This is a genomic window from Pseudomonas sp. C9-3, assembly GCF_032392015.1.
GTDB classification, from domain to species: domain Bacteria; phylum Pseudomonadota; class Gammaproteobacteria; order Pseudomonadales; family Pseudomonadaceae; genus Pseudomonas; species Pseudomonas nitroreducens.
This window is the reverse complement of record NZ_CP135919.1, coordinates 57,672-114,282: the sequence shown is the minus strand read 5'-3', so window position 1 is coordinate 114,282 and position 56,611 is coordinate 57,672. Positions and strand designations below refer to the sequence as shown.

56 protein-coding genes (1 of these 56 running past the window's edge) are annotated in these 56,611 nt (G+C 66.5%); 43 read left to right on the top strand and 13 right to left on the bottom strand.

Translation table 11 applies throughout. From position 1 onward, the window contains the following. Positions 1-68: 68 nt before the first annotated feature. Together RS899_RS00550 and RS899_RS00545 are read left to right on the top strand one after the other, a co-directional pair. Complete coding sequence (locus tag RS899_RS00550) at positions 69-311, top strand: hypothetical protein (RefSeq protein ID WP_169941994.1); 243 nt, start codon at positions 69-71, stop codon at positions 309-311. A gap of 110 nt (positions 312-421) precedes the next feature. Beyond that, positions 422-679, top strand: a complete 258-nt coding sequence (locus RS899_RS00545) for a hypothetical protein (protein ID WP_315808828.1) — start codon at positions 422-424, stop codon at positions 677-679. Here RS899_RS00545 and RS899_RS00540 read toward each other — a convergent pair. Both RS899_RS00540 and RS899_RS00535 read right to left on the bottom strand, forming a co-directional pair. After that, a complete protein-coding gene (locus RS899_RS00540; protein WP_315808827.1) occupies positions 658-1,275 on the bottom strand; it encodes a class I SAM-dependent methyltransferase in 618 nt (205 codons plus the stop codon). The two genes, RS899_RS00545 and RS899_RS00540, sit on opposite strands and share 22 nt — an antisense overlap. Then, positions 1,256-1,696, bottom strand: a complete 441-nt coding sequence (locus tag RS899_RS00535; RefSeq protein ID WP_139093038.1) for a hypothetical protein — start codon at positions 1,694-1,696, stop codon at positions 1,256-1,258. The genes RS899_RS00540 and RS899_RS00535 overlap by 20 nt, the downstream gene beginning before the upstream one ends. 186 nt (positions 1,697-1,882) lie before the next feature. Here RS899_RS00535 and RS899_RS00530 point away from each other — a divergent pair, with 186 nt between their 5' ends. From RS899_RS00530 to prpF, 5 genes are all read left to right on the top strand, one after another. Then, complete coding sequence (locus RS899_RS00530) at positions 1,883-2,605, top strand: GntR family transcriptional regulator (protein WP_054908359.1); 723 nt, start codon at positions 1,883-1,885, stop codon at positions 2,603-2,605. Next, entirely contained in the window at positions 2,602-3,489 is an 888-nt protein-coding gene (gene prpB, locus RS899_RS00525) for a methylisocitrate lyase (protein WP_054908358.1), read from the top strand. The genes RS899_RS00530 and prpB overlap by 4 nt, the downstream gene beginning before the upstream one ends. Positions 3,490-3,727: 238 nt before the next feature. Further along, positions 3,728-4,888: a bifunctional 2-methylcitrate synthase/citrate synthase gene (gene prpC / locus RS899_RS00520; protein ID WP_054908357.1), complete on the top strand. Its 1,161-nt coding sequence runs from the start codon at positions 3,728-3,730 to the stop codon at positions 4,886-4,888. 2 nt (positions 4,889-4,890) lie between these two features. Next, positions 4,891-7,500, top strand: a complete 2,610-nt coding sequence (gene acnD / locus RS899_RS00515; RefSeq protein WP_315808826.1) for a Fe/S-dependent 2-methylisocitrate dehydratase AcnD — start codon at positions 4,891-4,893, stop codon at positions 7,498-7,500. 147 nt (positions 7,501-7,647) lie between these two features. Next, a complete protein-coding gene (gene prpF, locus RS899_RS00510) occupies positions 7,648-8,835 on the top strand; it encodes a 2-methylaconitate cis-trans isomerase PrpF (RefSeq protein ID WP_315808825.1) in 1,188 nt (395 codons plus the stop codon). 246 nt (positions 8,836-9,081) lie between these two features. On the opposite strand, the gene RS899_RS00505 is transcribed toward prpF, so the two are convergent. From RS899_RS00505 to RS899_RS00495, 3 genes are all read right to left on the bottom strand, one after another. Then, positions 9,082-9,672 (bottom strand): LON peptidase substrate-binding domain-containing protein, encoded by a 591-nt coding sequence (locus RS899_RS00505; protein WP_054908354.1) that lies wholly within the window; start codon positions 9,670-9,672, stop codon positions 9,082-9,084. A 159-nt stretch (positions 9,673-9,831) separates the two neighbouring features. Continuing rightward, a complete protein-coding gene (locus tag RS899_RS00500; protein WP_081754013.1) occupies positions 9,832-10,545 on the bottom strand; it encodes an LrgB family protein in 714 nt (237 codons plus the stop codon). Beyond that, positions 10,545-10,907, bottom strand: coding sequence for a CidA/LrgA family protein (locus RS899_RS00495; protein ID WP_045217069.1), 363 nt, complete (start codon positions 10,905-10,907; stop codon positions 10,545-10,547). Before RS899_RS00495 ends, RS899_RS00500 begins: the two co-directional genes overlap by 1 nt. Before the next feature lie 168 nt (positions 10,908-11,075). Here RS899_RS00495 and RS899_RS00490 point away from each other — a divergent pair, with 168 nt between their 5' ends. From RS899_RS00490 to RS899_RS00480, 3 genes are all read left to right on the top strand, one after another. Beyond that, complete coding sequence (locus RS899_RS00490) at positions 11,076-11,531, top strand: MaoC family dehydratase (protein WP_017521697.1); 456 nt, start codon at positions 11,076-11,078, stop codon at positions 11,529-11,531. A gap of 93 nt (positions 11,532-11,624) precedes the next feature. Then, positions 11,625-13,355, top strand: a complete 1,731-nt coding sequence (locus tag RS899_RS00485; protein ID WP_315808824.1) for a C13 family peptidase — start codon at positions 11,625-11,627, stop codon at positions 13,353-13,355. A 30-nt stretch (positions 13,356-13,385) separates the two neighbouring features. After that, positions 13,386-14,027, top strand: coding sequence for an oxidoreductase (locus RS899_RS00480; protein WP_233299986.1), 642 nt, complete (start codon positions 13,386-13,388; stop codon positions 14,025-14,027). Positions 14,028-14,233: 206 nt separating this feature from the next. Here RS899_RS00480 and RS899_RS00475 read toward each other — a convergent pair whose 3' ends face one another. The 4 genes from RS899_RS00475 to RS899_RS00460 all read right to left on the bottom strand — a co-directional run bounded on the left by RS899_RS00475 (position 14,234) and on the right by RS899_RS00460 (position 18,641). Then, entirely contained in the window at positions 14,234-14,521 is a 288-nt protein-coding gene (locus RS899_RS00475; protein WP_024764688.1) for a YceK/YidQ family lipoprotein, read from the bottom strand. Continuing rightward, complete coding sequence (gene ubiX, locus RS899_RS00470; RefSeq protein WP_017521701.1) at positions 14,511-15,140, bottom strand: flavin prenyltransferase UbiX; 630 nt, start codon at positions 15,138-15,140, stop codon at positions 14,511-14,513. The genes RS899_RS00475 and ubiX overlap by 11 nt, the downstream gene beginning before the upstream one ends. Before the next feature lie 2 nt (positions 15,141-15,142). Next, positions 15,143-16,495, bottom strand: coding sequence for a UDP-N-acetylmuramate:L-alanyl-gamma-D-glutamyl-meso-diaminopimelate ligase (gene mpl, locus RS899_RS00465; protein ID WP_315808823.1), 1,353 nt, complete (start codon positions 16,493-16,495; stop codon positions 15,143-15,145). A 229-nt stretch (positions 16,496-16,724) separates the two neighbouring features. Next, positions 16,725-18,641, bottom strand: a complete 1,917-nt coding sequence (locus RS899_RS00460; protein WP_315808822.1) for a sigma-54-dependent Fis family transcriptional regulator — start codon at positions 18,639-18,641, stop codon at positions 16,725-16,727. A 323-nt stretch (positions 18,642-18,964) separates the two neighbouring features. Between RS899_RS00460 and exaC the strand changes: the two genes are divergently transcribed. Next, complete coding sequence (gene exaC, locus RS899_RS00455) at positions 18,965-20,485, top strand: acetaldehyde dehydrogenase ExaC (RefSeq protein ID WP_045217053.1); 1,521 nt, start codon at positions 18,965-18,967, stop codon at positions 20,483-20,485. Between the two features lie 223 nt (positions 20,486-20,708). Here exaC and qhpR read toward each other — a convergent pair whose 3' ends face one another. Continuing rightward, on the bottom strand, positions 20,709-21,761 hold the full coding sequence (gene qhpR, locus RS899_RS00450) for an AraC-like transcriptional regulator QhpR (RefSeq protein ID WP_315808821.1): 1,053 nt from the start codon (positions 21,759-21,761) through the stop codon (positions 20,709-20,711). A 360-nt stretch (positions 21,762-22,121) separates the two neighbouring features. Here qhpR and eat point away from each other — a divergent pair, with 360 nt between their 5' ends. The 22 genes from eat (at position 22,122) to RS899_RS00340 (ending at position 42,623) form a co-directional block, all read left to right on the top strand. Continuing rightward, a complete protein-coding gene (gene eat, locus RS899_RS00445; protein WP_233299984.1) occupies positions 22,122-23,486 on the top strand; it encodes an ethanolamine permease in 1,365 nt (454 codons plus the stop codon). Positions 23,487-23,497: 11 nt separating this feature from the next. Further along, positions 23,498-24,892 (top strand): ethanolamine ammonia-lyase subunit EutB, encoded by a 1,395-nt coding sequence (locus RS899_RS00440; RefSeq protein ID WP_315808820.1) that lies wholly within the window; start codon positions 23,498-23,500, stop codon positions 24,890-24,892. A gap of 25 nt (positions 24,893-24,917) precedes the next feature. Further along, positions 24,918-25,724 carry an ethanolamine ammonia-lyase subunit EutC gene (eutC, locus tag RS899_RS00435; protein WP_315808819.1) on the top strand — a complete coding sequence of 269 codons (807 nt, stop codon included), beginning with the start codon at positions 24,918-24,920 and terminating at the stop codon, positions 25,722-25,724. Positions 25,725-25,895: 171 nt separating this feature from the next. Then, the gene (locus RS899_RS00430) at positions 25,896-26,408 is read left to right on the top strand and encodes a GspH/FimT family pseudopilin (protein ID WP_054908344.1); all 513 of its coding nucleotides are present in this window, start codon (positions 25,896-25,898) and stop codon (positions 26,406-26,408) included. Next, positions 26,405-26,998: a type IV pilus modification protein PilV gene (pilV, locus tag RS899_RS00425; protein WP_315808818.1), complete on the top strand. Its 594-nt coding sequence runs from the start codon at positions 26,405-26,407 to the stop codon at positions 26,996-26,998. The genes RS899_RS00430 and pilV overlap by 4 nt, the downstream gene beginning before the upstream one ends. Further along, positions 26,995-27,738 carry a PilW family protein gene (locus tag RS899_RS00420; RefSeq protein ID WP_315808817.1) on the top strand — a complete coding sequence of 248 codons (744 nt, stop codon included), beginning with the start codon at positions 26,995-26,997 and terminating at the stop codon, positions 27,736-27,738. The genes pilV and RS899_RS00420 overlap by 4 nt, the downstream gene beginning before the upstream one ends. Continuing rightward, positions 27,735-28,280, top strand: a complete 546-nt coding sequence (locus RS899_RS00415) for a hypothetical protein (protein ID WP_315808816.1) — start codon at positions 27,735-27,737, stop codon at positions 28,278-28,280. The genes RS899_RS00420 and RS899_RS00415 overlap by 4 nt, the downstream gene beginning before the upstream one ends. Then, the gene (locus tag RS899_RS00410) at positions 28,267-31,689 is read left to right on the top strand and encodes a pilus assembly protein (protein ID WP_315808815.1); all 3,423 of its coding nucleotides are present in this window, start codon (positions 28,267-28,269) and stop codon (positions 31,687-31,689) included. The genes RS899_RS00415 and RS899_RS00410 overlap by 14 nt, the downstream gene beginning before the upstream one ends. After that, entirely contained in the window at positions 31,689-32,132 is a 444-nt protein-coding gene (locus RS899_RS00405; RefSeq protein ID WP_315808814.1) for a type IV pilin protein, read from the top strand. Before RS899_RS00410 ends, RS899_RS00405 begins: the two co-directional genes overlap by 1 nt. Positions 32,133-32,254: 122 nt before the next feature. Continuing rightward, entirely contained in the window at positions 32,255-32,719 is a 465-nt protein-coding gene (locus RS899_RS00400; RefSeq protein WP_024764674.1) for a GNAT family N-acetyltransferase, read from the top strand. Between the two features lie 88 nt (positions 32,720-32,807). After that, positions 32,808-33,692, top strand: coding sequence for a substrate-binding periplasmic protein (locus RS899_RS00395; RefSeq protein WP_054908338.1), 885 nt, complete (start codon positions 32,808-32,810; stop codon positions 33,690-33,692). Positions 33,693-33,886: 194 nt separating this feature from the next. Then, on the top strand, positions 33,887-34,546 hold the full coding sequence (locus tag RS899_RS00390) for a DedA family protein (RefSeq protein ID WP_054908337.1): 660 nt from the start codon (positions 33,887-33,889) through the stop codon (positions 34,544-34,546). A 7-nt stretch (positions 34,547-34,553) separates the two neighbouring features. Next, complete coding sequence (locus tag RS899_RS00385) at positions 34,554-35,372, top strand: zinc-dependent peptidase (RefSeq protein ID WP_054908336.1); 819 nt, start codon at positions 34,554-34,556, stop codon at positions 35,370-35,372. A gap of 80 nt (positions 35,373-35,452) precedes the next feature. Then, a complete protein-coding gene (ppa, locus tag RS899_RS00380; protein ID WP_017521720.1) occupies positions 35,453-35,983 on the top strand; it encodes an inorganic diphosphatase in 531 nt (176 codons plus the stop codon). Between the two features lie 308 nt (positions 35,984-36,291). Beyond that, a complete protein-coding gene (locus RS899_RS00375) occupies positions 36,292-36,921 on the top strand; it encodes an START domain-containing protein (protein ID WP_315808813.1) in 630 nt (209 codons plus the stop codon). Positions 36,922-37,047: 126 nt separating this feature from the next. Continuing rightward, positions 37,048-37,293, top strand: a complete 246-nt coding sequence (locus tag RS899_RS00370) for an exodeoxyribonuclease VII small subunit (RefSeq protein WP_315808812.1) — start codon at positions 37,048-37,050, stop codon at positions 37,291-37,293. After that, a complete protein-coding gene (gene ispA / locus RS899_RS00365) occupies positions 37,290-38,177 on the top strand; it encodes a (2E,6E)-farnesyl diphosphate synthase (protein WP_315808811.1) in 888 nt (295 codons plus the stop codon). Before RS899_RS00370 ends, ispA begins: the two co-directional genes overlap by 4 nt. 131 nt (positions 38,178-38,308) lie before the next feature. After that, positions 38,309-38,983 carry a GntR family transcriptional regulator gene (locus RS899_RS00360; protein WP_054906844.1) on the top strand — a complete coding sequence of 225 codons (675 nt, stop codon included), beginning with the start codon at positions 38,309-38,311 and terminating at the stop codon, positions 38,981-38,983. A gap of 113 nt (positions 38,984-39,096) precedes the next feature. Next, positions 39,097-40,041 carry a 4-hydroxyproline epimerase gene (locus tag RS899_RS00355; RefSeq protein WP_024764666.1) on the top strand — a complete coding sequence of 315 codons (945 nt, stop codon included), beginning with the start codon at positions 39,097-39,099 and terminating at the stop codon, positions 40,039-40,041. Further along, a complete protein-coding gene (locus tag RS899_RS00350) occupies positions 40,038-41,150 on the top strand; it encodes an FAD-dependent oxidoreductase (protein ID WP_315808810.1) in 1,113 nt (370 codons plus the stop codon). Before RS899_RS00355 ends, RS899_RS00350 begins: the two co-directional genes overlap by 4 nt. Beyond that, on the top strand, positions 41,143-41,379 hold the full coding sequence (locus tag RS899_RS00345; RefSeq protein ID WP_054906841.1) for a (2Fe-2S)-binding protein: 237 nt from the start codon (positions 41,143-41,145) through the stop codon (positions 41,377-41,379). Before RS899_RS00350 ends, RS899_RS00345 begins: the two co-directional genes overlap by 8 nt. Beyond that, positions 41,376-42,623 (top strand): FAD/NAD(P)-binding oxidoreductase, encoded by a 1,248-nt coding sequence (locus RS899_RS00340; protein WP_315808809.1) that lies wholly within the window; start codon positions 41,376-41,378, stop codon positions 42,621-42,623. Before RS899_RS00345 ends, RS899_RS00340 begins: the two co-directional genes overlap by 4 nt. A gap of 25 nt (positions 42,624-42,648) precedes the next feature. On the opposite strand, the gene RS899_RS00335 is transcribed toward RS899_RS00340, so the two are convergent. Together RS899_RS00335 and RS899_RS00330 are read right to left on the bottom strand one after the other, a co-directional pair. Beyond that, positions 42,649-43,014: a VOC family protein gene (locus RS899_RS00335; protein WP_315808808.1), complete on the bottom strand. Its 366-nt coding sequence runs from the start codon at positions 43,012-43,014 to the stop codon at positions 42,649-42,651. 88 nt (positions 43,015-43,102) lie between these two features. Next, on the bottom strand, positions 43,103-43,792 hold the full coding sequence (locus tag RS899_RS00330; protein WP_315808807.1) for a YafY family protein: 690 nt from the start codon (positions 43,790-43,792) through the stop codon (positions 43,103-43,105). Positions 43,793-43,927: 135 nt separating this feature from the next. Between RS899_RS00330 and RS899_RS00325 the strand changes: the two genes are divergently transcribed. The 9 genes from RS899_RS00325 to RS899_RS00285 all read left to right on the top strand — a co-directional run bounded on the left by RS899_RS00325 (position 43,928) and on the right by RS899_RS00285 (position 53,852). Beyond that, positions 43,928-44,707 carry an AraC family transcriptional regulator gene (locus RS899_RS00325; protein ID WP_054906838.1) on the top strand — a complete coding sequence of 260 codons (780 nt, stop codon included), beginning with the start codon at positions 43,928-43,930 and terminating at the stop codon, positions 44,705-44,707. A 489-nt stretch (positions 44,708-45,196) separates the two neighbouring features. After that, positions 45,197-46,003, top strand: coding sequence for a transporter substrate-binding domain-containing protein (locus tag RS899_RS00320; RefSeq protein ID WP_054906837.1), 807 nt, complete (start codon positions 45,197-45,199; stop codon positions 46,001-46,003). A gap of 70 nt (positions 46,004-46,073) precedes the next feature. Continuing rightward, positions 46,074-47,792 carry an aconitase family protein gene (locus tag RS899_RS00315; protein ID WP_315808806.1) on the top strand — a complete coding sequence of 573 codons (1,719 nt, stop codon included), beginning with the start codon at positions 46,074-46,076 and terminating at the stop codon, positions 47,790-47,792. Further along, a complete protein-coding gene (locus RS899_RS00310; RefSeq protein ID WP_045216994.1) occupies positions 47,792-48,457 on the top strand; it encodes an amino acid ABC transporter permease in 666 nt (221 codons plus the stop codon). The genes RS899_RS00315 and RS899_RS00310 overlap by 1 nt, the downstream gene beginning before the upstream one ends. 11 nt (positions 48,458-48,468) lie before the next feature. Next, the gene (locus RS899_RS00305) at positions 48,469-49,119 is read left to right on the top strand and encodes an amino acid ABC transporter permease (RefSeq protein ID WP_024764660.1); all 651 of its coding nucleotides are present in this window, start codon (positions 48,469-48,471) and stop codon (positions 49,117-49,119) included. Continuing rightward, positions 49,112-49,834, top strand: coding sequence for an amino acid ABC transporter ATP-binding protein (locus RS899_RS00300; RefSeq protein ID WP_315808805.1), 723 nt, complete (start codon positions 49,112-49,114; stop codon positions 49,832-49,834). Before RS899_RS00305 ends, RS899_RS00300 begins: the two co-directional genes overlap by 8 nt. Positions 49,835-49,991: 157 nt before the next feature. Continuing rightward, positions 49,992-51,023, top strand: a complete 1,032-nt coding sequence (locus RS899_RS00295; RefSeq protein WP_054906833.1) for a trans-3-hydroxy-L-proline dehydratase — start codon at positions 49,992-49,994, stop codon at positions 51,021-51,023. 106 nt (positions 51,024-51,129) lie between these two features. After that, on the top strand, positions 51,130-52,047 hold the full coding sequence (locus RS899_RS00290; protein WP_015475498.1) for a dihydrodipicolinate synthase family protein: 918 nt from the start codon (positions 51,130-51,132) through the stop codon (positions 52,045-52,047). Positions 52,048-52,274: 227 nt separating this feature from the next. Continuing rightward, complete coding sequence (locus RS899_RS00285; protein WP_315808804.1) at positions 52,275-53,852, top strand: aldehyde dehydrogenase (NADP(+)); 1,578 nt, start codon at positions 52,275-52,277, stop codon at positions 53,850-53,852. A 325-nt stretch (positions 53,853-54,177) separates the two neighbouring features. Here the strand turns inward: RS899_RS00285 and RS899_RS00280 are convergent, their stop codons facing one another. Continuing rightward, positions 54,178-55,182: an Ldh family oxidoreductase gene (locus tag RS899_RS00280; protein ID WP_315808803.1), complete on the bottom strand. Its 1,005-nt coding sequence runs from the start codon at positions 55,180-55,182 to the stop codon at positions 54,178-54,180. A 244-nt stretch (positions 55,183-55,426) separates the two neighbouring features. On the opposite strand from RS899_RS00280, the gene dxs reads away from it, so the two are divergent. Continuing rightward, a protein-coding gene (gene dxs / locus RS899_RS00275) for a 1-deoxy-D-xylulose-5-phosphate synthase (protein WP_315808802.1) crosses the window boundary here: on the top strand, positions 55,427-56,611 show its 5' portion. 726 nt of this gene lie beyond the right edge of the window; 1,185 of the gene's 1,911 nt are visible here — the first part of the coding sequence; its start codon is at positions 55,427-55,429; its stop codon lies beyond the right edge, outside the window.

Genomic DNA, 56,611 nt, shown 5'->3' with positions numbered 1-56,611 from the left:
CCTGATGAATTTGGCGCTGGTCCGCTGTCTAGAGTACTCGCCCTTTTGCAAACGGCCGGACCACCGCCATGAACCACGCTCCCGACAGTCTCTGGGTCGATGTGCAGACCTGGTCTCCCTACCACCCGCAACGCATCCTCCACGGCCGCATCAGCCGCGAGGACTACCTGGCCCTGCGCAACGGTCGCGCGCCCTTCGAGGTGCGCCTGGGCGACTGCCAGAGCCGCCACTGCCCGACGGGGCCGGTGCAGGACCTGTTCCTCAGCGGCTCGCACATCCTCAACGTCACCCCGGCCGAGCGGGTGGCCTGAGGGAAGAGGGACAGTCGCACCGCTCAATCAGAAGAACCTGACGGAGGCTGCGCGGAGCGAACGCTATGGTTCGCCCCCTCTTTTTTCACCTTCCTTCGGGCGCCGTGGCAATGAACGAACATCTCAGGGTCGAAGTCGTGGTTCGCGCGCACAATCGCGAATCCTCAGTGCTCCAGGGCTGGATCAGCCAAGGCGACTATGTCGCCCTGTGCGATGGCCGCGCCCCCATCGTGGTGCGCCTGAATGACTGCCAGTCCGACTCGGGCCTGGTGCAGCATGCCGAAGACCTGTTCCTGCGCAGCGCCTACATCCTGAGCATCGAGCTGCTCGAGCGTCTGCCGCGCTATCAGTCGGCCATGCCTCGATAGACGTAGGTCATCGGCCGCGGGCCCGGTAGGTAATCCTGGCTCAGTTCGCGCAGCTGGAAGCCGCCTGACTCGATCAACGCCGGCATGTCGCGGTCCAGGTGGCAGCCACCGGCCAGCGGCTTCCAGACCGGTGTCAGCCGATGCTGCCAGGCGCGCACGCCAGCGTCCGGCGCCAGGCCATGTTCGCAGAAGAGGAACTCGCCGCCAGGCTTGAGTACCCGGCGCATTTCCTTCAGCGCTGCCAGCGCATCGGGGATGCTGCACAGGGTGAAGGTGCAGACGATGCTGTCGAAGCTGCCGGCGTCGGCGCGGATCTGCCCCAGTTCCAGCGCCACCATCTCCACCGATATGCCGATCCGCGCGGCGCGCTCGCGGGCGAGCTTCTGCATCTGCGCCGCCGGATCGACGCCGACGATTGTCGACACTTTCGCCGGATCGTAGAACGACAGGTTCAGGCCGGTGCCCATGCCGATCTCCAGCACGCGGCCGCGCGCACGGGGCACCAGCAGCGAGCGCTGCTTCATCACATCACCCATGCCACAGGCGAAATCGATCAGCCGGGGCAATGCATGGCGGTCATACCAGGTTCGGATCATGTCGCTTCCTCAGGCTCGGCAGGCTCCAGGCCAACAGGTTCAGCAAGGTTGCCAGCGACAGAGGCCAGGCACATACCACCGCCACTTCCATCGCCAGCTCCGCCAGAGTGTAGGTACTCCAACTGGCCACGCGGCTGTCATAAAGGCACAGGTCTACCCAGAACCAGCCGGCCAGGGCCGTCGCGGACGACAACAACGCACGCCAGGCCGGGGTGAGCCAGCGCACCCAGGCCAGCAGCGCGATGAGCGGCGTCCAGACCAGTAGCAGCGGCAGCATCTCGCCCGACAGGCCAACATCGCGCAGATCGGCCGGCAGGTTGTCCCGGTAGGAATGCAGCCCCCATAGCGCCTGTCCCCAGCCAAGCAGCAGGAACCCAGCCATGCTGGCCGCTGCCCGGCCTGTTCGTCCTTTCAATGTCACGGCCTTCTCCCTGATGCGCCAGGCGACATCCTCTCACGTCCCGCTCAGCTCGCAGCAGAGACAGCCGCACGGCAAGCATCCGTCGAACGTCCCATTAGACGATTGTCGACAATTCATCAGATCTCGATTGACCCAGAGGGTTTACGGGGGTAGCTTTCGCCGCACATCAAGAAGATTGTCGACACCATGAGCGATAGCCTGATTCTGCCTACCCCTGCCAGCGACGACGGAGAGACCCTGTCGGAACACGTGTTCCGCAAGATCCAGTCGGCCATCGTCAAGGGTGACATCGCCCCCGGCAGCAAGATTTCCGAGCCGGAACTGGCGCGTACCTATGGCATCAGCCGCGGTCCGCTGCGCGAGGCGATCCACCGCCTGGAAGGCCAGAAGCTGCTGGTGCGTGTGCCGCACGTCGGCGCGCGCGTGGTCTCGCTCAGCCACGAGGAGCTGCTGGAGCTCTACGAAATCCGTGAATCCCTCGAAGGCATGGCCTGCCGCCTGGCCGCCGAGCGCATGACGCCGGCCGAGATCGACGAACTGCGCCGGGTGCTCGACACCCACGAGCGCGACGAAGCCTTCCAGGCCGGCCGTGGCTACTACCAGCAGGAAGGCGACTACGACTTCCACTACCGGATCATCCAGGGCAGCGGCAACCGCACCCTCACCCGCATGCTCTGCGGCGAGCTGTACCAACTGGTGCGCATGTACCGCCTGCAGTTCTCGGCGACGCCCAACCGCCCGCGCCAGGCCTTCGCCGAACACCACCGGATTCTCGATGCCATCGCCGACCGTGACGGCGAACTGGCCGAGTTGCTGATGCGCCGTCACATCGGCGCCTCGAAACGCAATATGGAGCGCCATTACCTGGACGCCCAAGCCAAGACCGCCAACGAACGAGGTGAACAATGAGCTACAAGACCGCCGGCCAACGTTTCCGCGAAGCCCTTGCCGAAGAAAAGCCGCTGCAGGTGATCGGCGCGATCAACGCCAACCACGCGTTGCTGGCCAAGCGCGCCGGCTTCAAGGCCATCTACCTCTCCGGTGGCGGCGTGGCGGCGGGTTCCCTCGGCCTGCCGGACCTGGGCATCAATACCCTGGATGACGTACTCACCGACGTGCGTCGCATCACCGACGTCTGCGACCTGCCGCTGCTGGTGGACATCGACACCGGCTTCGGCCCCAGCGCCTTCAACATCGAGCGCACCGTGAAGAGCCTGATCAAGGCTGGCGCCGCCGCCGCGCACATCGAGGACCAGGTCGGCGCCAAGCGTTGCGGCCACCGTCCGGGCAAGGAGATCGTCTCCACCCAGGAGATGGTCGACCGCGTGAAGTCCGCCGCCAACGCCAAAACCGACCCGAACTTCTTCCTGATCGCCCGCACCGACGCCATCCAGGCCGAAGGCGTGGACGCCGCCATCGAGCGCTGCCAGCGCTATGTCGAGGCGGGCGCCGATGCGATCTTCGCCGAAGCCGCCTACGACCTGCCGACCTACAAGCGCTTCGTCGATGCGCTGAACGTGCCGATCCTGGCCAACATCACCGAGTTCGGCGCCACCCCGCTGTTCACCCGCGACGAGCTGGCCTCGGTCGGCGTGGCCATCCAGCTGTACCCGCTGTCCGCTTTCCGCGCCGCCAACAAGGCCGCCGAAGCCGTCTACACCGCGATCCGCGAGGAAGGCCACCAGCAGAACGTGATCGAGCTGATGCAGACCCGCGCCGAGCTGTACGACCGCATCGGCTACCACGCCTTCGAGCAGAAGCTCGATGCGCTGTTCGCTGCCGGCAAGAAGTGATTTCCCGATCGTTCGGGCCCGGCCTGAACGAATCGTAGGGTGCATAACGCCCCAGGCGTTATCCACCATTGGCTGTGACGGCGGATAACGCTTCGCGTTATTCGCCCTACGCCAGAACCTGAAACACCGTAGGGCGCATAACGCCACAGGCGTTATCCGCCGACCAGATTCGAACCGACCGCACGGCCAATGTCGGCGGAACAAGAACAAGCAACCGGATTTGATGAGGAGACACGCGATGAGCGCTACCGCAGAAACCACCACCGCCTTCAAACCCAAGAAGTCCGTGGCCCTGAGTGGCACCGCCGCTGGCAACACCGCCCTGTGCACCGTTGGCCGTACCGGCAACGACCTGCACTACCGCGGCTATGACGTCCTGGATTTCGCCAACCGTTGCGACTTCGAGGAAATCGCCCACCTGCTGGTCCACGGCAAGCTGCCCAACGTCGCCGAACTGGCTGGCTACAAGGCCAAGCTCAAGGCCCTGCGCGGCCTGCCGGCCGGCGTGAAAGCCGCCCTGGAAACCCTGCCGCCGTCGGCCCACCCGATGGACGTGATGCGCACTGCCGTATCCGTGCTCGGCTGCCTGTCGCCGGAGAAGGACGACCATAACCATCCGGGCGCCCGTGACATCGCCGACAAGCTGATGGCTTCGCTCGGTTCCGCGCTGCTCTACTGGTACCACTTCAGCCACAACGGCAAGCGCATCGACGTCGAGACCGACGACGACTCCATCGGCGGTCACTTCCTGCACCTGCTGCACGGTCAGAAGCCGCGCGAGTCCTGGGTGCGCGCCATGCACACCTCGCTGAACCTGTACGCCGAGCACGAATTCAACGCCTCGACCTTCACCTCCCGCGTGATCGCCGGCACCGGTTCGGACATCTACTCCTGCGTCGCCGGCGCCATCGGCGCGCTGCGCGGCCCGAAACACGGCGGTGCCAACGAAGTGGCGTTCGAGATCCAGAAGCGCTACGACAACCCGGATGAAGCCGAGGCTGACATCCGTGCCCGCGTCGAGCGCAAGGAAGTAGTGATCGGCTTCGGTCACCCGGTCTACACCGTGTCCGACCCGCGCAACAAGGTGATCAAGGAAGTCGCCCACCAGCTGTCGAACGAGCAGTCGAATACCAAGATGTACGACATCGCCGAGCGCCTGGAAACCATCATGTGGGACATCAAGAAGATGTTCCCCAACCTCGATTGGTTCAGCGCCGTGAGCTACCACATGATGGGCGTGCCCACCGCGATGTTCACCCCGCTGTTCGTCATCGCCCGCACCGCCGGCTGGTCCGCCCACGTCATCGAGCAACGCATCGACGGCAAGATCATCCGCCCGAGCGCCAACTACACAGGCCCTGAAGACCTGAAGTTCGTGCCGCTCAAGGACCGTAAATAACTATGAACACCAACTACCGTAAACGCCTGCCCGGCACTGCGCTGGATTACTTCGACGCCCGCGAGGCAGTCGAGGCGATCCAGGCCGGCGCCTGGGACAAACTCCCCTACACCTCCCGCGTACTGGCCGAACAACTGGTGCGCCGCTGCGACCCACAGGACCTGACGGCTTCGCTGGAGCAACTGGTCTACCGCAAGCGCGACCTCGACTTCCCCTGGTACCCGGCGCGCGTGGTCTGCCACGACATCCTCGGCCAGACCGCACTGGTCGACCTTGCTGGCCTGCGTGACGCCATCGCCGAGAAAGGCGGCGACCCGTCCAAGGTCAACCCGGTGGTGCCGACCCAGCTGATCGTCGACCACTCGCTGGCCGTGGAAGCCGCCGGCTTCGACCCGGACGCGTTCGAGAAGAACCGCGCCATCGAAGACCGCCGCAACGAGGATCGCTTCCACTTCATCGACTGGACCAAGACTGCGTTCAAGAACGTCGACGTGATCCCGGCCGGCAACGGCATCATGCACCAGATCAACCTGGAGAAAATGAGCCCGGTGATCCAGGCACGCGGCGGCATCGCGTTCCCTGACACCTGCGTCGGCACCGACTCGCACACTCCGCACGTGGACGCCCTCGGCGTGATCGCCATCGGCGTCGGCGGCCTCGAAGCCGAGACCGTGATGCTCGGCCATCCGTCGATGATGCGCCTGCCCGACATCGTCGGCGTCGAGCTGACCGGCAAACGCAAACCCGGCATCACCGCCACCGATATCGTGCTGGCGATCACCGAGTTCCTGCGCAAGGAACGCGTGGTCGGCGCCTACGTCGAGTTCTTCGGCGAAGGTGCGGACAGCCTGTCCATCGGCGACCGTGCGACCATCTCCAACATGTGCCCGGAATACGGCGCCACCGCCTCGATGTTCTACATCGACGGCCAGACCATCGACTACCTCAAGCTCACCGGCCGCGAGCCCGAGCAGGTGGAGCTGGTGGAGAACTACGCGAAGACCCTTGGCCTGTGGAGCGATGCGCTGAAGACCGCCGAGTACGAGCGCGTGCTGAGCTTCGACCTGGGCAGCGTGGTACGCAACATGGCCGGCCCGTCCAACCCGCACCGCCGCCTGCCGACTTCGGCACTGACCGAGCGCGGCATCGCCGACGAAGCCAAGCTGGAGTCCGGCCGGGTCGAGGAAGCCGAAGGCCTGATGCCCGATGGCGCGGTGATCATCGCTGCCATCACCAGTTGCACCAACACCTCCAACCCGCGCAACGTCATCGCCGCCGGCCTGGTAGCGAAGAAGGCCAACGCGCTGGGCATGATCCGCAAGCCGTGGGTGAAGACGTCGTTCGCTCCTGGGTCGAAAGTCGCCAAGCTGTACCTGGAAGAAGCCGGCCTGCTGCCGGAGCTGGAGAAGCTCGGCTTCGGCATCGTCGCCTATGCCTGCACCACCTGTAACGGCATGTCCGGCGCGCTGGACCCGGTGATCCAGAAAGAGATCATCGACCGCGACCTGTACGCCACCGCCGTGCTCTCGGGCAACCGCAACTTCGACGGCCGCATCCACCCCTACGCCAAGCAGGCCTTCCTCGCCTCGCCGCCGCTGGTGGTCGCGTACGCCATCGCCGGCACCGTGCGCTTCGACATCGAGCAGGACCCGCTGGGCACCGACAGTCAAGGCAACCCGGTCACCCTGAAGGACCTCTGGCCGTCCGACGAAGAGATCGACGCCATCGTCGCCTCCAGCGTCAAGCCCGAGCAGTTCAAGCAGGTCTACATCCCGATGTTCGACCTGGGCAGCGTGCAGGAAGCCGAGAGCCCGCTGTACGACTGGCGCCCGATGTCCACCTACATCCGCCGCCCGCCGTATTGGGAAGGCGCGCTGGCCGGCGAACGCACGCTCAAGGGCATGCTGCCGCTGGCGATTCTGCCGGACAACATCACCACCGATCACCTGTCGCCGTCCAACGCCATCCTGCTGGACAGCGCGGCCGGTGAATACCTGGCGAAAATGGGCCTGCCGGAAGAGGACTTCAACTCCTACGCCACCCACCGCGGCGACCACCTGACCGCCCAGCGCGCCACCTTCGCCAACCCGCAGCTGGTCAACGAAATGGCCGTGGTCAACGGTGAAGTGAAGAAAGGCTCGCTGGCCCGCGTGGAACCGGAAGGCAAGGTGATGCGCATGTGGGAAGCCATCGAAACCTACATGAACCGCAAGCAGAACCTGATCATCGTCGCCGGCGCCGACTACGGCCAGGGCTCGTCCCGCGACTGGGCAGCCAAGGGCGTGCGCCTGGCCGGTGTGGAAGTGATCGTCGCCGAAGGCTTCGAGCGCATCCACCGTACCAACCTGGTGGGCATGGGCGTACTGCCGGTGGAGTTCAAGCCGGGCACCACGCGCCTGACCCTGGGCCTGGACGGCACAGAGACCTACGACATCAAGGGCGACGTCTCGCCGCGCTGCGACCTGACCCTGGTGGTCAATCGCCGCAACGGCGAAGTCGTCGAAGTCCCGGTCACCTGCCGCCTGGATACCGCCGCCGAAGTGAAGGTGTACAAGGCTGGTGGTGTGCTGCAACGCTTCGCCAAGGACTTCCTGGAAGGCGCGGTAGCGTGATGCAACAGCCGGCCCGCCTGCACGGCAGGTCGGTCCCCATCCTGTAGGAGCGAGCTTGCTCGCGAACTGCCCCCGCTGCGGGGATCGGTTCGCGAGCAAGGGCTAGGCGCCCCTCGTTCCTACAACAAGCACTCAGGATCGAATCCCATGCCCCACGTACCCCAAGTGAAGATCCCCGCCACCTACATCCGCGGCGGCACCAGCAAGGGCGTGTTCTTCCGCCTGCAGGACCTGCCCGAGCGTTGCCAGGTGCCCGGCGCGGCCCGTGACCAGCTGTTCATGCGCGTGATCGGCAGCCCCGATCCGTACAGCGCGCACATCGACGGCATGGGCGGCGCGACCTCCAGCACCAGCAAGTGCGTGATCCTGTCGAAAAGCACCCAGCCCGATCACGACGTCGACTACCTCTACGGGCAGATTTCCATCGACAAAGCCTTCGTCGACTGGAGCGGCAACTGCGGCAACCTCTCCACCGCCGCCGGCTCCTTCGCCATCCATGCCGGCCTGGTCGATCCGTCGCGCATCCCGGACAACGGCACCTGCGTGGTGCGTATCTGGCAGGCGAATATCCAGAAGACCATCATCGCCCACGTGCCGATCACCAACGGCCAGGTCCAGGAAACCGGTGACTTCGAACTGGACGGCGTGACCTTCCCCGCCGCCGAGATCGTGCTGGAGTTTCTCGATCCGTCCGACGATGGCGACGAAGGCGGCTCGATGTTCCCCACCGGCAACCTGGTGGACGACCTGGAGGTCCCCGGCATCGGCACCTTCAAGGCGACCATGATCACCGCGGGCATCCCGACCATCTTCGTCAACGCCCAGGACATCGGCTACACCGGCGCCGAGTTGCGCGAAGCGATCAATGGCGACCCCGAGCAACTGGCGCGCTTCGAGAAATTCCGCATCGCCGGCGCCCTACGCATGGGCCTGATCAAGACCCCGGAAGAAGCCGCCACCCGCCAGCACACGCCGAAGATTGCCTTCATTGCGCCGACGAAAAACTACGTCACCTCCAGCGGCAAGGAAGTCCAGGCCGGCGACATCGACCTGCTGGTCCGCGCGCTATCCATGGGCAAGCTGCACCACGCCATGATGGGCACCGCAGCCGTGGCCATCGGCACCGCCGCCGCCATTCCCGGCACCCTGGTGAACCTCGCCGCCGGCGGTGGCGAACGCAGCGCCGTACGCTTCGGCCACCCCTCCGGCACCCTGCGCGTGGGCGCCGAGGCGAAGCAGATGAACGGCGAGTGGACCGTGACCAAGGCCATCATGAGCCGCAGCTCGCGCATCCTCATGGAAGGCTGGGTGCGGGTACCAGGCGATTCGTTCTGACTCTTCGCCAAACCCGTGAATGCACAAGGCCCGCACATGCGGGCCTTGTCGTTTCAGGTCACGTCGGAGCGGATTCATCCGCAATGGTTTTTGCGCGGCGGCGGGGCAGATCCCGGACGCCCCACCGCACGGCGATTTCTGTAGGAGCGAGCTTGCTCGCGAACAGAGTTAACCGGCGGTGACGGCGCTGGGCGGGTTCGCGAGCAAGGGCTAGGCGCCCCCCTCGATCCTACAAAAGCTGCTGCGTCAGGCGACGAAATCGCCCTGCAACTGCTCCAGCAGCACCTGGATACGCGCCAGGCGCACGGTGGGATCGTCCATCTCCAGCAACACCTGCTTCTGGTCGCGTTCGAAGGGCAGCAGGTAGGCGAGCTGGCAGGCCAGCTCCTGTTGGCCATTGACCTCGCCGCCCATCTCCAGCGCCGACACCATGGGGTGCATGGACAGCGCTTCGAGCAGCGCGGCAAGGTCGTCGTGTTCCTTGGTCAGCGGCTGGTTCGGCTGCTCGTCCAGCCATTCCACTTCAGCCACCGTCAGCTGGTCCGTCTGCACGTTTGCGGAGAGCACGCGGAAGCGCCGACCACCTTCGACCCGAATGCCCAGCAAGCCGTTGGACTGCTGTTGCCAGTCGCAGATACGCGCCTCGCAGCCGACCAGGCTGTAGCGCTCCGGCGCATCGCCGACTTCCTCGCCCTCGACGATGGCCACCACGCCGAACCCGCCGTTCTGCTTCATGCAGCGGCCGATCATGTCCAGGTAGCGCGCCTCGAAGATCTGCAGGTCGAGGCGGCAGCCGGGGAACAGCACGGTATTGAGGGGGAAGAGCGGAAAACTCATGGGTACTCCCATTTTCGATCAGAGCCTGATTACGATCGTGCGACCTAGAGCCGTAGTAGGCGGTAGTGCCTGAAGAGCGGAGTTTACTGCTGTAAATGAGCATCTGAGGGCGTTTGCCAACGCCCTACGGCCGACGCGCAGCAGATCGTCAACAGGCTCTCAGGCGATCAGCGCTACCGCCAACGGTAGCAGCACAGCGGTGGCCACGCCCATCAGGCTCATCGCCAAGGCGGCGAAAGCACCGCATTCCTCGCCCTCCTGCAAGGCGCGGGAGGTGCCCACGGCATGGGCGGTCATGCCCAGCGCCATGCCTTGCGCAGCCGGATGGTGGACGCCGAAGCGGCGCAGCAGTTCCGGGCCGAGGATGGCGCCGAGCACGCCGGTGATCAACACGAACACCGCCGCCAGCGCCGCCACGCCGCCGATCTGGCTGGCCACCAGCATGGCGATGGGCGAGGTTACCGACTTGGGCGCCAGGCTCATCAGCAATTCGTGGTCGACGCCGAACAGCCAGCCCAGGCCAATGCCCAGCGCGGTGGCGAACAGGCCGCCGACCAGCAGGGTGATCAGCGTCGGCCAGAACAGCTGGCGGATGCGCTTGAGGTTGAGGAACAGCGGCACCGCGAGGGCGACGGTCGCGGGGCCGAGAAGGATGGTCAGCACCTTGGCGCTGTTGCTGTACTCGCTGTAGTCGATGCCGCACGCCAGCAGCACCGCGATGACGATCAGCATCGACACCAGCACCGGCTGCAGGAATACCCAGCGCGTACGCTCATAGGCGGCCAGCGCCAACTGATAAGCGCCCAGGGTGACGCCAACGCAGAACAGCGGATGGTGGATGACGGAGTCCACCGCGCCTTGCCAGTCGAACATCACGCACCCTCCTTCTGCTTGCGCTGGCGGTCGATGAGCTTCTGCATCAGCCAGCCGGCGAACACGAAGGACACCAGCAGTGACAGCGCCAGCGCGCCGGCGATGGCCCAGAAGTCCGCGGCAATCTGCTTCGCGTAGGCCATAACACCGACCGCCGCCGGCACCAGCAACAGCGGCAGGTAGCGCAGCAGCGAGGCGGCCGCCTCGTTGACCGGCTTGCTCACCTCGCCGTTCCACACCAGGAAGGCGAACAGCAGCACCAGCCCAATGATCGGGCCGGGGATCATGTGCAGGATGAGAGCATTCAGGCCCGTGCCGAGCAGTTGGAACAGCACCAGCCAGGTCAGGCCGCGTAGCAACATCAGAAACATCTCCAGCGCAATATGCCGACATTATGCCCGCCCGGCGCCCGCTATGGCGCGGCATTCGCCCAAAGCATGAATGCTTGACCGCTCCAGGGCGCCATGCTGATCTACAGGCGGATTTCACGTAGGCCGTACTAGAAGAACAACTCATTCCCCGGAGGAAACATGGCATTCGTACCCGTAAGCGCACTGAAGGACTACATCGGCAAGGACCTGGGCCATTCGCAGTGGATCACCATCGATCAACAGCGCATCAACCAGTTCGCCGAGTGCACCGAGGACCACCAGTTCATCCACGTCGACCCGGAAAAGGCGAAGAAGACGCCCTTCGGCGGCACCATCGCCCATGGCTTCCTGTCGCTGTCGCTGATCCCGAAACTCTGCGAGGGCCTGCTGGTCCTGCCGGAGAACCCCAAGATGGTGGTCAACTACGGCCTGGACAGCGTGCGCTTCATCCAGCCGGTACCCGTGGATTCGCGCGTGCGCCTGCAGGTGACCATCACCGACATCACCGAGAAGAACCCCGGCCAGTGGTTGATCAAGGCGCGCTGCACCCTGGAGATCGAAGGCCTGCCCAAGCCGGCCTACATCGCCGAATCCCTGAGCCTGTGCTTCGTCTGACGGCCCGCTCGCAGCGATGAGAAAAAAGCCCGCGACCGCGGGCTTTTTTGCGTCACACTGCCAGTGCGCCCCTCCGCCGATTCGAGCCTCCCGATGCCACGCCACCTCCTTCCCCTGAGCCTCGTCCTGTTCCTCGCTGCCTGCGGCGAGGGCGAACCACTGACGCCACCGGACGCCCGCCTGCCCGACGGCGCGCGCTACCGCGGCGAGCTGGTGAACGGTCAATTGCAGGGCCCGGGGCGGCTCGATTACAGCAACGGCGCCTGGTACGAGGGCGGCTTCGACAAGGGCCTGCAGAGCGGCCAGGGCAAGTGGAACGACGGCAACGGCACACGCTACGAAGGTGAGTTCCGCAACGGAATATTCGAAGGGCGCGGCCGCCTGCAATATGCCGATGGCAACGTCTACGAGGGCCAGTTCAAGCGCGGCGAGTTCGACGGCGAAGGCCGCCTTGCACAGGGCGGCACTACCTACAGCGGCGGTTTCCGCAAGGGTCGCTACGAAGGCCTGGGCAGCCTCGAACAGGCCGACGGCACCCGCCACCAGGGCGCCTTCGCCAAGGGCGAGGCCAACGGCGAAGGCGCCCGTCGGGACAGCCTGGGCAACCAGTACAGCGGCACCTTCAGGAACGGCGTGCTGGAGGGCAAGGGCATCTTCCGCGACGACGCGGGCGACCAATACAGCGGCGAGTTCCGCAACGACCAGTTCGAGGGGACCGGGCGCTTCCAGAATGCCGACGGCGATGTCTGGTTCGGCCGCTTCAAGGCTGGCGCGCTGAGTGGGCCGGGCGAGTTCATCGGCACCGACGGCAGCCGTTACCAGGGCGAGTTCCGCTTCTGGCGCTTCGACGGCAAGGGCACGCTGACGCGCTCCGATGGCCAGGTCTACAGCGGCGGCTTCGCCCGCGGCGAGTACTCGGGCGAAGGCACCCTGACCCGCAGCGACGGCAGCCTGCAGAAGGGCGTCTGGAATGCCGGGCAACTGCGCCAGGACGCCACCGGCAAGCGGCTGCCCAATCCACTGGAAGTCGGTTTGCTGGAACAGGGCGCGTTGCTGGAGAAGGAACTGGCCGCCATCCCGCCATCCACCCCGGCGATCGAACTCTATGGCGTCAGCCTCGGCGGCGACGGCAAGCAGAGCGTGTTCCTGCGCGAGGCCGACTACGTCGCCAACCTGCTCGGCGAACGCTTCGGCGCGCGCGGCGTGGTACGCCTGGTAAACCATCGCGACCACCTCGCCGACCGCCCCATGGCCACCCGTGAAACCCTGGCCCGCACCCTGCGCACCATCGCCGAACGCAGCGGCCCGGAAGACCTGGTGTTCATCTACCTGACCAGCCATGGCTCCCACGACCACCAGTTGGTGCTGGACATGCCGGGGCTCAAGCTCGACGACCTGCCGGCCAGCGAACTGGCCAGCCTGCTCGCCCCACTCAAGGACCGCTACAAGGTGCTGGTGATTTCCGCCTGCTACAGCGGTGGCTTCATCCCCGCGCTCAAGGACGACAAGACCCTGATCATGACCGCCGCACGCAGCGACCGGGTGTCCTTCGGCTGTTCCGAGGAGGCCGACTTCACCTACTTCGGCGACGCGCTCTTTGCCAAGGCCCTCCAGCAGACCGACGACCTCAAGCAGGCCTTCACACTGGCCAGCGCTACCGTGGCCAAGCGCGAGAAAGAGGAAGAATTCGAACCATCGGAGCCGCAACTCTGGGCGCCGAAGGCGGTCATTACTCGCTGGCAGGCCCTGCGCGCGCAGCAGTCGCACGGAGAGTTGGCGCTCGGCAATATCGATGCGCAGGCAAAACGACAGGGTGGCAACTAAGCTGGAAAGTGTGTCAGAGGGGAAACACAGATGTACTCGAAACCAACGAATATCCTGCTAGCTGGCGCCACCGGCCTGACCGGTGAACATCTGCTCGACCGCATACTCAACGAGCCTACGGTCAAGCGCGTCATCGCTCCGGCCCGAAGGAAGCTGGCGGAGCACCCGCGCCTGGAAAACCCCATCGGCCCGCTGGCCGAGCTCATCCCGCACCTGGTCCAGCCGGTGGACACGGTGTTCTGCTGCCTGGGCACCACGCTCAAGGAAGCCGGCTCCGAGGAGGCCTTCCGCAGTGTCGACTTCGACCTGCCGCTGGCCCTGGGCGAGCGCGGCCTGGCACTCGGTGCGCGGCACTACATCGTGGTCAGCGCACTGGGCGCGGACAGCAAGTCGTCGATCTTCTACAGCCGGGTCAAGGGCGAGCTGGAGGATGCCCTGCGCCAGCAAGGCTGGCCGCAGCTGACCATCGCACGGCCATCGCTGCTACTGGGTCAGCGTGAGGAAATCCGCCTCGCCGAACTGCTTGCCGCGCCCTTCGCGCGCATCCTGCCGGGCAAGCTGCACGGCATCGAAGCCATCGCCCTGGCCCGCGCGCTCTGGCGCCTGGCGCTGGAAACCGGCAAGGGTAGCCGCGTCGTCGAATCGGACGAGTTGCGCAAGCTGGGCAAGTAACCCCACAACCGCAGGGCGTAAAACGCATTTGTAGGATGGGTGGAGCGGAGCGATACCCATGCAGCCGTCATCGTGATTGATGGGTATCGCTTCGCTCCACTCATCCTACGAGGTCTCTCTCTGAACGCTCATCAGGGCAGCCAGGTCTGTCGGACGGATAGCCTGGACCAGGTTATCCGCCACTCCTCGCCCTTACCTGAACGGACTCAGTTCCCGCCCCACACCTGCAGGCCAACCCCCAGTTCCGCGGCGATCGACAGCGGCAGCAGCAAGGTGTCCAGCAGCGCGCTGCCCGGCAGGTCGAGGCCGGGATAGGCCGGTGCGTCGGTGCCGAAATGATCCTTCGGGCAGCAGCCGCCATTCAGCGAATACCAGTCCAGCCGGGTGCCGGCGTAGATCAACGGGTCGCCGGGACGGCTGTCGTTGAGGGTCTTCACGGTGGCGCAACCGCCCAGTTGCAACAGCAGCAGGGCGGCGAGGAGCTTATTCGTCACTGACAAGATGGTGTTCGCCCCAGCGCGGCAGCATGTCCTGGGGGATGCCCAGTTGATTGAGGATGCGCGCGACGACGAAGTCGATCAGGTCGTCCACCGTCTGCGGCTGGTGATAGAAGCCCGGAGCGGCCGGCAGGATCACCGCGCCCATATTGGACAGCTTGAGCATGTTCTCCAGGTGGATGCTGGAGAACGGTGCCTCGCGCGGCACCAGGATCAGTTGGCGGCGCTCCTTCAGCGCCACGTCGGCGGCGCGTTCGATCAGGTTGTTGCAGGCGCCGGTGGCGATGGCCGAGAGCGTCCCCGTCGAGCAGGGCACCACCACCATCGCGCTGGGCGCGCCGGAGCCGGAAGCCACCGGGGCCATCCAGTCTTCCTTGCCGTAGACGCGAATCTGCCCCGGCGCTGCGCCGGTGTACTCGCTGAGGAAGGCCTGCATCGCCTGCGGCTTGCTCGGCAGGGTCACGTCGGTCTCGGTGGCCACCACCAGTTGCGCGGCCTTGGAGATGAGGAAGTGCACCTCGCGGTCTTCCTGCACCAGGCAGTCGAGCAGGCGCAGGCCGTACTGGGCGCCGGAGGCGCCGGTCATGGCAAGAGTGACGCGTTCGGCTCCCGCCATGCTCAGCCCTCCAGCGCCCGGGCCAGCTTGCCGTGCAGGCCGCCGAAACCGCCGTTGCTCATGACCACCACCTGGGTGCCCGGCGTGGCGATGGCCTTCACACCCTCGATGATGGCGTCCAGCGAATCGCAGACTTGCGTGGGCACGGTGGAGCCGGCCACGGTGGCGGCCAGGTCCCAGCCGAGGTTCGGCGGCGCGTACCAGAACACGTTGTCAGCCTGCACCACGGACTCCGGCAGGCCGTCGCGGTGAGCGCCAAGCTTCATGGAGTTGGAACGCGGCTCGACCACGGCAATGACCTTCGCATCACCGACGCGCTTGCGCAGGCCATCGAGGGTGGTGGCGATGGCAGTCGGGTGGTGGGCGAAGTCGTCGTAGATGGTCACGCCTTTGACCTCGGCGACCTTCTCCATGCGCCGCTTGACGCTCTTGAAGGCCGACAACGCAGCGCAGCCCAGCTCCGGCACCACACCGACATGACGGGCCGCCGCGAGGCAGGCCAGGGCGTTGGCGACGTTGTGCTGGCCGGTCAGTTCCCAGTCCACGGTGCCCTGGGGTTTGCCGTCGAACAGGACTTCGAAGTGCGAGCCGTCTTCGCTGAGCAGGCGCGCCTGCCACTGGCCGCCTTCGCCGGTGGTTTGTACCGGCGTCCAGCACCCCATGTCGATCACGCGCTTGAGCGCGGTTTCGGACGTGGGGTGGATGACCAGGCCTTCACCGGGAATGGTCCGCACCAGGTGGTGGAACTGCCGCTCGATGGCGGCGAGGTCGGGGAAGATGTCCGCGTGGTCGAATTCCAGGTTGTTGAGGATCGCCGTACGCGGGTGGTAGTGGACGAACTTCGAGCGCTTGTCGAAGAAGGCGCTGTCGTACTCGTCGGCCTCGACCACGAAGAACGGCGTGCCGCCCAGGCGCGCGGAGACGCCGAAGTTCTGCGGCACACCGCCGATCAGGAAGCCCGGGCTCATGCCGGCATGTTCCAGCACCCAGGCCAGCATGCTGCTAGTGGTGGTCTTGCCGTGGGTGCCGGCGGCCGCCAGGACCCAGCGGCCCTGCAGCACGTGGTCGGCCAGCCACTGCGGGCCGGAAACGTAGGGCAGGCCCTTGTTCAGGACGTATTCCACGGCAGGGTTGCCGCGCGACAGCGCGTTGCCGACTACCACCAGGTCCGGGGCCGGCTCCAGGTGCGCGGGGTCGTAGCCCTGCATCAGCTCGATGCCCTGGGCTTCCAGCTGGGTGCTCATGGGCGGGTAGACGTTGGCGTCGGAACCGGTCACGCGGTGGCCCAGCTCCTTGGCCAGGACGGCCAGCGAGCCCATGAAGGTGCCGCAGATGCCGAGGATGTGGATATGCATGCAGACTCCTGCAATCAAGCCTTTCCAGGCGCTTCGAATGGGCGGCAGAGTAGCACAGCGCGCCCCCGCGCGGCCCGCCGCCGGGGCATCAGACGACGAGGTGGGGAGGCGGTTCCCGGCGAGCAGCGAAAGCCGTCATAGGCGAGGACCGTAGGATGGGTGGAGCGAAGCGATACCCATGCTGTTTCGGCGCGCTGCCTTGATGGGTATCGCTGCGCTCCACGCCATCCTACGAAAGAGTTTTCCGGCTCAGGCCATGCCGATTGAGCTTGCGGTACAGCGTGTTGCGGCTGATGCCCAGCTGCTGCGCGGCGCGGCTGACGTGCCAGCGCTGCGCTTCCAGCACCGCCAGCAGTGCATCGCGCTCGGCGGCGCCGAGGGTGTCGCCGCCCTCCTCGCTCACCGGTACCGCGACAAGAACGGGAGCCGAAGTACGGCGCAGGTCCGGCGGCAGGTCCGCCATCTGGATGCGTCCGCCCTCGCACAGCGCACAGAGCGTGCGCAACACGTTGCGCAGCTGGCGCACGTTGCCCGGCCAGGGGAAGTCCAGCAGGTGCCGGCGCACGTCGTCGTCCAGCCGCACCGAGCGGCCCTTGCTCTCCTCGGCCAGCAAATGATCGAGCAACGCACCGCGGTCTTCGCGCTCGCGCAGCGGCGGCAATGCGACGACCAAACCATTGAGGCGATAGTAGAGGTCTTCACGGAACTGCCCAGCGGCCACCAGCGCTTCCAGGTCACGGTGGCTGGCGCTAATCAGGCGGATGTCGACGTCCTGCGGCTCGCCGCCGATGGGCACTACCTGGCGCTCTTCCAGCACGCGCAGCAGGCGTGTCTGCAACGCCAGCGGCATGTCGCCGATCTCGTCGAGGAACAGCGTGCCGCCGTCGGCCTGCTGCAACTTGCCGCGCATACCTTCCTTGCGCGCGCCGGTGAAGCTGCCGCCGCGGTAGCCGAACAGCTCGCTCTCGATCAGGGTCTCGGGGATCGCCGCGCAGTTCAGCGCGACGAAAGCCTTGCCGGCACGTTCGCCACCCAGGTGTACGGCGCGGGCGAAAGCTTCCTTGCCGGTGCCGGTCTCGCCCTGCAGCAGCAGCGGCACGTCGTGGGCATAGACCTTCAGCGCCCGGCGGAAATCATGGGCCAGTTGCGGATCGTCGATGCACAGCCCTTTCGCCAGCGGCGCACGCGGCAGCACCGGCGCGGCGGCGATGGGACGCTGGCCGCGCAGCAGCGCATAGAGAGTGCGGCCAGCATGGGTGCGCAACGGCCAGCTGGCATTGGGCTGCGGGTCGGCGCGGCTGAACAGGTCGTCCAGCCGGCAATCGAAGAATTGCTCCAGGGAGCGGCCAATGAGACTGTCACGGCGGCTGCCGAGCAGGTTGATCGCGCTCTGGTTTGCCGCGCGGATTCGCCCGTCAGCGCCGAAGGCCAGCAGGCCTTCGCTGAACAGGCCGAGGCCGTCCGGCTGCAGGTGGAAGCGCAGCAGCCACTGGTCCTCGAAATGCCGCAGGAAGTAGCAGCTCTCGATAGCCTTGGCCGACAGGTTGACCAGCGCCATGGTGTGGAACTGGCTCTGCCGTGACACGTCGCGGCGCGCGGAGGAAACGTCGAGTACCGCCAGCAGCTCGCCCTGCGGGTCGAACACCGGGCTGGCCGAGCAGGTCAGCCCGGTGTGGCGGCTGCGGAAATGTTCGTCCTGGTGAATGGTCAGCGCCTGGCGTTCCACCAGGCAGGTACCGATGCCGTTGGTGCCCTCGCGCGCCTCGCTCCAGTCGGCGCCGAGCCACAGCCCGGCCTGCTCGAAGGTGCGGCGCTCGGCGGCTTCGCTCACGCAATTGAGAATGACGCCACGGGAGTCCGTGAGCAGCACCGCATGGCCGGCGCCGGAGAGCTGCTGGTGCAGGCTGTTCATCTCGCCGCTGGCGATTTCGAGCACCTGGCGATGGTGCTCGCGGACTTCGAGCATGCGCGCATGTTCCAGCACCGTCGGCGCCATGGGTTGCGCCGGGTCGAGGTGGTACTGCTCCAGGCAGCGCATCCAGGAGCGGGCGATGGACGGGTCCGCACCGGGCGCTCCGGCGCGGGCCTTGCCCTCGGCCACGGTCATGACCTGGCGGGCGTGGCGGCTCAAATCGTTGGCGCGCATTCTTGTTGTTCTCCGCTTGGGGGACGGGGAGGCAGCCCCGGATTCCTGCGACTGTTTGTCAGACAATTCGTCGGAACGCAGGACAGCATCCCCCACGCGCCCAACCAATGCAACGCTTGTCCGACCGTCAGGTCACGACTGTCACGAGTACGGGACAAAGTGTCACCCAGCCCTGTGCCAGGGGCGTTACAGGGCGATTTCCGGCGCCCGTCTCGATTCGCCGCAACCCAAGCGGCGCGGGGCTTTCACTGGCATGGCCCGGCCCTTGCTCTACGCTTGTTCAACGTCCTCCCCAACAAGCACAAGACCCAGGAGATCCGACCATGCGTTATGCCCATCCCGGTAGCGAAGGCGCCATCGTTTCGTTCAAGGCGCGCTACGGCAACTACATCGGCGGCGAGTTCGTCCCGCCGGTGAAGGGTCAGTACTTCACCAACACCTCGCCGGTGAATGGTCAGCCCATCGCCGAATTCCCCCGCTCCACCGCCGAAGACATCGACAAGGCGCTGGACGCCGCCCATGCCGCCGCCGACGCCTGGGGCCGCACCTCGGTGCAGGACCGCTCGCTGGTGCTGCTGAAGATCGCCGACCGCATCGAACAGAACCTGGAACTGCTGGCTGTCACCGAAACCTGGGACAACGGCAAGCCGGTGCGCGAAACCCTCAACGCCGACATCCCGCTGGCTGCGGACCACTTCCGCTACTTCGCCGGCTGCATCCGCGCACAGGAAGGCAGCGCCGCCGAGATCAATGACAGCACCGTCGCGTACCACATCCATGAACCGCTGGGCGTGGTCGGGCAGATCATCCCGTGGAACTTCCCGCTGCTGATGGCCGCGTGGAAACTCGCCCCGGCGCTGGCCGCCGGCAACTGCATCGTGCTCAAGCCGGCCGAGCAGACCCCGCTGGGCATCTGCGTGCTGATGGAGCTGATCGGCGACCTGCTGCCCAAGGGCGTGCTCAACGTCGTCCAGGGCTTCGGCAAGGAGGCCGGCGAAGCGCTGGCCACCAGCAAGCGCATCGCCAAGATCGCCTTCACCGGCTCGACCCCGGTGGGCTCGCACATCCTCAAGTGCGCCGCCGAGAACATCATTCCGTCCACCGTGGAGTTGGGCGGCAAGAGCCCGAACATCTACTTCGAAGACATCATGCAGGCCGAGCCGACCTTCATCGAGAAAGCCGCCGAAGGCCTGGTGCTGGCCTTCTTCAACCAGGGCGAGGTGTGCACCTGCCCGTCCCGCGCACTGGTGCAGGAGTCCATCTACCCGCAGTTCATGGACGTGGTGATGAAGAAGGTGAAGGCGATCAAGCGCGGCGACCCGCTGGACACCGACACCATGGTCGGCGCCCAGGCCTCGCAGCAGCAGTACGAGAAGATCCTCTCCTACCTCGATATCGCCCAGCAGGAAGGCGCTCAGATCCTGGTCGGCGGCTCGGTCGAGAAGCTCGACGGCAACCTGTCCACCGGCTATTACATCCAGCCGACGCTGCTCAAGGGCAGCAACAAGATGCGCGTGTTCCAGGAGGAAATCTTCGGGCCGGTGGTCGGTGTGACCACCTTCAAGGACGAAGCCGAAGCACTGGCGATTGCCAACGACACCGAGTACGGCCTAGGCGCCGGCGTCTGGACCCGCGACATCAACCGCGCCTACCGCATGGGCCGCGGCATCAAGGCCGGCCGCGTGTGGACCAACTGCTACCACCTGTACCCGGCGCACGCCGCCTTCGGTGGCTACAAGAAATCCGGCGTGGGCCGCGAGACCCACAAGATGATGCTCGACCACTACCAGCAGACCAAGAACCTGCTAGTGAGCTACGACATCAACCCGCTGGGCTTCTTCTGATTGCGCGCTGCTGATTGACCCCGCCCGGCTCGCCGGGCGGTCTCCCCCGAATCGATCTTTGCGCGGCCCACGGGCCGCGCTTTTTTATGCCTGAAAAGCGCGCCGGACGAATGCTTTTCGTAGGAGCGAGCTTGCTCGCGAACCCACCCGGCACCTGAGCCGCCGGACAATCCGTTCGCGAGCAAGAGCTAGGCGCCCCCCCCTCGCTCCTACAAGGAAAAGGTCAGCTTGCGTCACTGCGCCACTGCCGCGGGCTCACGCCAAACCAGCGGCGGAAGGCGCGGGAGAAGGCGCTGGTCTCGGAGTAGCCGAGCAACGGCGCCAGCTCGGAAATCGGCCGTTGCGGCTGGCGCAGGTAGTGCAGTGCCAGTTCGCGTCGGGTGTTTTCCACCAGTTGGCTGAAGCTCAGCCCAGCCTCGCGCAGGCGCCGCTGCAGGCCCGCGGTGGTGAGCTCCAGCTGCTCGGCGATCAGTTCCAGCGAGGGCTCGCCGTCACTGAGAGCCAGGCGAATCTGCGTGCCGGCGTCTTCCACCAGATTGGGCGCGCCGCCCTGCTCGCCCAGTCGGCGGATCACGTCCTGCACCAGGAACAGCAGGTTGGCATCGCGCTCGGGCATCTGCCGGCCGTAGAGGTCGCGCTTGGGAATCAGCATCGAGTTGCAGCCGCGCTGGAACAGCACCGGCGCGTCGAACACCCGGCCATGCTCCTGCCAGCCTTCGGGCCGTGCATGCTCGAAGCTCACCGCACGCGGCGCCCAGTCGGCGCCGAGCGCATGGCGCATCAGGTTCAGCGCCATGCCCAGGGTCAGCTCGGCGTCCTGGCGGCGGTCGAGGATCGCGCCGTGGCGGACCTGGTAGTCGAAGCGATAGCACTCGCCGCAATCCACCAGGCGGATCAGCGTGTCGTGCTGGTGATAGGGGAAGGCGGCAGCGAAGTTCTTCAGCGCGTCTTCCAGCGTCTCCGAGCACAGCCCGACGTAGCCCAGCAGGCCCAGTTCGCGCGGGCGGAACTGCTCGCCGTAGCGCAGCCCGAAGTTGTCACAGCCCGACTGTCGCGCGGCTTCTTCCAGCACCTGGCAATAGTTGGTCAGCGCCAGGCTCAGGGTGGGATGCAGCAGGCGTTCCGGGTCGATGCCGGCGCGGCCGAAGACGCGGTCGATATCACCGCCCTGGTCACCGATGAAGCGGCCCAGGCCGCTGGCGGCAGCAGACAGCACGCCGATATTGCTGGCCAGGGGCAGGCTAAGGCCGGGCGGAGAAAACAGAGGCTGGCTCATGTCGGTTACCGATCTTGTTTTGAGACGCGCAAGGCACATGGCTCCCGGAAAGAAGGGAACGAATAAACAAAGCAATTCCCGTGCCTCGCCATGCATTACCGATCAGCCGGACACGGCGCCACGCCTGGCCTGCAGCTGCCACAGCAGAGGGCAGATGCGAGGAATTGGGCACCAGAAACGGGCACCGGGCGCCGTGTGGGGCAATGGGTAACAGCCAGTTGACCCTGCGCGGCGAAAGCCGGTTCCAGCGGTCAAGTCTTGCGCGGCAGTGCGCCACTACCATCGAGGCTCAGGTATCCGTCCACGCCCCTGCGGCCCGCCATCTGCGGCCTACCCCTTGCGGAGAGAGGAATAACAACAATGAGCGCATCACAACTCAAACCAACGCTGGGCACCCTGCACCTCTGGGGGCTCGCCGTGGGCCTGGTGATCTCCGGCGAGTACTTCGGCTGGAGCTACGGCTGGGCCGCCGCCGGCACCCTGGGCTTCCTCGTCACCACGCTGATTGTCGCGGTGATGTACACCTGTTTCATCTTCAGTTACACCGAGCTGACCACCGCCATTCCCCATGCCGGCGGCCCCTTCGCCTATAGCCTGCGGGCGTTCGGCAAGACCGGCGGGATGGTCGCCGGCATCGCCACGCTGATCGAGTTCGTCTTCGCCCCGCCGGCCATCGCCATGGCCATCGGCGCCTACCTCAACGTGCAGTTCCCCGGCCTCGATCCGAAGTGGGCCGCCACCGGCGCCTACGTGATCTTCATGACCCTGAACATCCTCGGCGTGAGCATCGCCGCCACCTTCGAACTGGTGGTGACGGTGCTGGCGGTAGCCGAGCTGCTGGTGTTCATGGGCGTGGTGGCGCCGGGCTTCAGCTTCAGCAACTTCGTGCTCAATGGCTGGGCCGGCTCGGACGTGTTCGGCGCCCCGGCCATGGCCGGCATCTTCGCCGCCATTCCGTTCGCCATCTGGTTCTTCCTCGCCATCGAGGGCGCAGCCATGGCCGCCGAGGAAGCGAAGGACCCGAAACGCACCATCCCGCGCGCCTACATCGCCGGCATCCTGACCCTGGTGACGCTGGCCATCGGCGTGATGATCTTCGCCGGCGGCGTGGGCGACTGGCGCGCACTGTCGAACATCAACGACCCGCTGCCGCAGGCGATGAAGGCCGTGGTCGGCAACAACTCCACCTGGATGCACATGCTGGTGTGGATCGGCCTGTTCGGCCTGGTGGCGAGCTTCCACGGGATCATCCTCGGCTACTCGCGGCAGTTCTTCGCCCTCGCCCGTGCCGGCTTCCTGCCCCGCGGCCTGGCCAAGCTGTCGCGCTTCCAGACCCCGCACCGCGCGATTCTTGCCGGCGGCGCGGTGGGCATCGCGGCGATCTTCAGCGACAGCCTGATCAGCCTGCAGGGCATGACCCTGACCGCGGCGATGATCACCATGAGCGTGTTCGGCGCCATCGTCATGTACATCATGAGCATGTTCAGCCTGTTCAAGCTGCGCCGCAGCGAGCCGGACCTGGAGCGCAGCTTCCGCGCACCGGGCTACCCGGTGGTGCCGGCCATCGCGCTGGTGCTGGCGCTGGTCTGCCTGGCCGCGATGCTCTGGTTCAACAGCGTCATCGCCTCGGTGTTCCTGGTGCTGATGATCGGCGGCTGCTCCATCTGCAGCATCGTCATCAGCCTCAATCGCGGCACCGACGCGTCGTTCGCCAGCCAGGGTTGAGAGAGGTCGGCATGTCCGGATTCGCCCACAGTATCGGTGGCCAGACCTGGCGCTTCGACAGCCTGCGCGAGGTGATGGCCAAGGCCAGCCCGGCGCGCTCCGGCGACCGCCTCGCCGGGGTCGCCGCGGGCAGCGACGCCGAGCGCGTCGCTGCGCAGATGGCGCTGGCCGACATCCCGCTCAAGCACTTCCTCGACGAAGCGCTGATCCCCTACGAGAGCGACGAAGTCACCCGGCTGATCATCGATACCCATGATCGTGAAGCCTTCGCCCTGGTCAGCCACCTCACGGTGGGTGGCCTGCGCGACTGGCTGCTCGGCGATGCCGCCGACGAAGCCAGCCTGCGTGCCCTGGCGCCGGGGCTGACGCCGGAAATGGCGGCGGCAGTGTCGAAGATCATGCGCGTGCAGGACCTGGTGCTGGTCGCGCAGAAGATCCGCGTGGTCACCCGCTTCCGCAACACCATGGGCCTGCGCGGGCGCATGTCCACGCGGCTGCAACCCAACCATCCCACGGACGACCCGGCCGGCATCGCCGCCAGCGTGCTCGATGGCCTGCTCTACGGCAACGGTGACGCCATGCTCGGCATCAACCCGGCCACCGACAGCCTGCAATCGATCTGCACGCTGCTGGAGATGCTCGACGCGATCATCCAGCGCTACGAGATTCCCACCCAGTCCTGCGTGCTCACCCACGTCACCAGCTCCATCGAGGCGATCAACCGCGGCGCACCGCTGGACCTGGTGTTCCAGTCCATCGCCGGTACCGAAGCGGCCAACGCCAGCTTCGGCGTGAGCCTGTCGATCCTGAAGGAAGGCTACGAGGCCGGGCTGTCGCAGAAACGCGGCACCCTGGGCGACAACCTCATGTACTTCGAGACCGGCCAGGGCAGCGCGCTGTCCGCCAACGCCCACCACGGCGTCGACCAGCAGACCTGCGAGACCCGCGCCTACGCGGTGGCGCGGCACTTCAAGCCGTTCCTGGTGAACACCGTGGTCGGCTTCATCGGCCCGGAGTACCTGTACAACGGCAAGCAGATCATCCGCGCGGGCCTGGAAGACCACTTCTGCGCCAAGCTGCTCGGCGTGCCCATGGGCTGCGACATCTGCTACACCAACCACGCCGAGGCCGACCAGGACGACATGGACATGCTCCTGACCCTGCTGGGCGTGGCCGGCATCAACTTCATCATGGGCATCCCCGGCTCCGACGACGTGATGCTCAACTACCAGACCACCTCCTTCCACGACGCGCTCTATGCGCGCCAGACGCTGGGCCTGAGGCCGGCGCCGGAGTTCGAGGCGTGGCTTGCGCGCATGGAAATCCTCCGCCAGCAGGACGGCCGCGTGCACATGGCCAACCAGCTTCCCGGCGCCTTCCGCCACGCGCTTGCGCAACTGTCCTGACGGCCGCTCGCCTAAGGAGTTTTCGATGAGCGACAGCTTCACCCCCAACCCCTGGCAGGAGCTGCGCCGGCTGACCTCCGCGCGCATCGCCCTGGGCCGCGCCGGCACCAGCCTGCCGACCGGCGCGCAGCTGGATTTCCAGTTCGCCCACGCCCAGGCACGCGACGCCGTGCACCTGCCCTTTGACCGCGATGGCCTTGCCGCGCAACTGGCCGAACGCGGCCGCGAGACGTTGCTGCTGCACAGCGCCGCCGCCGACCGCGACACCTATCTGCAACGCCCCGATCTCGGCCGCCGCCTGAATGAAGATTCGATAGCGATCCTGCGCCGCCATGCCGACCGCCATCCGCAAAGCTACGACCTCGCCGTGGTGATCGCCGACGGCCTTTCCTCGCTGGCCGTGCAGCGCCACAGCCTGCCCTTCCTCGAACGCATGGAGGAACAGGCGCGTAACGAAGGCTGGAGCCTGTCGCCGATCGCACTGGTGCAACAGGGCCGCGTCGCCGTCGCCGATGAAGTGGCCGAGCTGCTGCGGGCGAAGATGGTGGTGATCCTGATCGGCGAGCGCCCTGGCCTGTCATCACCGGACAGCCTCGGCCTGTACTTCACCTGGGCACCGAAGGTCGGCCTGAACGACGCCTACCGCAACTGTATCTCCAACGTGCGCCTGGAGGGTTTGAGCTACGGCCTGGCCACGCACCGCCTGCTCTACCTGATGCGCGAGGCGTGCCGCCGGCAGCTGTCGGGAGTGAACCTGAAGGACGAGGCGCAGCTGCCCGCGCTGGAAGGAGACGACGCGCCGTCACGGGGTAATTTCCTGCTCGGTGGCTGAGCAGGAAGGCTCTGCCGTGAACGCGACCACATGCCGCGCAGGTGATCGCCGTCTTTAAGAATCGTCTTAAATCGCCCCTCCCGCTCATCGCGATAAAAACCTCGCCATCAAGGACCGTGCACTGGCACGGAAGGCTGCGCCGCCCGGCGCACCCCAGTCGATGGCGAGAACATGGATTCACCCCGTAGCGCTACCTTCACCCGGCTTGCGAGCCAACGCGGCATCACCCTGGTCGAGACCCTGGTCACCATCGCGATCCTGGCGATCCTGCTGGGTATCGCAGTGCCCTCCTTCGACCTGCTGATCAACCGCAACCGCGCCCAGAGCGGCGGCAAGCAACTGATCGCCCTGCTGCAATATGCCCGCGCGCAGGCGCAGATCAGCCACCAGGAAATCAGCGTCACACCGCAAGCGAGTGGCGACTGGACTTCGATGCTGGTGGTGTCCCAGCGACGTGGCGGCGACCTGGCTGGCAGCCAGGCCATCGAACTGCGGCGCGCCCAGCTGGACGACTCGGCCAAGGTGCAGGTCCAGACCAGCACCAGCGCCGCGCGGGTGGTCTTCGACGGCAACGGCATCGCCGAATCCGGCCTCGACTACCCGCTGGTCTTCACCCTTGCTTCCGGCAGCTACAGCAGCAAGGTCTGCCTGCAACGCAGCGGGGCAGTCTGGGTATGCGAATGAAGCCAGTGCGCGGCGAACGGGGCTTCTACCTGATCGAGGTCATGGTCGCGGTGATGCTCACCAGCGTGGCGCTGCTGGGCATGCTGGCCCTGCAGGCGCGCAGCATCAGCTACGCCCACGACAGCCAGCAGCGGCAGAACGCGATCCTCCTCGCTGCCGATCTCGCCCGCAGCATGCAGGCCAATCGCGACGGGCTGGTCCGCAACGGCAAGCTCAAGGGCGATGCGGCATTCCTGGTGGCCAAGGGCAGCGCCTTCCCCACCCTGGGCAGCGGCGAATCCTGCGTCACCAGCGGGCTCGGCACGAGCGACAGGATTCGTCGCGAGCTGGCCTGCTGGACGGCGCAGGTGCAGCGCCGGCTCGTCACCGACGACGAACTGCTCAAGGACTCCACCTTCATCTGCGCCACCCGCGACGGCAAATCCTGCGCCAGCGGCGCCGAACAACCGCTGCTGCTGATCCAGCTCGCCTGGCACAGCCGCAACTGCCGCAGCGGCAGCCCGACCGTTGCCGAGGACGCCGACTCCGCCTGCCTGAGCGCGGACGCTGACGGTGGCGTCGAGCGCTATCGACTGAGTTTCCAGCCATGAATGCCAGCACACAGAAGGGCCTGTCACTGATCGAGCTCATGGTGGCGCTGACACTCGGCACCCTGGTGCTGTTCACCGTGCTGCAGATCTACCTGTCGGGCAGCGACCACGCCGCCTTCAACAATGCCCAGCAGCAGAACCAGAGCCGCGCGCGTTTCATCCTCGACCTGCTGCAGAACGAGGCCGGGCATGCCGGTTACGTCGCCTGGCAACGCCATGCCGTGGCGCAGGACGCCACGCAATTCGACTTCATCCTCGATCGCGACGGCCCCTTCCCTTCGCTGACCGACAGCCGTACCGGCTGCAGCTTTGGCACTGGCAAGGCCAGCAGCGTCGACGCCGACGGCAAGGGCCTGTGCCTGCGCTACCAGCGCTCGCAGCGAGTCGATGCGCAGTTCCTGCAGGATTGCAGCGGTGGCGCGCTCTACAGCGATGCCGATAGCGGCACGCCGCAGGTACTGGTGAGTCACCTGCACTTCTCCGGCGGCGAACTGCGCTGCAAGACCAACAACAGCGCTTCGGCCGGCGAGGTAGTACTCGCCACGGGCATCCACGACCTGCGTTTCGTCGACGCCTCGGTCAACCAGGTCCGTGTCGGCCTGGTGCTGACCTCGACCCGCCCGCTGCTGCCGGAGAACTGCAGCTATCCGGACCCGCTCGGCGACCAGCAGAAAGACACCGGCACGCGCGGGCTGTGCAGTGCCTTCGCGCAGACGCTCTACCTGAGGAACCAGCCATGAACCGGCAACGCGGCCAGACCCTGCTGATCGCCCTGATCCTGCTGCTCGGCCTGAGCATCCTGACCCTGGGCAACCTGCGCAGCGGCCTGCTGCTGGACAACAGCCTCGCCGACGCCCGCGACTACCAGGCGGCGCTGGGCGGCGCCACCTCGGCCGTCAACGAGGCGCTGTACCGTAGCCGCCACAGCCCGAGCATGGCGGTGGGCACGCTCGACGACTGCATCGATACCGCGCAGGACCAGCAGCAGGTGCTGCTCTGCGACCGTCTCTGGCTGAACCCTTCCGACTCGACCAGCAGCGCTCTCATCACCAAGGCACGCACCTACCGCGGCAACGACCTCGCCAGCCCGGGCGAGTTGGACGAACTCAGCCGCGCGCCACGCTGGTACGTGGCCGCCCAGTGCGAAAGCCGCTCCTCCAGCGCCATGGCCGACTGCCTGGCCGGCAGCGGCACCCTGCTGCTGCAGGTGAACGCCCTTGCCACCGGCATCACCGACCAGGCCCAGGTGCGCCTGCAGGAGTACGCCCGTGTGCAGCGCTGAGAACCGCCTGCGCGGCGCACTGCTGGGCGCCGCCCTGCTCGCCGCCGCCAACGCGCTGGCGGCCACCCCGAGCCAGGCGCCGCTGTTCCTGGTCGAGGGCGTCTCGCCGAACCTGATCGTCACCCTCGACGACTCCGGCAGCATGACCAGCGCCTACACGCCCGACGGCATGAGCTCCTACACCATCGCCAACCGCTCCTCGTCGTACAACCCGATGTACTACAACCCGGCGATCACCTACGACGCGCCCTGGAAAGTCACCTTCAGTGGTGGGCGTCTCACCAGCGAGCGCTACACCACCAGTTTCGACAAGGCCTTCTACGACGGTTTCCTCACCATCCAGACCAACACGCTGGACCTGAACAGGAACACCGGCAACGGCTACAGCCAGAACGCCACGCAGGCGGTCAACAGCACCGATGCCTACCAGCGCTACGCCCACTACTACCAGTTCGACACCGCCTGCCCGCACGCGCGCAACGTGGCGACCAGCACCCTGAGCGCGGTGCAGAACTGCGCGGCCGACTCCTCCTACACCAGCGCCAGCGCCTGCACGCGGACCTGCTTCACCCCCAAATGGGTGACCAGCACCGCCGAGCAGCAGAATTACGCCAACTGGTTTTCCTTCTACCGTACCCGCCAGCTCGCCACGCGCACCGCGGCGAACCTGGCCCTGTTCGATCTGCCCGAGCATATCCGGGTCACCTGGCAGGGCCTGAACAACTGCTACAGCAGCAGCTTCAACCTGAATTCCACCGCCTGTGGCAACCAGACCCTCGCCTCCTTCACCGGCCAGCACAAGGCCGAATTCTTCAACTTCTCCGCGCGACTGGCAGCCAGTGGCGGCACGCCGCTGGGCACGGCGCAGAACCGGGTCAACAGCTACCTCTCCAGCACGACGGCCTACAACCCCTACGCCCGCGTGCCGGGCGCCACGCGCGACGTGAAGACCGAGTACGCCTGTCGTCCCACCTACCACCTGCTGATGACCGATGGCTTCGGCGACGGCTCCGGCGGCAGCAATGCCGACGGCACCGCGCGCACCCTGCCCGACGGCAAGGCCTTCGCCGGCACCGCGCCTTATTACGACAAGTGGTCCAACACCCTCGCCGACAACATCTTCCTCGGCTGGGCAACCGATGCGCGCACCGACCTGGACAACAAGGTCCCGCCGCGCTATCGCGACGGCAACGATTACTGGAACCCGAAGAACGATCCGGCCATTTGGCAGCACGTCACCACCTATACCGTCGGCCTGGGGCTCGGCCCGACGCTGAAATACCTGCAATGGGGCGGCGATACCTACTCGGGCTCCTACCCGCAGTTGCTCGACGGCAGCAAGAGCTGGCCGAACCCAAGCGGCAGCACCAGCATCGATGGCATGACAGTGACCGCCAACGAAGGCAAGGTGGCGGCGCTGTGGCACGGTGCGCTGAACTCCCGCGGCGAATTCTTCAGCGCCGACTCCACCAGCGAACTGGTGCAAGCCTTCCAGGCCATCGTCAGCAGCATCTCCACCAACCAGCTGGCAGTCGCTGCGGCAGGTGCCAGCTCGACCTCGCTGAGCACCGACACCCACCTCTACCGCGCCAGCTACCAGCCCACCGACTGGAGCGGCGACATCCTGCAATACCGCCTCGACGCCGACGGCAACGCCCAGGCCAATACCGCGCTGTCCTTCCGCAACCAGCTCGACCAGCGCTCCCCCGCCAGCCGCAGCCTCTACATCAACACGCGCCCCGATCGCCCGAGTGGAAACCTCCAGGCCTTTGCCTGGGGCAACCTCGCGGCCTCCCAGCAGGAGCAGCTGGACAGGGCGCCCGGCACCCAGACCCGTGACAACCTCGGGGCACGCCGCGTTGCCTGGCTGAGCGGCGACCGCAGCGACGAAGACGCCACCTTCCGTGCACGCAACCACCTGCTGGGCGACATCATCTACTCCTCACCGGTGGTCGTCGGTGCGCCCGCCAGTGTCACCTACTACCTGGAGAAGGCCGCGGGCGCCAGCGGCTACGACGCCTTCCTCCAGGACCACGCCGACCGCGAACGGCGCATCTACGTCGGCGCCAACGACGGCATGCTGCACGCCTTCGACGAGACCGGCCGGGAGCGCTGGGCGTTCATCCCCGCGGCAGTGGTCGACAAGCTCAACTACCTGCCGGCGAAGAACTACGCAGGGCGCTCGGAAGAGGAAAACACCAACAACCTGCACCGCTTCTTCGTCGACGGCAGTGCCGTCACCCAGGACGTCTATTTCGACGGTGCCTGGCACAGCGTGCTGGTCATGGCGCCCGGGCGGGGCGGGCGCGGCCTGTTCGCCCTGGACATCACCGATCCGGACACCCCCAGGCTGCTCTGGGAGCACAGCGCCAGCGCCGCCAGCCGCGACGGCAAGACCATCGACTTCGGCTACCTGCTGGAGCGCCCGGTCATCACCCACTCCGACGGCGAGCCCTACGTACTCACCGGCAATGGCTACGACGCGGGCAAGGGCTATTCGCTGTCGATCCGCCTGGCCGACGGCCGGATCGATGCCGCCAGCCATGCCACCGGCGGCGACGGTGACGTCGCCAGCACGGTCGCCTGGACCCAGGCCGCCAGCCCCGGAGAACTCGCCCAGCGCTATTACGGCAGCCTTCAGGGCAACCTGTATCGCCAAGGCGGCATCGATGCCAAGGCAAGCCTGCTGGCCAGCCTCGCCAACGCACGGGGCCAGGCTGTGAGCGCGGCGCCGGAAGTCACCCAGCATCCGCGCGGCGGGCAGCTGGTGCTGGCCGGCACGGGCAAATACTTCGAAGGCAGCGACAAGGAAGGCCCGGCCACCGCGCAATCGCTCTATGGGTTCTGGGACCAGACCGACTACCTCGCCCACGTCGATGGCGCCGGCGAACCCGCCACCCTGACCAGACTGGGCGACCTGCAGAAGCAGACGCTCACCGAGGAAACCGTCAGCCACAGCGGCGGCAGTACCCTGGTCCGGCAACTGAGCAGCGCCAGCGTGAGCTGGGACAGCAGCGGTAAACGTGGTGTCGGCATCCGTGGCTGGTACTTCGATCTGGCCGACAGCGAGATGATCCTCGACCAGCCCTTCATGCTAGGCGACGTACTCTTCGTCACCGTCAGCAAGCCCAATGCCGACCCCTGCAGCGCAGGGATCACCTACTGGTTGCTGGCAGTCGACCCGAAGACCGGCGGCGCGCTGGACTTCAATGTCTTCGATCTGGCCGGCGACGGCTCCTTCAGTGAGCGTGCCAGCGGCATCCGGATCGACGGCCCGGTGACGCGCGTCGGCGGCAACCTCTATACCCCCGACGGCAGCCGCCTGCCCGTGCAGCTCTTCGACCCGGTCAACCAGGGCCGCTTCAACTGGCAGATCCTGAATTTCAACCTGCCCACGGGGTATCCCTGATGTCCGCACGCACGCTCGCAAGCCGCGCGCGAGGCTTCACGCTGATCGAGCTGATGGTGGTGGTCTGCATCCTCGCGCTGCTGGCCGGCATCGCCATCCCCAACTATCGCCAGTACGTCCTGCGCGCCAATCGCAGCGAGGCTCAGACACTGCTGCGCGACGCCGCTGCGCAGCAGGAGCGCTACCTGGCGCAATACAGCAAGTACACCGATGCCGCGACCCGGCTGGCCTTCGGCTACCCGCTGGCCGACGGCAAGCGCCTGTCGCCGCACCAGCTTTATGAACTGCAGGCCGAGTTCATCGACGGCAACACCCGCAGCTACCGCCTGACCGCCCTGCGCCGGGGCGCCCAGGCCGGCGACAGCGAATGCGGCGACTTCACCCTCGACCACCAGGGCCAGCGCGGCACCAGCGCCGGCAGCGTGGATAGCTGCTGGCGCTGATCAAACGCTCGCTTGGATTGCGCTTTCCACAAATTCTGGTGCAGCATCGGACCAATGGCTATTCGCTGGCATAGCCCCTGCATTGCCATACCAGCCCACCCACCTCCCGCCGAGGCCCGCTTATGCGCATCGTGCAAGCCACGCTCGACCACCTCGATCTGCTCGCTCCGTTGTTCGTCAAATACCGCGAGTTCTACGGCATGCTCCCCTACCCCGAGTCCTCGCGGAAATTCCTCGAGAAGCGCCTGCGCCGCAAGGAATCGGTGATCTACCTGGCCCTGCCGGACGACGACGACAACAAGCTGCTGGGCTTCTGCCAGCTCTACCCGAGCTTCTCCTCGCTCTCGCTCAAGCGCGTGTGGATCCTCAACGACATCTACGTCGCCGAAGAGGCGCGCCGCCAGCTGGTCGCAGACCACCTGCTGCAGACCGCCCGGCAGATGGCCCGCGAGACCCAGGCCGTGCGCATGCGCGTGTCCACCAGCGTCAACAACGAAGTGGCGCAGAAGGTCTACGAGTCCATCGGCTTCCGCGAGGACAGCGAGTTCAAGAACTACATCCTGCCGATCAGCGACGACCTCAACTGAGGCACGCAACGGCCCGCTGGCGGCGGCGGGCCCGGCACACTAAAGTGCCATCATCGGAATTGCCGCGGCCTCCGCATGAAGGGATCCCATGCGTATTTCCCTGCTCGTTCTGCGCACCGCCTGCTTCTGCCTGGGCCTTGCGGGCGCCATCGCCCAGGCCCAGACGTTGCGTGTCGCCACCCTGGAATGGGCGCCCTATGTCGGTAGCGACCTGCCAGGCAACGGGCTGGCCAGCCGCATCCTCAACGAAGCCCTGGCACTCAACGGCGACAAGGCAGAGCTGGTGTTCCTGCCCTGGCAGCGGGCGCTCAACGAAACCCGCGAGGGCCGCTTCGACGCGCTGATGCCGGCCTACCTGTCGCCCGACCGCAGCCAGGATTTCTACACCTCGATGCCGTTGCTGGACTCCCAGCTCGGCTTCTTCCGCCGTCGCGACCGCGCCCTGCCGATCAACCCCCGCGATCTCGACACCCTGCGCCCCTACCGCATCGGCGTGGTGCGCGGCTACGTCAACCAGGAGAGCTTCGACAGCGCCGACTTCCTCAACAAGGACGTGGTCAGCAGCGACTGGCAGAACCTGGAAAAACTCCTGCGCGGGCGTATCGACCTGGCCGTGGTGGACCGCTACACCGGCTACCAGTTGCTCAGCCAGAACGCCCCGGCGCTGCGCGAGCAGCTGGAGTTCGTCGACCCGCCGCTGGAGGTCAAGCCACTCTACGTGCTGGTGCCGAAGAAGCGCGCCGAAGGCGAAGCCCTCGCCGCCAGCCTCGACCGCGGCCTGCGCACCCTGCGCCGCAGCGGGCGCCTGCAGCAGCTGATCGCCGAGGCACGCCTGGAAACCGCGATGAACACCCGCGAAGTCGCCGTACACCCGCTGGCCGAGCAGTTGCCAGCCGCCGGCGAGCAGAACGGCGCGGCGTTGACACCCCGAGCGGCGCCCGCCCTGTTGAGCTGGCAGGCAAGCCTGCTCTGACGCAGCGTCCAGCGCTCCCGCGGTATTTGTCACAAGGCGTTGCGGCGCCTGCAGCGACAGGATTTTCACGCAGAAGCTGTAATATCCTCCCGCGGGTCTCCGTCGCAGGATTCGACAGAGAGCGCCCCCGGCAGCCAGGTCGCGCCTTATAATGGTCGGCCCGGCCGTTCACCTCGTTGTCAAACAGGCTTCTCATGGAATTCAACCCGATCGACCTGATTCTCCACCTCGACAGCTACCTGTCGCTGGCGGTAGCCAACTATGGCACCTGGATCTACGCCATCCTCTTCCTGGTGATCTTCTGCGAGACCGGCCTGGTGGTGACGCCCTTCCTGCCGGGCGACTCGCTGCTGTTCATCGCTGGCGCCATCTGCGCCGCTGGCGGCATGGACCCGTGGCTGCTCGGCGGCCTGCTGCTGCTCGCGGCGATCAGCGGCGACAGCACCAACTACGTGATCGGTCGAACACTGGGCAAGCGCCTGTTCAGCAACCCGAACTCGAAGGTCTTCCGCCGCGACTACCTGGACCAGACCCACGCCTTCTACGAGCGCCACGGGGGCAAGACCGTGACCCTGGCGCGCTTCCTGCCCATCGTGCGCACCTTCGCGCCCTTCGTCGCCGGCATGGCCTACATGCCCTACGCGCGCTTCCTGTTCTTCAGCGTGGCCGGCAGCATCGCCTGGGTCGGCGGCCTGGTGACCCTGGGCTTCTTCTTCGGCAACGTGCCCTTCATCAAGCAGAACCTCTCGGTGATGATCATCGCCATCATCGCCTTCTCCCTGGTGCCCATGCTGATCGGCTTCATCCGCCACAAGATGCGCCCATCGGCCAAGGCCCAGCCAGGCGAGCACTGATCCGCCCATGTGGTCGTTCAGCGCCTGGCGCCGCCGGCGCTTCCTCGCCCGCTATCCGCTCGACGCCCAGCTCTGGGAGCAGGTGCGGCGGCAGCTGCCGATCCTCGACGGCCTGAGCGAAGAGGAACTGCGCCGGCTCGGCGAGCGGGCGCTGCTGTTCCTGCGCGACAAGCGCCTCTCGCCGCTACCCGGCATCGAACTGGACGACTACCGCCGCCTGCTGCTCGCCACCCAGGCCGAGCTGCCGCTGCTGCACCTGCCGGACCTGAACTGGTACAGCGGCTTCCATGAGCTGGTGCTCTACCCCGACGACTTCGTCAGCCCGCAGAAACACCGCGACCCCGCTGGCGTCATGCACGAATTCGACGACGAGCGTGCCGGCGAAACCTCCCTGCAAGGCCCGGTGATCCTCGCCTGGCCCGGCGTGGAGAGCGGCGGTGGCTGGGACGCCTACAACCTGGTGATCCACGAACTGGCGCACAAGCTCGATATGCTCAACGGCGACGCCAACGGTCTGCCGCCACTGCACCGCGACATGCGCGTCACCGACTGGGCCGCCGCCATGCAGGCCGCCTACGACGACATGAACCGCCAGCTCGACCGCGATCCGCAGGCGCACACCGCCATCGACCCGTACGCGGCCGAGAATCCTGCCGAGTTCTTCGCCGTCACCAGCGAGTACTTCTTTACCGCTCCGGACCTCCTTCAGGCGGCCTATCCCAAAGTCTATGAACAGCTTTCGCTGTTCTACCGGCAAGATCCGCTCTCGCGCCTGCACCGGCTGCAAGCCGAGCACCCCGAATATCAGGAAACTCGGGCGCACTAGGCGATGTCTGTGGCTTGGACACGGCAATCTGCCTATAATCCGCCGCACTTTTTCGGCCCGACCACTATCTGGAGTCGTCCATGAGCTACAGCAGCATCCCGGCTGGCAAAGACCTGCCGAACGACATTTACGTCGCCATCGAGATCCCGGCCAACCACGCGCCGATCAAGTACGAAATCGACAAGGACACCGACTGCCTGTTCGTCGACCGTTTCATGGCCACCCCGATGTTCTACCCGGCCAACTACGGCTTCATCCCGAACACCCTGGCCGACGACGGTGACCCCCTGGACGTGCTGGTCGTGACCCCGTATCCGGTCGCTCCGGGCTCCGTCATTCGCGCCCGTCCGGTTGGCGTGCTGAACATGAGCGACGAAGCCGGCGGCGACGCCAAGCTGATCGCCGTACCGCACGACAAGCTGACCGTCCTGTACAAGGACGTGAAGGAATACACCGACCTGCCGGCCCTGCTGCTGGAGCAGATCAAGCACTTCTTCGAGAACTACAAGGATCTCGAGAAGGGCAAGTGGGTGAAGGTCGAAGGCTGGGGCGACGCCGCCCAGGCCCACGACTACATCACCAAGGCTGTCGCCGCCTTCCAGGCCAAGTGATGGTCGCGGGGTAGCCCCCGCCGCGAAGAAGCCCCGCCACTGCGGGGCTTTTTTGTGACCGGGATTAGGCTTTTCGTCCCGACTTTGCTACCATGCGCGCCCCGCACGCAGTCCCCTGCGTTGCCACAGAATCAAGGCGGCCCGCCCTACCAGAAGTAAGGTTGGACCACCCCCTGAAAGCCGGCCACAAGCCGGCTTTTTTAATGCCTGCGAAAAAGCTTCCCGGCATGCCAGACCGCTCGCCGGCCAATGCGCCGCTGTCACCAGGCAGGCATAAGATCGGTCTATCCCCTCGCCGGTCCGCCGCCATGAAGCGCCCCTCGCCCTTCCTGCTCGCCCTGCTACTGACAGCTCCGTTGCCAGCGTACGCGCAGGCTGGCGACTGGAAGCTCGCCAAGGACCAGGACGGCGTGCAGGTCTACCTGAAACAGGTCGCCGGCTCGAACTACAAGAGCTTCCGCGGCATTACGCTGGTGAAGGCTGACGTCGCCACCCTCGGGCATCTGCAGGAGAACCTGCGCGTCTCCTGCGCCTGGCTCTACGCCTGCGCGCAGATGCGCCTGCTCAAGTACAGCGACGAGGCGATCTGGGTCTACCTCGACACCAAGCTTCCCTGGCCCGCCGCCCCGCGTGACCTGGTGTTGAAGGTGAGCACCGAAGAAACCCCGGACGGCGGCATGATCCGCCACCTGCAGGCCGCGCCGGACTATCTCCCACCGGTGAAGGACCGCATCCGCGTGCCCAGCGTCTCCGGGACCTGGCAGATGGTCCCCAAGGGCCCGAAGCTCACCGAAGTCACCTACGAAATGCGCGGCGAGCCCGGCGGCAGCGTGCCGTCCTGGCTGGCGAACCAGTTCGTGGTCGATGCTCCATTCGAGTCGCTGCGCATGCTCAAGGTGGTGGCGGAGCACCAGGGCGTCCGCGACGCCGGCTACTAGAAACCGGTTCGAAAGCGCCGCCGGCAGCGCTTGTGCAGTCGCCGGCGGCCTGACCGAAGATTTGCCCGCAAAGCCCGTCTCTGCTAGTGTCGCGAGGTTTCCGAATACCCCCGCCGAGATGTCCGCATGGCCCGCAAGAAAGCTTCCCTCGACTTCGAACAGTCCCTCGCCGAGCTACAAACGCTGGTAGAGCGCCTGGAAAGCGGCGAGCTGTCGCTGGAGGACTCGCTGGAGGCCTTCGAGCAGGGCATCCGCCTGACGCGCGACTGCCAGGCGGCGCTGACCCAGGCGGAACAGAAGGTGCAGATCCTCCTGGAACGCGATGGCGAACTGAGCGAAGCGCCCTTCGATCCGGAAGGCGAAGACGCATGATCGCCGGCTACCAGGCGCGCTGTACGGCGCGTGTCGACGCTGCGCTGGAAAAACTCTTCGTCGCCCCCCGTGAAGAACTCACCCGCATCTACGCCGCCATGCGCTACAGCGTGGTCAACGGTGGCAAGCGCGTGCGCCCGCTGCTGGCCTACGCGGCCTGCGAAGCACTGGGCGGCGACGCCGAGCGCGCGAACGGCGCTGCTTGCGCAGTGGAGCTGATCCACACCTACTCCCTGGTGCACGACGATCTGCCGGCGATGGACGACGACGACCTGCGTCGCGGCCAGCCGACCACCCACATTGCCTATGACGAGGCCTGCGCGATTCTCGCCGGTGACGGTCTGCAGGCGCTGGCATTCGAGGTGATCGGTAACGCCCAGTTCAATCCGCAGGATGCGCAGACCCGTCTGGACATGCTGATGATCCTTACCCGCGCCGCCGGTTCTGCCGGGATGGTCGGCGGGCAGGCGATCGACCTGGAGTCCGTGGGCCGCAAGATCGACCAGGCGGCGCTGGAAACCATGCACCGGCACAAGACCGGCGCGCTGATCGAGGCCAGCGTGCAGCTCGGCGCCCTCGCCAGCGGCCGCGCCAACACCGATGCGCTGGAAGCCCTGCGCCGCTACGCCGAAGCCGTGGGCCTGGCGTTCCAGGTGCAGGACGACATCCTCGACGTGGAAAGCGACACCGCCACCCTCGGCAAGACCCAGGGCAAGGACCAGGCCCACGACAAGCCGACCTACCCCGCGCTGCTCGGCCTCGACGAAGCGAAGGCCTACGCCCTCGCCCTGCGCGACCAGGCGCTGGCTGCGCTGGAAGGCTTTGGCGATAGCGCCGAACCGCTGCGCGCCCTCGCCCGCTATATCGTCGAACGCCGCAACTGATTCCCCGGCACGCGCATTGCGTGTGCAAATCCCGTGATTCATCCATTGCGATGACCGCTCGCCGGTGCTTCACTGCATTACAGGGATTTCGTATACCATATCCGACAACAGCCACCTGACCGGACTGCATCGTGCCGCTACGCAACGCCCCCAACCTGGGTATCGTCCCCTCCGCCTCGGAGACCATCGCCAAGCACCTGCGCGAGGCGATCATTTCCGGCCAGATGGCAGAGCACGAGCCGATCCGCCAGGACGATATCGCGCAGATCTTCAACGTCAGCAAGATTCCCGTGCGCGAGGCGCTCAAGCGCCTGGAGGCCGAGGGGCTGGTGGAGTTCCAGCGCAACAAGGGCGCGCTGGTGACGAAGATATCCGAGCCGGAACTGGCGCAGATGTTCGAGGTACGGGTCGTTCTCGAAGCCCAGGCGATCCGCCTGGCGGTGCCGAACATGACCGCCGAGACCTTCGAGCGCGCCGAGCGCATCTGTGCCGAGTTCGTCGGCGAGGACGATGTCGGCCGCTGGGCGGAACTGAACTGGGAGCTGCACGCCTGCCTCTATGAACCGGCGCAGCGGCCCTACCTGGTTGGCCTGATCCGCTCCATCCATGACAAGCTCGAACGCTACCTGCGCATGCAGATGAGCCTGTCCTCCGGCAAGGAGCGCGCGGATCACGAGCACCACGACATCCTCGACGCCTGCCGCGCCGGCGATGGCGAGCTGGCCGCGCGCCTGCTGGAAGAACACATCAACGGCGTCTGCCGCACGCTCTACGAGCACCTGCCGAATCGGCCGACACCGAGCTGATCGAAAAGACCCGCTGTGCCGATTTCATCATCGGCCCGGCGGAAAACCCTCAAGCTCCCATCCCCGCTCCGCGCCACCCTAAGGTCAACCACAAGACCACCTCAGGGGGCAGCATGAAACGCATCCAGGTTCTCGATTCCCACACCGGCGGCGAACCCACGCGCCTGGTGCTCGACGGCTTTCCCGATCTGGGCAAGGGCAGCATGGCCGAACGCCGTGCGCTGCTGGCCAGGGAGCACGACAGTTGGCGCGCCGCGACCGTGCTGGAGCCACGCGGCAGCGATGTGCTGGTCGGCGCACTGCTCTGCGAGCCGGTGGACCCGAGCGCCTGTGCCGGGGTGATCTTCTTCAACAACACCGGTTACCTGGGCATGTGCGGCCATGGCACCATCGGCCTGGTCGTCTCGCTGGCGCACCTGGGGCGTATCGGCCCCGGCACGCACAAGATCGAGACGCCGGTGGGCACCGTCGAAGCAACCCTGCACGACGACCGCTCGGTGAGCGTGCGCAACGTCCCCTCCTATCGCTACCGCAAGCAAGTGCCGGTGCAAGTGCCCGGCCATGGCCTGGTGCACGGCGACATCGCCTGGGGCGGTAACTGGTTCTTCCTGATCGCCGATCACGGCCTGCGCGTCGCCGGCGACAACCTGGACGAACTGACTGCCTACACCGTCGCCGTGCAGAAGGCGCTGGAAGACCAGGGCATCCGCGGCGAAGACGGTGGCCTGATCGATCACATCGAGCTGTTCGCCGACGATCCCGATGCGGACAGCCGCAACTACGTACTCTGCCCCGGCAAAGCCTACGACCGCTCGCCCTGCGGCACCGGCACCAGCGCCAAGCTGGCGTGCCTGGCCGCTGACGGCAAGCTCGCTGCCGGCGACGCCTGGCGCCAGGCCAGCGTGATCGGCAGCCAGTTCGAAGGCCGCTTCGAGTGGGTCGGCGAGCCTGCCGAGGGGCGCATCATCCCGACCATCCGCGGGCGCGCCAACATCAGCGCGGAAGCCACCCTGCTGCTGGAAGAAGACGACCCGTTCGCCTGGGGCATCCGTTCGTGAGCGATGCGGACATCATCGTCATCGGCGCCGGCATCGTCGGCGCCGCCTGCGCCCACGCCCTCGCCCGCCGCGGCCTTGACGTGCTGGTGCTGGATGCGCGCCTGCCCGGCGCCACCGCCGTCGGCATGGGCCACCTGCTGGTGCTCGACGACAATGCCGCCGAACTGGCGCTGAGCAACTACTCGCTGCAACGCTGGCGCGAGTGGGGCCACGACATGCCCACCGAATGCGCGTACCGCAGCAACGGTACGATGTGGCTGGCGGCCAATGACGAAGAGATGGCCGAGGCCGAACGCAAGTTCGCCGTGCTGCGCGAGCACGGCGTCGCCGCAAGACTGCTGAACAGCACGGAGCTGCAGCAGGAAGAACCCGAGCTGCGCAGCGACCTGCACGGCGGGCTGGAGATCACCGGTGACGGCATTCTCTACGCCCCGCGCGCCGCCGCGTGGCTGCTGGAGTCAGCGCTGAAACCGATCCGCCAGCGCCAGGCAACAGTGGTGGAAATCGACGAACCCCGCGTGCGCCTGGACGACGGCCAGTGGCTGAGCGCCAAGGCCATCGTCCTGGCCAATGGCATCCAGGCCACGCAGCTCTGCGCCGACCTGCCCATCGAGCCGAAAAAAGGTCATCTGCTGATCACCGACCGCTACCCCGGCAAGGTGCGCCGCACGCTGGTGGAGTTGGGCTACGTGACCAGCGCGCACAACGCCAGTGGCCCATCGGTGGCCTGCAACATCCAGCCGCGCCCGACCGGCCAGCTGTTCATCGGCGCCTCGCGGCAGTTCGGCACCACCGACCCGCAGGTGGAAGGCTGGATGCTGGCGAAGATGCTGCGCCGCGCCGTCGACTACATGCCCGGCCTGGCCAACCTCAACGTGATTCGCAGCTGGGCCGGCTTCCGCGCCGCCAGCCCGGACGGCATGCCGCTGGTGGGCGAACATCCGCAGCGCCCCGGTCTGTGGCTCGCTGTCGGCCACGAAGGCCTGGGCGTAACCACCGCGCCAGGCACCGCCGACCTCCTCGCTGCGCAGCTGTGCAATGAGCCTTTGCCGTTGCCGGCCGAACCCTATTCCCCGCGCCGTTTCCTCGGAGCAAACGCCCATGCCTGACCTGACTCTTGACGGCCGCCCGCTACGTGTCGGCGCCGGCACCACGGTGGCCGCCGCGCTTGCCCAGGGTGGCGACGGCACCACACGCACCTCGGTCAGCGGCCAGCGCCGTGCGCCGCTATGCGGCATGGGCATCTGCCAGGAGTGCCGGGTGACCATCGACGGCCAGCGCCGCCTGGCCTGCCAGACCCTGTGCCGTGACGGCATGCAGGTGGAGACGCGCCCATGAGCGAGTCCGTCGATATCCTCATCATCGGTGCCGGGCCGGCGGGAATGTCCGCCGCCCTCGCCGCCGCGCCGAGCGGCGCCAGCATCGTCATCCTCGACGACAACCCGCTGCCCGGTGGGCAGATCTGGCGCGACGGGCCCAACGCGCACCTGCCGCGCGCCGCTCTGGAGCTGCGCGAAAAGGTCGCTGCCTGCGCCAACATCAGGATTCACAGCGCCACCCGCGTGGTGGCCCTGGCCGGCGAACGCGGCCTGCTGCTGGAAGACTTCGAACGTGGCTGGCGGCTGGACTACCGCAAGCTGATCCTCTGCACCGGCGCCCGCGAACTGCTGCTGCCCTTCCCCGGCTGGACGCTGCCCGGCGTCACCGGTGCAGGCGGGCTGCAGGCACTGGTGAAAGGCGGCGTACCGGTGGATGGCCAGCGTGTGGTGATCGCCGGCAGCGGCCCGCTGCTGCTCGCCAGCGCCGCAACCGCCCGCGCCAACGGGGCGAAGATCCAGCGCATCGCCGAACAGGCCTCGTGGCCTGCATTGGCCAGCTTCGCACTGAAGCTGCCACGCTGGCCGAACAAGCTGGTGCAGTCCTTCGGCCTGTACGACCCGGCCTACCGTGCCGATAGCCATATCGTCGCCGCATTGGGGACAGATCACCTGGAAGGCGTGCGAATCAGCCAGAGTGGCAAGCTGAAGGAAATCGACTGCGACCGGCTGGCCTGCGGCTTCGGCCTTATCCCCAATGTGCAGCTCGGCCAGGCGCTGGGCTGCGCGGTGGATGACGGTGCAATCCGCGTCGACGCTTGGCAGGCGAGCAGCCGCGATGGCATCTACGCCGCGGGCGAATGCACCGGCTTCGGCGGCTCGGAGAAGGCCCTGGTGGAGGGCAGCATCGCCGGCCACGCCGCCGTGGGTGAACACGACCGCGCCCGTGGGCTCTGGTCGCAGCGCCAGCGCTGGCAGGGCTTCGCCGACGCACTGAAAAAGGACTTTGCCCTCGACCCGCGCCTGAACCAGCTCGCCCAACCGGACACACTCGTCTGCCGCTGCGAAGACGTGCCCTACTCGGCCCTGGCCGGCAAGCCGGACTGGACCGCCGCCAAGCTCGCCAGCCGCTGCGGCATGGGCGCCTGCCAGGGCCGCGTGTGCGGCGCTGCGGCCAAGCAGTTGTTCGGTTGGCAACCGCCAGCGCCGCGCCCGCCCTTCAGCCCGGCGCGGGTAGAAACCCTGCTGCAGCTCGCCGACGACTGAAGGGACCCGCCATGCCAGGGAATGCTCAGCTCAAGCAGAAGACGCGCAGGCGATGACCATCCGGATCGAGCGCGGTGAAGGTGTAGCCGAAATCCATCTGGGTCGGCGCCTGGATAATCTCGACGCCGTGCTGCTGCCAGTCACGGTGCAGTCGCAGTACGTCGGCGTGGCTCTGCGCGGGGATACCCAGCTCGCTGCCACCAGCCTGCGCCACGGCGTTCGGCTGCACGCCAGCGCGAGTCCAGAGGCCGAATTTCAGGCCATTGTCGAAGACGAACAAGGCGAAGGTCGCGCTGTTTTCCACCGGGTCGCGCTGCAGCAGCTCCGCGTAGAAACCGGCGCTGCGCTGGGCATCGTCGACGTAGAAAATGATCATGTTCGGGCTGACCATGGAAAACTCCTTGCTGTTGAATGAACCGGCTTCGTTGCCGGTCATCGCAGGCTATGGCGTACCCGTGTCAGTTTCCGGCAGCAGTCATTCACTGCGCGGGGATGTCGTGCCTCGCGTACCAGTCCTTGAGCAACGCCTGCCGCTGACGCGGGTAGCGCTCCGCCAGGCTGCTGACCTGCTCCATGCGGTCGAGCCGAAAGTGCCGCAGGTCCTGGCGCAGCTCGCACCAGGCCATCACCACGCGAACCTGCTCGAAGTAGCCCAGGCCGAACGGCCAGACCACCCGCTCGGTGAACTGTCCGCCGGCATCCCGGTAGGCGAACTGCAGCTTGCCCTGCCGGCGAATGCTGTCTCGCACCTGGCCCAGCAACCCGTCCGCCACTCGCTCGGATGGCCGGCTACCCACCAGCAGCGCATTGCTCTCCAACTCCAGGCGCAGATTGGCCGGCAGTACCGAGCCGACCTTCGCCAGCACATCCCGCGCCGCCGATACCAGGCCCTGGTCGCCATGCCGGCTCACCCAGCGCATGCCCAGCACCAGCGCCTCGATCTCCTCCAGCGAGAACATCAGTGGCGGCAGCTCGAAACCGGGGCGCAGCACGTAGCCAACGCCAGCCGCACCCTCGATATGGGCGCCCTGCTGCTGCAGGGTGGCGATGTCGCGGTACAGCGTGCGCAGGCTGATGCCCAGCTCATCGGCCAGTTGCCGGCCCGACACCGGAAGACGATGGCGCCGCAGTATCTGCAGAAGGTCGAGCAGCCGCTGGGCTCGGGACATGATGATCACTCGAAGGCTAATGTCGGCCGACTAGTCCAGCACGCCGAGGCCCGGCCAACAACCGCAACGTCGCCCGCTCTCGCCCCGGCCACAGCGACACCCTTTCCCACAACCTGATTGCCCCGTATCCTCGCGATGTTCCGACAGCCGACTCGCCTCCCGATGCACGACCTGATTCCCCAGGGCGCCCGCGACCTGGACAGCCTGCTGCAGACCCTTGCGCAGATTTCCCCGCTGCTCGATGCCATGCCCGGCGTGGTGTTCTTCATCAAGGACACCGCGGCGCGCTACGTGCTGGTCAACCAGACCCTGGCGCGGCGCTGCGGTGTGAAGGATGCCCGCGAGTTGCTCGGGCGCACCGCCGAGGAGGTCTTCCCGTCGCGCTTCGGCCCGATCTACACCGAGCAGGATCGCCGCGTGCTGGAAACCGGCGGCCAGCTCAGCGATCAGCTGGAGCTGCACCTCTACCCCGGCCGGCTGCCGGGCTGGTGCCTGACCCACAAGCTGGCGTTGCACGATGCGCAAGGCGTTGTGATCGGCATGGCGGGGATTTCCAGCGACCTGCAGGCGGCGCAATCCACGCATCCGGCGTACCAGCGCCTGGCGGCGGTGGACGCCTACATCCGCGAGCACTTCGACAGGCCGATCAACCTTGCCGAGCTGACCGAACTGGCCGGCCTCTCCGTCGCCCAGCTGGAGCGCCACTGCAAGCGCATCTTCCAGCTCACGCCACGGCAGATGATCCACAAGGCGCGCCTGGGTGCGGCCACACGCCTGCTCGGCGAAGACCTGCCGATCACCGAGATCGCCCTGCGCTGTGGCTATACCGACCACAGCGCCTTCAGCCGGCAATTCCGCGCACTGACCGGGCTGTCGCCGACGCAGTATCGCGAGTCGCAAACCTCGCCCAACTGAACACTTCCCTCCGCGTAGGGTGCATAACGCCTACGGCGTTATCCGCCGCCAGCCAAGGCACGAATGCGCATACGGCGGATAAAGCGTGCCGCTTTATTCGCCCTACGGGATAAACGTCCTGAAAGTTTGTGTGTGGGCGGTTCGCGAGCAAGCTCGCTCCTACGAAGAGCAAGCGCTGCCCTGCCTGTAGGAGCGAGGGGGGCGCCCGGTTCTTGCTCGCGAACACTCTTCAGCCCCGATCAGCGTGCGATACGTGAATGCTCCCATACGGGGCAGCGAAACACGCTCCTGCTTCATTTGGTAACAGCGCTCGGAACCCACCTACAGGTAATTCGGAATGCTCCCAGCAACGAATCCCCCGCACACCGGGCTTTGCGACCCATGAGTCACGCCCGAGTGATTTCTGGCACATGCCTTGCTCTAAGAAATATCGTATACGAAATCCATAATACAAAAATCGCTGCACAACACTGACTCAGAGAGGCCCCCATGAAATTCACCCGAATTGCTCTAGCCCTCACCGCTGTGTTTCTCGCCGGCCAGGCCCAAGCCGACAAGCTCGACGACATCATCGAATCCGGCAAGCTGCGCTGCGCCGTGACCCTGGACTTCCCGCCGATGGGTTCGCGCGATGCGCAGAACAACCCGGTCGGCTTTGACGTGGATTACTGCAACGACCTGGCGAAAGTCCTTGGTGTTACCGCCGAAGTCGTCGAGACGCCCTTCCCGGATCGTATCCCCGCGCTGGTATCCGGCCGCGCCGACGTGATTGTCGCTTCCACCTCCGACACCCTGGAGCGCGCCAAGACGGTCGCCATGACCATCCCCTACTTCGCCTTCCAGATGGTGGTGCTGACCCGCGAGGACACCGGCATCACCAAGTACGAGGACATCAAGGACCGCCCGGTAGGCAACACCAGCGGCACCTATGAAGCCATTGCACTGGAGAAGGACGTGAAGAAATGGGGCGGCAAAGGCTCCTTCCGCGCCTACCAGAGCCAGAACGACACCATCCTCGCCGTTGCCCAGGGCCACATCGACGCCACCGTGGTGACCAACACCGTCGCCGCCTCCACCCTGAAATCCGGCAAGTACAAGGGCCTGAAGGTCGTCGGCAACGCGCCCTACGTGATCGACTACGTGTCACTGGCCGCCGCGCGCAACGAGTACGGCCTGATCCACTACCTCAACCTCTTCGTCAACCAGCAGGTCCGCACCGGCCGTTACGCCGAGCTGTACGAGAAGTGGGTCGGCGGCACCCCGGTCGACCTCACCGTTCCCCACGTGTACTACTGACGGCGGGCGCAACATGTCTTCGATGCAGGCTTCAAGGGTGCGGGACTCACGCCTAACAGGGCGGGTCCTGATGGGGGGTAGCGCCGAAGGGGCGCTACTCCATGCCGACACCGGGCTGAGCTTCTGGGGAGGCGTCGAGCCTTTCACGGGCGAGGTCATCGACCGCCACCATCCGCTCTCCGGCAGCTTCCTGCCCGGGCGGGTGCTGGCGATTCCCAGCGGACGCGGCTCCTGTACCGGCAGCAGCGTGATGCTGGAAATACTGCTCAACGGCCATGCGCCGGCAGCCCTGCTGCTGGCCGAGCCGGACGAGATCCTCACCCTCGGCGTGCTGGTGGCGCAGGCGTTGTTCGGCCGCTCCATCCCGGTGCTGTGCCTGGGCCACGAGGCTTTCGAGCAGTTGTCCACGGGCGGCTGGGCCCGTATCGAAGACGGACAGGTAACACTCACCGCCGAGCGCCCTGCCGATGGCTGGCAGGGCGTGATGGCCAGCGATGCCGGCCCGCTGCCGGAAGGCCTGGCGCTCACCGCCGGCGACCATGAACTGCTCGACGGCAAGCATGGCAAGGCCGCCCAGGCCGCCATGCAGATCGTCCTGCGCATGGCCGCGCTGCAAGGCGCGAAGGACCTGCTGGACATCGCCCAGGCGCACATCGACGGCTGCATCTATACCGGCCCCGCCAGCCTGCGCTTCGCCCGCCAACTGGCGGACTGGGGCGGCAAGGTGAAGGTGCCGACCACCCTGAATTCCATCTCCGTGGACCACCGCCGCTGGCGCGAGCTGGGCGTCGACAAGGCCTTCGGCGAGCCCGCCGCCGCACTGGGCGATGCCTACATGGAGATGGGCGCGCAGATGAGCTACACCTGCGCGCCCTACCTGCTGGACAGCAAGCCGAGCCTCGGCGAACAGGTCGTGTGGGCCGAGTCCAACGCCGTGGTCTACGCCAACAGCGTGCTCGGCGCGCGGACCCTGAAATATCCGGATTACCTCGACATCTGCATCGCCCTCACCGGCCGTGCGCCGGACGTCGGCAGCCACCGCGACGACGGCCGGCTGGCCGTGCTGCGGATCGATGTCGAGCTGCCGGCCGAGCACGACGAATCGATCTTCCCGCTACTCGGCTATCACATCGGCGAGCTATGCGGCACGCGCATCCCGGTGGTCGACGGCCTGCAGCCGCTGGCGCCGGACAGCGACGCGCTGAAAGCCTTCGGCGCAGCCTTCGCCACTACCTCCGCTGCGCCGATGTTCCACATCGCCGGAGTCACCCCGGAAGCGCCGGACGTCGCCACCGCACTGGGCGGCAAAGCCCCGCTGCAACACCTGCGCGTCACCCCGGCGGACCTGATCGCCTCCTGGCGCGAGCTGGACCACGCAGCAGAGCCCAGCGTGCAACTGGTGTCCCTGGGCAACCCGCACTTCTCCGCCAGCGAGTGTGCCGAGCTGGCCAGGCTGGTCGCCGGGCGCCGCAAGCATCCAGGCGTCGCGCTGGTCGTCGCCCTCGGCCGCGCCGTGCAGGAAAAGGCCCGCGCCGCTGGCGACGTGAAGGTGCTGGAAGACTTCGGCGCGCAACTGCTCAACGACACCTGCTGGTGCATGATCGGCGAGCCGGTGATTCCGCCGTCCTGCACCACGCTGATCACCAATTCGGCGAAGTACGCCCACTACGGTCCTGGCCTGGCCGGGCGCCAGGTGCATTTCGGCAGCCTTGCCGCCTGCGTCGAGGCAGCCTGCAGCGGGCGCGGTGACGGTGGCGTCCCGAGCTGGCTGAGCGAGGGGGTGCGCTGATGTTCAACTACAGCTTCCACTGGCGCTCCGCCTTCAAGGCTCTGCCGGACATGCTCGGCGGCGCCTGGGTAACCCTCGAGACCGCCGCGCTGTCGATGATCCTCGGCGTGCTCATCGCGCTGCTGCTGACCGTCATGCGGCAGATGAAGAACCCACTGCTCAAGGGCTTCGCCGACACCTGGGTATCGATCGCGCGCAACACCCCGTCGCTGTTCCAGATCTACATCCTGTACTTCGGCCTGGGCTCCTTCGGCCTCCACGTCAGCTCCTGGGTGGCGCTGCTGGCGGGGATCACCTTCAACAACGCCGGCTACCTCGCAGAGAACTTCCGCGGCGGCCTCAAGGCCGTGCCGGACACCCAGATGCGCGCCGCGCGCTCGCTGGGCATGAGCGCCTTCCAGGCGTACCGGATGATCATCGTTCCGCAGTTGCTGCGCATCGTCTATTACCCGCTGACGAACCAGATGGTCTGGGCGGTGCTGATGACGTCGCTGGGCGTGGTGGTGGGCCTGAACAACGACCTCACCGGCGTGACCCAGGACTTCAACGTACGCACCTTCCGCACCTTCGAGTACTTCGCCCTGGCCGCGGTGCTCTATTACATCATCGCCAAGGTCATCGTGGCGGTCGCCCGCCTGTTGAGCTGGCGGCTGTTCCGCTACTAGGAGAAGCACGCATGTTTTCCACGAGCTTCACCGTCAACGACCTGATGTTCCTGCTGCAAGGGGCCTGGGTCACCGTCAAGCTGACCGTCGGCGCCATGCTCATCGGCACCCTCGCTGGCGTCGTGCTGGGCTGGCTGCGCGCCACCCTGCCGCGCGCCACGATGCCGGTTGGCTGGTTCCTCGACATCTTCCGCAGCGTGCCGCTGCTGATCCAGTTCGTGCTGTTCAACTCGCTGAAAAGCATCGTCGGCCTGAACTGGAGCGCCTTCACCGTCGGCTGCCTGGTACTGGGCGTGTACGCGGCGGCGTTCTGCACCGAGATCATCCGCAGCGGCATCCTCGCCGTCGGCCCGAACATCCGCCGCGCCAGCCGCTCGCTGGGCCTCAGCTACTGGCAGGACCTGCGCTACATCGTGCTGCCGCTGGCCGCGCGGGTGGCCTTCCCCGGCTGGCTGAACCTGGTGCTGGGGGTGATGAAGGACACCGCGCTGGTCATGTGGATCGGCATCGTCGAACTGCTCCGCGCCTCGCAGACCATCGTGACGCGCATTCAGGAACCCCTGCTGGTGCTGTGCATCGCCGGGGTCATCTATTACCTCATGAGTTGGGTCGTGGCGCGCCTCGGTGCCCGGCTGGAACAAAGGTGGCAGGAAAATGATTGAAATCGACAACGTGCACAAAGCCTACGGCGATCTGGAAGTGGTCAAGGGCGTCAGCCTGACCGTGAAGAAGGGCGAGGTAGTCTCGATCATCGGCGGCTCGGGTTCGGGCAAGTCCACCCTGCTGATGTGCATCAACGGCCTGGAACCGATCCAGCGCGGCAAGATCCGCGTCGACGGCATCGAGGTCCACGCCAAGACCACCGACCTGAACAAGCTGCGGCAGAAGATCGGCATCGTCTTCCAGCAGTGGAACGCCTTCCCGCACCTGACCGTGCTGGAGAACGTCATGCTCGCCCCGCGCAAGGTGCTCGGCCTGCCCAGGGAAGAAGCCGAGGCGATGGCGGTGAAGCAGCTCAAGCACGTCGGTCTGGGCGACAAGCTCAAGGTGTTCCCGCAGAAGCTCTCGGGCGGGCAGCAGCAGCGCATGGCGATCGCCCGCGCGCTGGCCATGTCGCCGGACTACATGCTGTTCGACGAAGCCACCTCGGCACTCGACCCGCAACTGGTGGGCGAGGTACTCGACACCATGCGCCTGCTCGCCGAAGAGGGCATGACCATGGTCCTGGTGACCCACGAAATCCGCTTCGCCCGCGATGTGTCCGACCGCGTGGCGTTCTTCCGCGAAGGCCTGGTGCACGAGATCGGCACGCCGGACCAGGTGATCGTCAACCCGCAGCGGGCGGAGACGGCGGAGTTTCTGAGGTCGGTGAACTGACAAGAGCCCCTCTCCCTAACCCTCTCCCTGAAGGACGAGGGGACTGGATCGGAGCAGGCTGATGCCTTGGTGTAAGCCGGCACGGTCGCTCCCTCTCCCTTCAGGGAGAGGGCTGGGGAGAGGGAAAAACGGGCCGCGAAAGAACCAGGAGACAGACATGCGTTCGAGCAAGATCATCCACGTCGTCAGTTGCCACGCCGAAGGCGAAGTCGGCGACGTCATCGTCGGCGGCGTCGCCCCGCCGCCGGGCGACACCGTGTGGGCACAGTCGCGCTTCATCGCCAGCGACAACACCCTGCGCAACTTCGTCCTCAACGAACCGCGCGGCGGCGTGTTCCGTCACGTGAACCTGCTGGTCCCGCCGAAGGACCCGCGGGCGCAGATGGCCTGGATCATCATGGAGCCGGCGGACGTGCCGCCCATGTCCGGCTCCAACTCGCTGTGCGTCAGCACCGTGCTGCTCGACAGCGGCATCCTGCCGATGCAGGAACCGCAGACACGCCTGACCCTGGAAGCGCCGGGCGGCCTGATCGAGGCCGTAGCCGACTGCAAGGACGGCAAGGTGCAGCGCGTGGAAGTGCGCAACCTGCCCTCCTTCGCCGACAAGCTCGATGCCTGGATCGAAGTGGAAGGCCTCGGTTCGCTGCAGGTGGATACCGCCTACGGCGGCGACAGCTTCGTGCTGGCCGACGCGCACGCGCTGGGCTTCACCCTGCACGCCTCGGAGGCCGCCGACCTGGTTGCCACCGGCCTGAAGATCACCCAGGCGGCAAACCAGCAACTGGGCTTCAAGCACCCGGAAAACCACGACTGGGCGCACATCTCCTTCTGCCAGCTGACCGCGCCGGTAGAACGCATCGACGGCGTGCTGCACGGGCGCAACGCCGTGGTCATCCGCCCCGGCAAGATCGACCGTTCGCCCTGCGGCACCGGCTGCTCGGCACGCATGGCGGTGCTGCATGCCAAGGGCCAGCTGAAGGACGGCGAACGCTTCGTCGGCCACTCGATCATCGATTCCCAGTTCCACTGCCGCATCGACGGCCTCACCAGCGTCGGCGGCAAACCGGCGATCCACCCGTGCATTTCCGGCCGCGCCTGGATCACCGGCACCCACCAGCACCTGCTCGATCCGAGCGATCCCTGGCCCGAAGGCTATCGGCTCTCGGACACCTGGCCCAACGGTTATTGATTTCCCCTTTCAACCCTGATTCGCCGCGTAGCGGCACCCGACGACGAAATGCTGCGGGATTTCCTTCAGACGTTTCGTATACGAAATACGACAATTGGAGAAAAACATGAGCAAGAAGGTCAATTGGAGTGGCGTTTTCCCCGCAGTGACCACTCAGTTCAACGACGATTTCTCGGTCAACCTGGAAGCCACCCACAAGGTGATCTCCAACCTGGTGCGCGACGGCGTCTCGGGCCTGGTGGTGTGCGGCAGCGTGGGCGAGAACACCTCGCTGTCCATCGAGGAAAAGATGGCCGTCACCGAAGTCGCCAAGGACGCCTCCGGCGGCCGCGTGCCGGTGATCTGCGGCATCGCCGAGTTCACCAGCCACGGCGCCTCGCAGGTGGCCAAGGCGGTGCAGAAGGTCGGCGTCGACGGCATCATGGTGATGCCCGCGCTGGTCTACTCCTCCAAGCCGCATGAAACCGCCGCGCACTTCCGCAGCGTGGCCACCAGCACCGACCTGCCGGTGATGGTTTACAACAACCCGCCGATCTACAAGAACGACGTCACCCCGGACATCCTCATTTCCCTGGCCGACTGCGAGAACATCGTCTGCTTCAAGGACAGCTCCGGTGACACCCGCCGCTTCATCGACGTGCGCAACGAAGTGGGCAACCGCTTCATCCTCTTCGCCGGCCTCGACGACGTGGTGCTGGAAAGCATCGCCGTGGGCGCCGAAGGCTGGATCTCGGGGATGTCCAACGTCTTCCCGCAAGAGGGCGAGACCATCTTCCGCCTGTGCAAGGCCGGCCGTTACGAAGAAGCCATGCCGATCTACGAATGGCTGATGCCGATCCTCCACCTCGACGCCCGCCCGGACCTGGTGCAATGCATCAAGCTCTGCGAAGAGATCGCCGGCCGCGGCACCGCCCTCACCCGCCCGCCGCGCCTGGCGCTGCAAGGCGCGGACCGCGAGCACGTGGAGACGATCATGGCCAAGGCGCTGGCGAATCGGCCGAAGCTGCCGGATGTGGGGCTCTGAGTGGCGGTAGAACCCCCTCACCCTAACCCTCTCCCACAGGGAGAGGGGACCGTACGTGCCAGCGCGAACCCCAGTGCTCGCCGGTATGGTCGCGGTTTCCGAGCACTGTATGACCGGCTGACTCCAGCATCACCGGTCGCACAATCTGCCCCCCTCTCCCTCTGGGAGAGGGCTGGGGTGAGGGGCTTTCGCTCCTCGTCTGCACTTTTCCACCAGAGAGCCCGCCCATGACCGCCCAGAACTTCATCGCCGGCCAGCGCGTCGGCGCCGGCACTGTCCGCCTGCAGAGCCTCGACGCCAGCACCGGCGAAGCCCTGCCCCGCGAATTCCTCCAGGCCACCGAAGCCGAAGTCGACGCCGCCGCTCGCGCCGCCGAAACTGCCTTCCCGGCCTACAACGCGCTGTCGCCAGAACGCCGCGCGCAGTTCCTCGACGCCATCGCCAGCGAACTGGAAGCCCTCGGCGACGACTTCATCACCACTGTCTGCCGCGAAACCGCGCTGCCCACCGCTCGCATCCAGGGCGAGCGCGGTCGCACCGCGAACCAGATGCGCCTGTTCGCCAAGGTCCTGCGCCGAGGCGACTTCCTCGGTGCGCGCATCGACCGCGCACTCCCCGAGCGCCAGCCGCTGCCACGCCCGGACCTGCGCCAGTACCGCACCGGCGTCGGCCCGGTCGCTGTGTTCGGCGCCAGCAACTTCCCGCTGGCCTTCTCCACCGCCGGTGGCGATACCGCCGCCGCTCTGGCTGCTGGCTGCCCGGTCGTGGTGAAAGCCCACAGCGGCCACATGGCGACCGCCGAACTCGTCGGCGAAGCCATCGTCCGCGCAGCCGAATCCACCGGCATGCCCGCTGGCGTGTTCAACATGATCTACGGCGCTGGCGTCGGCGAGCCGCTGGTGAAGCACCCGGCGATCCAGGCGGTCGGCTTCACCGGCTCGCTCAAGGGCGGTCGCGCACTGTGCGACCTGGCTGCCGCGCGCCCGCAGCCGATCCCGGTATTCGCCGAGATGAGCAGCATCAACCCGGTGCTGGTCCTGCCCGCCGCACTGGAAACACGCGGCGAGAAAGTCGCCCGCGAGCTGGTCGATTCCGTGGTGATGGGTTGCGGCCAGTTCTGCACCAACCCCGGCCTGGTGATCGGTATCGCTTCGCCGGCCTTCAGCCTGTTCACCGCCAACCTGATCGCCGAGATCGGCCAGCGCCCGGCGCAGACCATGCTCAACGCCGGCACCCTGAAAAGCTACGAGAAGGGCATCGCCAAGCTGCTCACCCACCCCGGCCTGCGGCACCTCGCCGGGCACCCGCAGGAGGGCCGGCAGGCGTTCCCGCAACTGTTCCAGGCCAAGGCCAGCCTGCTGCTGGAAGGTGAAGAACTGCTGCAGGAAGAAGTCTTCGGCCCGACCACCATCGTCGTCGAAGTGGCTGACGAGGCCGAACTGCGCCGCGCGCTGGACGGCCTGCACGGCCAGCTCACCGCCACGCTGATCGCCGAACCGGGCGACCTCACACACTTCGCCGCCCTGGTGCCGGTGCTGGAGCGCAAGGCCGGGCGCCTGCTGATCAATGGCTACCCGACCGGTGTGGAAGTCTGCGACGCGATGGTCCACGGCGGGCCATACCCGGCGACCTCCGACGCGCGCGGCACATCCGTCGGCAGCCTGGCCATCGACCGCTTCCTGCGCCCGGTGTGCTACCAGAACTACCCGGACGCGCTGCTGCCCGACGCATTGAAGGACGCCAACCCGCTGGGCATCGCCCGGTTGGTGGATGGCGAGACGACACGCAACGCCGTGACTCGCTGAGGGTTCGTCGGCGCGGGAGTGAACTGTCGGCCAGTCCCGCACCGATGCTCAGCCCCGGCCTTGCGCCGGGGCTTTTTTATGCGAAGAGGTATGGCGCCCTGCGCGTGATCGCGGGCAGGGCTCCATACCTGGACAATCCTGTGCTGGCTCAAGCCCTCTCCCCCGCCCTCTCCCTGAAGGGAGAGGGAGTTGCCTGTGCCGGCTGACATCGTGGTTCCAACCTGCACCATAGAGTCCCCTCTCCCTTCAGGGAGAGGGTTAGGGAGAGGGAAATCCCAAGCACGGACTTTCAGACGAAGGCAGTTGCTCCTACTGGTGGACGGCCTTATTCCAGCAGCGCGCGCAAATCGGCATACAGCGAATCGCTGATCGCCACGCCCTCTTTCAGGCTGCGCTCGCGTGCCGTGAAGCGCCGCTGGGACGGCAGGCGCGCGCCCATGTCGACGATGGACTCGAACAGCGTCTCGGCCCGCGCCAGGTGCTGTGGCGCTTCGGCGCCGAGGAAGCGCGCCGGGTCGATGGCGATCAGCAATTCGCCGTGGTACGGCGAGGACTTCGTGCCTTCGTCGAACACCGTGGACTCGGCACTGGTCAGGTCGCCGATCAGCGGGCCGGCGATCAGCTCGACCATGGTCGCCAGCGCCGAGCCCTTGTGCCCGCCAAAGGTGAGCATGGCGCCGTCGAGCACGGCACTTGCGTCAGTGCTGGGGTTGCCCTGCGCATCGATCCCCCAGCCCAGCGGAATCGACTTGCCCTCGCGCTCGTGCAGCTGGATTTCACCACGCGCCACGACCGTGGTGGCGAAGTCGAAGACATAGGGGTTCTGCCCGGCGCGCGGCCAGCCGAAGGCGATGGGATTGGTGCCGAACAATGGCCGCGTCCCACCGTCCGGCGCCACATAGGCCTGGGCCGGAGTGACGGCCAGGGCCACGAGGCCGTGGGTGACGATGCGCTCGATCTCCACCCACAGTGCCGAAAAGTGCACGCAATGGTTGACCGCCATCGCCGCAATGCCCTGGCTGCGCGCCTTTTCGACCAGCTTCGGCAGGCCGAGATCGAAGGCGCACTGCGAGAAGCCGCCCTTGGCGTCCACCCGCACCAGCGCCGGCGCCGGTTCCGATAGCTCTGGCACAGCGTCCAGCGAGACCTTGCCGGCGCGCGCCGTATGGATGCAACCGAGCAGGCGCCAAACACCGTGGGACGTGCAGCCATCGCGCTCGCCGGCCATCACAGTGTCGGTCACACCCTGCACATGGGGCTCGCTGAAACCGTGGCGACGCAGGATCGCCTCGGACAATTCGCGCAGTTCTTCCAGGCTCAGTCGGGTCACGCCATCCTCCTCGATTGCTACAAAAGGCTGCGGCAAACCGCCGCCGGTCGGTCATCGTGCCTACAGTGGCGCCTGGCGCCGGGGCTGGCTTGCCTGCAATCGGCAAGGGCGACGACGATTTCAGCACAGCCGACGGCCGAATCCCGACCATCCGGTCGTCCAAAGGATTGGCCCCACGTTGCTTGGGCCAATCCGGAGCTTCGGGTAAACTTCCGCATCTTTGCCTCTCATAACGATCAGCCTGATGCCCACGACGTTCCACGAGATTCCCCGCGAGCGCCCCGCCACGCCTCTGCTCGACCGCGCCAGCACGCCGGTCGAGCTGCGCCGGCTGGGGGAAGCGGAGCTGCTGACCCTCGCTGACGAACTGCGCCAGTACCTGCTGTACAGCGTCGGCCAGACCGGCGGCCACTTCGGCGCTGGCCTGGGCGTCATCGAGCTGACGGTCGCCCTGCACTACGTCTTCGACACCCCGGACGACCGCCTGGTGTGGGACGTCGGCCACCAGGCCTACCCGCACAAGATCCTCACCGGTCGCCGCGAGCGCATGGGCAGCCTGCGCCAGAAGGACGGCCTGGCCGCCTTCCCGCGCCGCTCGGAGAGCGAGTACGACACCTTCGGCGTCGGCCACTCCAGCACCTCCATCAGCGCCGCCCTGGGCATGGCCATCGCCGCGCGCATGCAGGGCTCCAACCGCAAGTCGGTGGCAGTGATCGGTGACGGCGCGCTGACCGCCGGCATGGCCTTCGAGGCGCTCAACCACGCGTCGGAAGTGAAGGCCGACATGCTGGTGATCCTCAACGACAACGACATGTCGATCTCCAACAATGTCGGCGGCCTGTCCAACTACCTGGCCAAGATCCTCTCCAGCCGCACCTACAGCAGCATGCGCGAAGGCAGCAAGAAGGTGCTCTCGCGCCTGCCCGGCGCCTGGGAGATCGCCCGCCGCACCGAGGAATACGCCAAGGGCATGCTGGTCCCCGGCACGCTCTTCGAAGAGCTGGGCTGGAACTACATCGGCCCCATCGACGGCCACGACCTGCCGACCCTGATCGCCACCCTGCGCAACATGCGTGACCTCAAGGGCCCGCAGTTCCTGCACGTGGTGACGAAGAAGGGCAAGGGCTTCGGCCCGGCCGAGATCGACCCGATCGGCTACCACGCCATCACCAAGCTCGAACCCGAGGGCGCCCCCGCCCATGCCGTGCCGAAGAAGGCGGGCGGGCCGAAATACTCCAGCGTATTCGGCCAGTGGCTGTGCGACATGGCTGCCCAGGACCCGCGCCTGGTCGGCATCACCCCGGCGATGAAGGAAGGCTCCGACCTGGTGGCCTTCGCCGACAAGTTCCCGGATCGCTACTTCGACGTCGCCATCGCCGAACAGCACGCCGTAACCCTGGCGGCCGGCATGGCCTGCGACGGCGCCAAG

Coding starts and splice junctions, on each gene's coding strand:
- RS899_RS00405 (WP_315808814.1), top strand. CDS start 31,689: ATGTCCGCACGCACGCTCGCAAGCCGCGCGCGAGGCTTCACGCTGATC.
- RS899_RS00345 (WP_054906841.1), top strand. CDS start 41,143: ATGCCTGACCTGACTCTTGACGGCCGCCCGCTACGTGTCGGCGCCGGC.
- RS899_RS00390 (WP_054908337.1), top strand. CDS start 33,887: ATGGAATTCAACCCGATCGACCTGATTCTCCACCTCGACAGCTACCTG.
- RS899_RS00495 (WP_045217069.1), bottom strand. CDS start 10,907: ATGTTGCTACGCGGCCTGACCTGGCTGGTGCTGTTCCAACTGCTCGGC.
- prpB (WP_054908358.1), top strand. CDS start 2,602: ATGAGCTACAAGACCGCCGGCCAACGTTTCCGCGAAGCCCTTGCCGAA.
- RS899_RS00290 (WP_015475498.1), top strand. CDS start 51,130: ATGAGCAAGAAGGTCAATTGGAGTGGCGTTTTCCCCGCAGTGACCACT.
- RS899_RS00325 (WP_054906838.1), top strand. CDS start 43,928: ATGTTCCGACAGCCGACTCGCCTCCCGATGCACGACCTGATTCCCCAG.
- RS899_RS00460 (WP_315808822.1), bottom strand. CDS start 18,641: ATGCGCGCCAACGATTTGAGCCGCCACGCCCGCCAGGTCATGACCGTG.
- mpl (WP_315808823.1), bottom strand. CDS start 16,495: ATGCATATCCACATCCTCGGCATCTGCGGCACCTTCATGGGCTCGCTG.
- RS899_RS00400 (WP_024764674.1), top strand. CDS start 32,255: ATGCGCATCGTGCAAGCCACGCTCGACCACCTCGATCTGCTCGCTCCG.
- RS899_RS00355 (WP_024764666.1), top strand. CDS start 39,097: ATGAAACGCATCCAGGTTCTCGATTCCCACACCGGCGGCGAACCCACG.
- RS899_RS00550 (WP_169941994.1), top strand. CDS start 69: ATGAACCACGCTCCCGACAGTCTCTGGGTCGATGTGCAGACCTGGTCT.
- RS899_RS00505 (WP_054908354.1), bottom strand. CDS start 9,672: ATGAGTTTTCCGCTCTTCCCCCTCAATACCGTGCTGTTCCCCGGCTGC.
- ispA (WP_315808811.1), top strand. CDS start 37,290: ATGATCGCCGGCTACCAGGCGCGCTGTACGGCGCGTGTCGACGCTGCG.
- eat (WP_233299984.1), top strand. CDS start 22,122: ATGAGCGCATCACAACTCAAACCAACGCTGGGCACCCTGCACCTCTGG.
- RS899_RS00340 (WP_315808809.1), top strand. CDS start 41,376: ATGAGCGAGTCCGTCGATATCCTCATCATCGGTGCCGGGCCGGCGGGA.
- acnD (WP_315808826.1), top strand. CDS start 4,891: ATGAACACCAACTACCGTAAACGCCTGCCCGGCACTGCGCTGGATTAC.
- RS899_RS00285 (WP_315808804.1), top strand. CDS start 52,275: ATGACCGCCCAGAACTTCATCGCCGGCCAGCGCGTCGGCGCCGGCACT.
- RS899_RS00300 (WP_315808805.1), top strand. CDS start 49,112: ATGATTGAAATCGACAACGTGCACAAAGCCTACGGCGATCTGGAAGTG.
- RS899_RS00395 (WP_054908338.1), top strand. CDS start 32,808: ATGCGTATTTCCCTGCTCGTTCTGCGCACCGCCTGCTTCTGCCTGGGC.
- RS899_RS00415 (WP_315808816.1), top strand. CDS start 27,735: ATGAACCGGCAACGCGGCCAGACCCTGCTGATCGCCCTGATCCTGCTG.
- RS899_RS00315 (WP_315808806.1), top strand. CDS start 46,074: ATGGGGGGTAGCGCCGAAGGGGCGCTACTCCATGCCGACACCGGGCTG.
- pilV (WP_315808818.1), top strand. CDS start 26,405: ATGAAGCCAGTGCGCGGCGAACGGGGCTTCTACCTGATCGAGGTCATG.
- RS899_RS00295 (WP_054906833.1), top strand. CDS start 49,992: ATGCGTTCGAGCAAGATCATCCACGTCGTCAGTTGCCACGCCGAAGGC.
- RS899_RS00480 (WP_233299986.1), top strand. CDS start 13,386: ATGTACTCGAAACCAACGAATATCCTGCTAGCTGGCGCCACCGGCCTG.
- exaC (WP_045217053.1), top strand. CDS start 18,965: ATGCGTTATGCCCATCCCGGTAGCGAAGGCGCCATCGTTTCGTTCAAG.
- RS899_RS00430 (WP_054908344.1), top strand. CDS start 25,896: ATGGATTCACCCCGTAGCGCTACCTTCACCCGGCTTGCGAGCCAACGC.
- RS899_RS00545 (WP_315808828.1), top strand. CDS start 422: ATGAACGAACATCTCAGGGTCGAAGTCGTGGTTCGCGCGCACAATCGC.
- ppa (WP_017521720.1), top strand. CDS start 35,453: ATGAGCTACAGCAGCATCCCGGCTGGCAAAGACCTGCCGAACGACATT.
- RS899_RS00375 (WP_315808813.1), top strand. CDS start 36,292: ATGAAGCGCCCCTCGCCCTTCCTGCTCGCCCTGCTACTGACAGCTCCG.
- prpF (WP_315808825.1), top strand. CDS start 7,648: ATGCCCCACGTACCCCAAGTGAAGATCCCCGCCACCTACATCCGCGGC.
- ubiX (WP_017521701.1), bottom strand. CDS start 15,140: ATGGCGGGAGCCGAACGCGTCACTCTTGCCATGACCGGCGCCTCCGGC.
- RS899_RS00440 (WP_315808820.1), top strand. CDS start 23,498: ATGTCCGGATTCGCCCACAGTATCGGTGGCCAGACCTGGCGCTTCGAC.
- RS899_RS00490 (WP_017521697.1), top strand. CDS start 11,076: ATGGCATTCGTACCCGTAAGCGCACTGAAGGACTACATCGGCAAGGAC.
- RS899_RS00335 (WP_315808808.1), bottom strand. CDS start 43,014: ATGGTCAGCCCGAACATGATCATTTTCTACGTCGACGATGCCCAGCGC.
- prpC (WP_054908357.1), top strand. CDS start 3,728: ATGAGCGCTACCGCAGAAACCACCACCGCCTTCAAACCCAAGAAGTCC.
- eutC (WP_315808819.1), top strand. CDS start 24,918: ATGAGCGACAGCTTCACCCCCAACCCCTGGCAGGAGCTGCGCCGGCTG.
- qhpR (WP_315808821.1), bottom strand. CDS start 21,761: ATGAGCCAGCCTCTGTTTTCTCCGCCCGGCCTTAGCCTGCCCCTGGCC.
- RS899_RS00370 (WP_315808812.1), top strand. CDS start 37,048: ATGGCCCGCAAGAAAGCTTCCCTCGACTTCGAACAGTCCCTCGCCGAG.
- RS899_RS00540 (WP_315808827.1), bottom strand. CDS start 1,275: ATGATCCGAACCTGGTATGACCGCCATGCATTGCCCCGGCTGATCGAT.
- RS899_RS00305 (WP_024764660.1), top strand. CDS start 48,469: ATGTTTTCCACGAGCTTCACCGTCAACGACCTGATGTTCCTGCTGCAA.
- RS899_RS00385 (WP_054908336.1), top strand. CDS start 34,554: ATGTGGTCGTTCAGCGCCTGGCGCCGCCGGCGCTTCCTCGCCCGCTAT.
- RS899_RS00420 (WP_315808817.1), top strand. CDS start 26,995: ATGAATGCCAGCACACAGAAGGGCCTGTCACTGATCGAGCTCATGGTG.
- RS899_RS00330 (WP_315808807.1), bottom strand. CDS start 43,792: ATGTCCCGAGCCCAGCGGCTGCTCGACCTTCTGCAGATACTGCGGCGC.
- RS899_RS00485 (WP_315808824.1), top strand. CDS start 11,625: ATGCCACGCCACCTCCTTCCCCTGAGCCTCGTCCTGTTCCTCGCTGCC.
- RS899_RS00530 (WP_054908359.1), top strand. CDS start 1,883: ATGAGCGATAGCCTGATTCTGCCTACCCCTGCCAGCGACGACGGAGAG.
- RS899_RS00310 (WP_045216994.1), top strand. CDS start 47,792: ATGTTCAACTACAGCTTCCACTGGCGCTCCGCCTTCAAGGCTCTGCCG.
- RS899_RS00320 (WP_054906837.1), top strand. CDS start 45,197: ATGAAATTCACCCGAATTGCTCTAGCCCTCACCGCTGTGTTTCTCGCC.
- RS899_RS00500 (WP_081754013.1), bottom strand. CDS start 10,545: ATGTTCGACTGGCAAGGCGCGGTGGACTCCGTCATCCACCATCCGCTG.